Origin of the sequence: Rhodococcus jostii RHA1, from assembly GCF_000014565.1 — a bacterium.
In the GTDB taxonomy this organism is placed as follows: Bacteria; Actinomycetota; Actinomycetes; order Mycobacteriales; family Mycobacteriaceae; genus Rhodococcus_F; species Rhodococcus_F jostii_A.
The window spans coordinates 115,344-172,023 of record NC_008269.1; the positions used below are offsets into that span (position 1 = coordinate 115,344).

Sequence of the window (56,680 nt, forward strand, 5' to 3'; positions counted from 1 at the left end):
ACGCCGTCGCCACCCTCGGCCAGGAGATGGGTCTCGTCGCGTTCGTGCCACCCGCCGGACACACGAATGTGCCCCAACCGAGTACCACCGACAACCGTGTCCTCGACATCTGGATTCAGTTGCTCGGCTTCGACGGAAAAGGGTGGCCACAACTGAACCGCCGCACACCCGTCGACGGGATCGCCACCATCGGCCAGGCCCGGGGTATCCCCGGTTTCACCTCGTAGGAAAGGGGGTTTCGGGCCGTACCGAGACCATTCGGCCGCGAACATCTGACCATCTGTGCCGCTCGCCCTGCTGCGACGTCTGAAGTCGGTGGCGGAGCAGGTTGTGCGGGCCGTTGAGACGCGTGACAGCCGTGCAGCACACCGGGCGGCGGGTCTCGGGATGGCTGACATGAGCGTGGCCGAGGGCAGGAGGCGGAATGTCGTTCGTCAAGTCCTTGAATCCGCTGGCGCAGTTCGATATCGGCGGCACCGACCTGGGCATTCCGTTTCGGATGCCGAACGGTCAGATCGGGTTCGTCCTCGGTGACACGTTCGCCGGGACACAACCCCAGGTGGGTGGGCCGAATTGGCGTTCCCCGATGCTCCTCCGCAGTAACACCCACGATGTGACCACGCCGATCACCTTTGCGTCGGCGGCGCGCAACGCGAAGCAGTTGTGGGACTACGTGCACGACAACCCGGAGTACTCCACGATTCTGCCGTGCGATGCGATCTCGATCGGCGCCCGGATCTACCTGTGGGTGATGGTCACCCAGGGTCTCGGGAACGAGAAGTGGTGCGAGATCCGGTATTCCGATGACCTCGGTGAGAGCTGGACCGACACCGGCGTGAAGTGGTCCACCTCTGTCTACGGCGGCAAACGCACTATGGTCACTTGGGAGAAGGGGGGTGACGGGTTCGTCTATGTCATCTCCACCGGCGGTCTGGCCCGGAACAAGAACGCGATCCTGCACCGGGTGCCCGAGGCTCAGATCGCCTCCCCGTCCGCGTGGGTGCCGTGGGGCTGGAACGGCACCTGGGGTTGGGGTAACCCGCCCGGTGACGACCCCACCCGGGGCATCCTCCCGGACCGCACCAAGTTGGGTGAGATCTGCCTGCGCCGGATCCAGGGCAACCTGGTGTTCTCCGGGTTCGATGCCGGCGCCTACAACGCCTTTGTGAAGGTCGCGGCGAAGCCGACCGACAATTGGCACACCGCGAAAACCTATCGACCGGTGAAGGGCTCGTTCTTCGGTCCGGGTGGTCCCGATGTCGTCGATCGGCTCTACGGCTGCTACATCCACCCCGACAGCCGGTTCGACCGTCCTGGCGGCTTCGCCATGATCGTCAGCCAGTGGGCGGCGGACGGCAACCCCTACCGGGCGATGCAATACCGCATCTCCGGCATCACACCGGTGACGCCGGTGACCACCACCCTGTCCGGGGAGATGACTCCGGCGGTCACGACCCTGACCGACCACCCCACCGCTGAAGGGACAACTGCAATGGCTTTCCCGTTTGTGCCCGTCGCTGGCGGCAACAACATCATCTCCTCCGGTTTCCGCACCCCGGGGCGGCCCGATCACAACGGCATCGACTTCGCCGCACCCCAGGGCGAGCCGATCTACGCCGTCGAGGACGGGGTGGTCGTCCGCTCCGGCCCGGCCTCCGGCTTCGGGAACTGGATCGTCCTCGACCACCAGGCCACCCTCCACGTGGACACCGTCTACGGGCACATGCGCGCTGCGGACCTGCTCGTCTCGCAGGGCATGTTCGTCCGCGCCGGCCAGCAGATCGCCCGGGTCGGCAACGAGGGCGACTCCACCGGTCCGCACCTGCACTTCGAGGTCTGGACCTCGCCCGGCCGCTTCGGGGGTGCCGCGATCGACCCGAAACCGCTCCTCGTCGGCTCCGCCAACCCACCCACCGGCACCATCGACCCGGCCGCGGGGACCTTCTACGGGGTCGACATCTCCAACCACCAGGGGAACTTCGACATCGCCGCCACCAAACGCGAAGGATTTTCCTTCATCGCGGCCAAGTGCACCGAGGGCGACTTCTTCAAGGACTCCTTCTGGCCCCGCAACCGCGACCTGATGCAACAGCACTTCCCCGGCATGTTCTGCGGCTACCACTTCGCCCGCAACGGTGACCCGATCACCGCACAGGTCACCAACCTCAAGGCGCACCTCGGGGACCCGAACATCCCGGTCATGCTCGACTACGAAGACCCGAACACCCCCGGTAGCGGCGCCAACCTGCGCCAGCTTGTCGACGCCATCAACGCCGCGGGCATGCGGGTGTGCGCGATCTACCTGCCCCGCTGGTACTGGCAAGGCCACATGGGCTCCCCTCCCCTGAACGATCTCCCCCCGCTGTGGAATTCGCACTACGTCACCGCCTCCGGGTTCGCCTCCGTCATCTACCCCGGGAAAGGATTCGCCGGCTGGAAGGACTACACCCCCGGCGCACCGGTCGAGATTCTGCAGTTCTCCGACAAGGGGCGGGTCGCCGGGAAACTGGTCGATGTCAACGCCTACGAGGGCACCCTGGACGAGCTGCGGACCCCGTTCGGTGGCGCCCCCGGCAAACTGAGCGTCGACGACTGCGTCCTGGACTTCTGGCTGCAGCTGCTCGGCCCCGGCGGGGCGGGTTGGCCCCAACTGAACAACCGCTCCGTCGTCGACGCACTCGCCGAGATCGGCATGCACCACGGCGTTCCCGGGATGACACCCCCACCAGCCGGCGCCGCGGCCGCCTCGCTGCCTGCCACTACCGCGGACCGGGCCCGCGACGTGTTCGATCAAATCCGAGGACCCGACGGCACAGGCTGGAATCAGCTCGGGAATCGCTCGCTCGTCGACGCCATCGCCGCCATCGGCCACCAACTCGGGGTACCCGGGTATTGAACAGAGATCGAAGGTAATGACGGCGGCAGATGACGAAGTGCCTGACCTCGAACGCATTCGGACGGGCACTGTTGGTCGGCCACAGCCGAGGAGAGGTGAAATATGACCGGCCCAGGTTCTCGGGGCGCCGACGGCGGATCCTCTCGGGACGACTTCTCGGGCGAGCGCCTCGACCGGCAGACTGCACCCCCCGAGCTCGAGGATGACGACAACCGCCGACGGTGGGGCCTGGGCGCCGCCCCCGAAGACCGCGGTCCGTACCTCATCGAGCTGAACGTCCTGCATATCGACGGGCTTTCCGGTGCCACCAACGCCTTCCGTCAACTCTTCACCGACGTCCTCGGTGCGAGGACCGGCAGCGGGGAGGCGGCTGGGCCGTGGCAGCTGACGAAGATATCCAAAGGCTACTTCCGCTGCGAGATGACACTGGCGGAGTGGAAGCAGCTGGTGGCGGCCGACCAGGAACGCGCACTCCGGGCGGCCGCTGCCGCCGCCGCGGCGGCCCGCCGGCGACGACACGCGGACGACAATCCCGGTGCCGGCGCCGCGCCGCCCTCCGACTTCCCGTACCGCACCATTTACCGACTGTGGCCCGACTTCCCCGTCCGCGCCCACATCTGCAAGTCCGTCTCCACCATCAAGGCCGACGCCGCCCTGCGTTCCTTCGAAGCCAGTGGTGAGGGCATCTGCTGGGCGGTCCTGGATTCGGGGATCGACGCCACGCATCCGCATTTCGGCGACCCCGACGGTGAACACCTGCTGCTCGACGCCGCGGTCCGCAATCTGCACCGATGTTTCGTCGAAGTGGACGGCCACCGGCTTCCCGACCCGGACGAGGACCCGGCCGACGGCGGCCCGCTGTCCCGGGAGGACCGCGGCCAGCGGATCGACCTGCACCGCACCTCGGCTCTGACCGACCCGCTGGGACACGGGACTCATGTGGCCGGGATCATCGCCGGGCGTGCCTCGAAGACGGTGACCAACGTGGTCCTCGAACGCCAGGACCGGATCGTCGCGGGCGACGAGGACGACAACGAACCCTCCCGGGTGACGGTGACCAACGCGCGAGTCATCGGCACCGACCGCGAACGTGAACGGTTCCACGGGGTGGCACCGGGCTGTCATCTGGTGAGCCTGCGTGTCCTCGATGATCAGGGTGCGGGCAGGTCCAGCGACATCGTCCGGGCTTTGGAATACATCCGCGAGAAGCTCAACGACAATCCCAAGCTGCTGCGGGTGCACGGGGTGAACCTCAGTGTGGGATACGACTTCGATGCCGAGATGTTCGCCTGCGGCCAAAGCCCGCTGTGCACGGAGGTGAATCGGTTGGTGCAGTCCGGTGTCATCGTGGTCGCGGCAGCCGGCAACACCGGCTACTCCACGCTCCCCACCAGCACCCGCGTGACGAAGGTGGGGTTGTCCAACACCATCAACGATCCCGGCAATGCCGCCGGCGCGATCACCGTCGGATCAACGCACCGCGACTCGCCGCACACCTTCGGGATCTCGTACTTCTCGTCGAAGGGGCCCACCGCCGACGGGCGCCTCAAGCCGGACCTCGTGGCGCCCGGAGAACGCATCGTCTCCTGCGCGGCCGGGACCAAGCAGGCCACGGCACTGGCGAAGCTCGCCCACCAGTCGCCGCCGGGGTTCGGGGCCGCCGCCCCGCCCGGCAGCCCGCCCGCGCACACCGCGTACTACCTCGAAGACAGCGGAACCAGCATGGCGGCACCCCACGTGTCCGGAGCGATCGCCGCGTTCCTCTCGATCCGGCAGGAATTCATCGGGCGCTCCGACGAGATCAAACGGATCTTCCTCGCCAGCGCGGTGCCCCTGGGCCGCGAACGCTACTTCGAAGGCCACGGTCTCGTCGACCTGATGAAGGCCATCCAATCCGTGTGAGAGGACATCGGCGATGATCACCGGGCACTGGGACATCGAGTTCACCAAGGACGGGCTGGTTCACGACGAACACCAGGTAACCCGGCTCCTCGACGGCCTCACCGACACCACCGACCTGCTCGTCCTCGCGCACGGCTGGAACAACGACAAGGCCGAAGCCACCACGCTCTACGACACACTGATCACCTCACTCGAGGCGGTCGGACTGCCCGAATCCGGGCCCGGATCCCGGGTGGCCGTGATGAGAGTGCTGTGGCCGAGCAAAAAGTTCGCACTCGAATCGCTCATCCCCGGCGGAGGAGCCGCCTCCGCGACCACGGCCAACGATGCGGCGCTCCTGACCGCCCTGCAGCAACTCGAGCAGGACCCTGTGCTGCTGGGCGCCGACGGCACCGATCCGACGCGAGCCGACATGGTCGAACGCGCGAAAGCCCAGATCGAGGACCTGGACACCTCCGCAGACGCGCGGCGCGAATACGTGCTGCAGATCCGCAACCTCCTGGACCCGAGCCAGGCACACCCCGACGACGCCTCCCAGGAATTCCTCGACCTCGACCCCGACACCCTCTTCCAGAGGTTCACCGGAGAGGTGCCCGTCCTGCTGCCGACCGGGCCCGGGGGCGCGGCCGGGAACACCAGCGGCGGCGGCGCCTTTCTCGGCGATCTGTTGTCCGGCGCCAAGGCCGCCGCCCGCCGTATCGCGAACTTCGCCACCTACTACACGATGAAGACGCGCGCCGGCGCCGTCGGCCGCACCGGTGTGGCCGCGGTCCTCGGCCGAGCCCGCGAACGACACCCCCAGCTGCCCATCCACCTGACCGGGCACAGCTTCGGCGGACGGCTGGTGACCGCAACCGCCGCCGCCCTCCCACCCTCAGACGCCCCGCTCAGCCTCGCCCTGTTGCAGGCCGCCTTCTCCCACAACGGACTCGCCCAACGATTCGACGGACAACACGACGGCGCGTTCCGTGCCGTCCTCGCCGAACACCGCGTCAACGGGCCCGTCCTCGTCACACACACCAAGAACGACCTCGCCGTCGGCGTCGCCTACCCCCTCGCCTCCCGCATCGCCCACGACAACGCCGCCGCGCTCGGCGACCACAACGACCCCTACGGCGGCATGGGCCGCAACGGCGCCCAACACACACCCGAAACCGACCCCACCGAACAACTCCTGCGGAAGGTGCCCCCCACCCACCAGTACACGTTCGTGCCCGGCAAGGTCTTCAACCTGAAGGCCGACGCGACGATCACCGACCACGGCGACGTCGCCAACCACGCCGTCGCACAAGCCCTACGCGACGTACTCCGATCGCGCTGACCCACTCCCGTGTCACGACATCTCCCAGAAGCTGGCGCACCGACATGGTGTGTCCTTGGCCGCGAATCCGAAGCACCCGCAGCCTCGGAATCCGACACCGGCGTACCGCGGCCGATTCCTCACTACGAGCGGCGGGCACCGCGTGCGGTTCCAGGGCTAAGGCCGAGCGGGCATCGGGCCGCGGTGCGAGGTCCGACCGAGCCCCGACGTGCTCGGCAAGGGCGAGCCAACAAACAGCGCGACAACCGAAGACAGGTAGTGGGCTACGCGTGATCGAGGGACTCGTCGGCGGCAGCGTCGGAATACAAGAGCGATACATGAGCGGAGAGTTCCGGGGTTGGGAGTTCCGATGCGAGCGACAAGGCACGTTCCGACAGGCGCCGCAAGGCCGATTCCGTTCGCTGCGATCGCCGCGGCGCTCGCCGTGGCGGTGGCAACACTCGGCGCCTGCAGATCCGACCCCGCACACCCGCCGAGCCAACCGGCCCCACCTGCGGCGACCGCTCCAACACCCGCTGCGTCGGCCCCGACGAGCATGTTCTTCCCTACCGTCGAACAGCACCGCACCCGGCCGGTAGGGACCCAACCGACGACACCGGAGAACAAGCTCGGTGTTCCGAGCGCACCAACACAACCGACGCTGCCCGGCCCACCACCCGGTACCAACCCGGATACCGATACTCCCGTACCGTCGCCTCCGGTCCCGACGACCGCGCCGCCCACCGACGGCGGCACACCGCCCGATGAGTGAGAACTCGGCGCCAACGACACCGATCCACACCTGGATCGGTGTCGTCACCACGATTCTCGCCCCGACCACCCTGATCACGGCGCTGTGCTACTACTTCGGATACATCTACACCCGCAAGAAGCTCGCCTTCTTCGGCGTCGACTGCGATGCTCTCGGATTCACCTCCAGCGATTACGTGCGAGGCAGCGTCACTGTGCTGTACGCGCCGCTCCTTTTTCTCCTCGTCGGGTGGTTCGCGGCGGTCTGGGTCGGGGACTACGCGCGCCGCTCGATCAGAACCGGACAGCGGCCGCACCTTGTTCGCACCATCGGACGAACCGCACTCGCCGTCGGGACAGCTTTCATGCTCACCGGGATCGTCGGCGTCGTGGCGGCCGGGTACACGGCCTCTCTCGCACTCATCTCCTGGGTGTTCTCGCCGATCGCGCTCGGGGTGGGTGGTCTTCTCGCGGTGGGAGGTTACTGGGCACTGACCATCTCCACCACCACACCGAGCACGCACCACACCACTCCGACCGCACGAGTCAGCCAAGTCCTCGTGATTTCGGTGATAGTGCTGGCACTCTTCTCCGTCATGCACTCCTTCGCGTCCTGGCTCGGCGACAACGACGCGCAGACCATCGCCCACAACCTCTGGGCGAAGGAATCCGTGGTCTCCGTCGTCAGAGCAGAACGCTTGGATGTGCCAGCGAATCTGATCGCGGAGACTCTGGTCGAGACCCCGCCAGGGCAACCACCTCTCTTCCGGTATGAGTGTTTCCGAACTCTCGTTGCACGAAGCGATCTGTGGGTCCTTGTTCCAGCAAAGTGGTCAACTGACAACGGATACGCGGTGATTCTTCCCGCCGACTCCTCGCTCGTCAGCCTGTCCCGGTCGACCGATTTCAAGGACATCGCCGAAGCCCACACCGACATCGTGACCACGCCCTGGCAGTGCCCTGAACGCGCGCCGATCCCCTAACCGAATCAGCAGAACCGTACAGCGGTTGCACACCGCCTTCGCATCCAAAGGGCACCCCGATCCGGTCACGGGTCGAGGTGCCTTCCGTGTCATGCCGTTCGCCCGCGGTAGGCGCCGGTCGGTCGAATAGTCCTCCCCGAGAATGCGGCACGGTGCTGCGTCCCGCCTCCTTCGCCGGCATCGGGGGCGAAGTCGTCATCCCCACCGACGACGAGGCGGTGTCCCGGCTCGACCAGAGGGCCATCGACGCCCTGCGCGCCTACGAGAAGGCCGAGAAGGCCACCGGATTCGACCCGGCTCCTGGCCCGTCCCGCAGCCGCGGCAGCAGGAGGCCGAGGACAACCATCCCCAGCCCGAGGGCGAAGTGCAGCCAGTTGTCCGCAGTGTTGACCGGCACAAAATTCGCGCAGCTGTCCTGGTCGGTGGTCACCGCGGGGATGAACCCGAGCACCCCGACCATCAGGAACACCGCACCCATGAGCAGGACCGCTGCCTGGACCGGGGTGGCGAACAGGGAACCACGTTGGGCAGGCTGTGCGGCATCGCCGAAACCCTCTGTCTCACTCAAAAGCTGTACACATCAGAGAGCCACTGAACGGAATACCCGAGAGCCCGACCCCGAACCCGAGTCCATGACGGATCGGGGACCCTATTCCGGTCGCGGATCGGGGAACTCCGGGGTGGGAGCGTCGACCAACGAGTTGGGCCAGGTCAGCGCCTCGATGAGGGCGGTGACCCGCACCTCGGAGTCAGGTTCACGTTCGGCGGGCACTCAGGTGCACCCCGGGCGGCGCCGGGATCACCGGCCAGCAGGGAAGCACCGACCGCGCCACCCGGCTTTGCCGCGCAGGCAACTGTCGGGCATCGACGACCTGCCCGGCGCCCGTGCGGACCTCGAGGACGAACGACTCCCCCTCCCCGCGACACCCCGTCCGAGTCGGCGCCCCGCCCCGTCAAGGACCGAGTGTTCGTCATCGGGCGCCGATGACCACCTGCAGTCGGCTGGTGGCCAGGCCTGCGGTTTCGACCTCCAGACCGTCTACAACGACGTCGGCGGGCGACTCGAGGGTTTCGTGCACACCGCGGACTTGGGCCCGTACGCCGACCGGATCGGAGTCGCCGCCTCGGCGAATCTCTCCCTGCGGGCCTGTGTGCTGGCTCGGACCTCCGGAAGAACGTTCCTCGAATTCGTCGACGTCAGCCAACCCGCCCACCCCGACGCCGGCAGTCCGGAACTGTTCCCGTTCTGGAACCGTGCGCGTGAGGAACTGTGCCCCCTGTATCGGCACGGCTGGTGACGAACCGGCGTACGGCGGTGTCGCGACGCTTCCAGGCCAGGGACCGGCCACGACCACGATGGACCATCCTTACCCTGATCTCACGCCCATTCGCCAGTTCCGGCACGCTGCAAGGGGTTCAGCAGACCGGGCCGCTGACGATCGGTACCGGTCAGCCGTGATCAACGCAGATCCGTTCCGGTGACACCCCGAGCTCGAGCCCGAGCTGAGCGTGCTGTGCGGTCAGGCCTTGGTGATCGGTGGACACTCGTGCATACCTGATGTACATCGCTGATTACCGGTCGCGCAGCGGCTCGGCCGGTCCGGAGCGCGGGCCCATCGCAGTCGGCATCGAGGGTGCGGACGTGTTGCCGCCCGTCCTGACCGGTTCTCAGCCCTACCCGGAGACCGATGCGTATCTGAGCCGTACCTGGTACGGCTTTCGAGGTAGACTGAACGGGCCGAGATCACCCTCAGGAGGACATCATGAGTAAGGACGACGTTTCCAAGGTCACCGCGAACCTGCCCAACGACGACATCAAGACGCTCGACGAGATCGCCAAGCGGCACGCCTCGACCAAGACCAGCGCCCTGGTCCGGGCCATCCGCACCACCGCCTACATCGACGAGGCCGCCGCCAACGGTGCCAAGGTCTTCATCGAAGAGCCCGACGGCACCAAACGGGAGGTCGTCTTCAAGTGACCGAACCCGACGGGCCCACCGTGCCCGCTGAGGACGATGTCACCGCCCGGGACGCCACGACCGTCGACGAGGTCAACGTCGGCAGCACCGACCCCCAGGTGACCGAACAGCCCGAGGTCACCATCCGGCGCCTCGACGAACGCCAGGAGGACACCCGTAAGGCCCTGGCGATCGGCCTGTCCGTGGCCACCTTCCTCGTCGGCCTGATCTACCTGCTGGTGCCGCTGTGGGCCGGCGCCGACAAGTGGGATCGCGCCAGCAGCCCATTCCAGGTGGTCTTCACCGCGATGGTGGGCCTGACCGGCAGCGCGATCGGCTACTACTTCTCCTCGCGCAATCCCCCGTCGTAACCGATGGGGGAACACGGAGCAGCCCCGCGCCGGGGTCCCGTCCCCATCGATCTCGATCCCCCCTGCTCACTGCTACGCCGACCCTCAGAGGCGTTCCACAGCACCGCGGTCATCCGGCTCGGCCCGCCGGGGCAACGCGCCGACCGACTCCGACCGGGCCCCGGGGAACGCGTACGGCACGCCTCGCCAAATTTTCCCGGCTCGGGCGTCACACTGAAACTCGGCAGAACCGGGCGAGGCGTTGGTGTCGGTATGTGGTCCTATCGTCCGGGATGCACGAAGCGACACACAGCCGCGGCGGAAGCGGAAGCAGTGCAGCCAGGACCGTGGTAACGACGGAGGGTGAGCGCGATGGGATTTCGCAGCTACAAGGGGAACACAATCTCCGAGAACGGCTGGCGCATCTGCGATACCGGCGAAATCGTCAAGCCGCTGGTGCCCGGCACCGACAACGTGCGGCCGGAGGTGCGCCGGGGCGCGGCGGCGACGATCCTGATTGCCTGGGCGGCGCTCTGGCACCGGCGGGTCTGGCGAATCGACAGCTACCGGCCCCGCGACTACTGGGGATTCAGCTGGGACAACGATATAGCCAACAGCAACCACCTGAGCGGGACGGCCGTGGATCTCAACGCCACCCGGTTGCCCTGGAAGGTGCGGGCGTCGGTGAACATGCCGGCCGACAAGATCGCCGCGGTCCGGCAGATGCTCACCGAGTTCGAGGGCACGGTATTTTGGGGTGAGGACTGGGCCACCAAGGACCCGATGCACACCCAGATCAACCTCCCCGAGGGTGACACCCGCCTGGATGCCTTCGCGACCCGGCTCGAAAACGGCTACCTCTGGGTGTATGGGCCACCCGACCTGGACGCGTTCCCCCTCCCGGCGGGGTACTACTACGGCCCGCTCGACGGACCCGCCGAATCGATCAGCGGCCTGTTCCCCACCGACCCGCAATCCTGGAAGGACGGCCTCAGGCGCTGGCAGAAAACCTGCGGCATACCGGAAACCGGAATCTGGGACACCGGCACCGCCCGCGCGGCAACGGCGCTGCAGATCGCGAACGGATGGCCGGTGACCGGCTATGTGTTCGAGGGCGAATGGAATGTCGTGATCCGCCACGGGCAACGCCCGGATCTCGGCGGACCGGTCACCCCGCCGACACCGCCGGTGGTGCGCGGCAAGACCTGGGCGGATGTGTCGCAGTATCAGATCACCCCGGTCACCGACGCGTACCCGTACGACATCTTCTGTTTCCGGTCCAACAGCGGGAACATGCGGGATACGAAGTTCGCGGCGAACCACGACTGGGCGGTGCGTGCGTGTCAGGACGGCCGGCTGCGGTTCTTCATCGTGTACTGGTTCTTCCGGCCCGGTCAGGCGAACATCGACTTGCTGATGCAGATGGTCACCGAGCAGGGCGGGCCGCATCCGCGGATGGTCGTCATGGCCGACGTCGAGGACGCGGCCGGGGCGATCACCGGGGACCAGTCGGCGGAGGTCAACGACGAGATCCGGCGGGCACGCGAATGGCTCGGCGAGCGGCGGGTGATCGGCTACTGGAACCCGGTGTCGAACGCGGACCTGTGGCGCACCCGCCCACCAGGTCTCCGGTTGGTCACCCCCAGCTACGGCCGGGAGCCCGGATCGCCGAAGATCAAGCCGGACGGCTATTTCGCGCACCAGTACACCGACAACGGCCCGTGCCCACCGTTCGGCCGCTGCGACCTCAACTACACCCACCTGAGTACCGACGAACTCGACGCGATGCTCGGCCTGGGGCAAAGCCCCCCGCCCCCGCCCCCGCCTTCGGTTCCGGAACCGTTCCCGATCGACGACGCGGCGCTGTGGGACTACATCGCCGGGGAGGTTCTCGGCCGATGACACTGGTGCGGTCATGAAAATCAGGGATCTCACTCCGGTGCCGCAGTTCGGTGTCGGCGGGACCGACCTGGGCATCCCGGTCCGGGTGCCCACGGGAGAGATCGGATTCTTTTTCGGTGACACCTTCGCCGAGAACCGGGTCGGCGGCCCCGGCTGGCGCAGCCCGGTACTGCTCTACAGCCACACCCACGACCTCGATGACGGGGTGCGGTTTCACCGCGCCGCCGGGGGCAACCCCGCGAAACAGCTCTGGGACTACCCGCACAACAACCCGGAGTTCAGCACCGTGCTCCCCACCGACGCGATCGTGATCGGCACCCGGATCTACCTGCACGTCCTCGTGGTCCGGGGCCTGCCCGACACGCGGTGGACCGAGATCCAATACTCCGACGACAACGGCGAGACCTGGACCCACGGCGGACCCAAGGCCCGGTGGGAAGGATGGGAATTCGGCGGTCACCGCCGGATGCTGACCTGGGAACGCGGCGGGGACGGGTTCGTCTACGTAATGACCACCGGCGGCCTCGAACGTGACAAGAACGTGCTGCTATTCCGCTGCCCCGAGGACCAGCTGCTGAACCGAGACTTCTACGAGCCCTGGGGATTTCGCAACGGTGCCTGGGCATGGGGCAATCCACCCACCCCGATCCTGCCGGTCGGCTCCAAGGTCGGGGAGCTGTGCCTGCGCCGAATGCAGAACAACTGGGTGCTCAGCTACTTCAATGAAGCCGAATACAACATCACCATCCGCGTCGTCGGGCAGATCACCGACAACTGGCACACCGCTCCCACGTTCCGGCCGGTGAGGGGACCGTCGGGGAATGGCGGCCCGGACGTCGTGGCCCGCCTGTACGGCGGATACGTGCACCCGGACAGCACATTCGACAACTTTCACATCATCGTGTCCGAATGGGCCGAATCCGGATGGCCGTACCGGGCCATGCAGTTTCGGGTACAGGTACAACCCGCAGTACCGATCGAGGAGGACGAACACATGAGTGCACGCGAAGTCGCCGCCGCGTTCCGGGACGACCACCCGGTCGCCCTCTACGACGGATCCGGCCGCAAGCTCGATCTGCGAGAGGCCATCGCCGAGATCTTATGGAAGGAGGTCACCAACCTCGGTCTCGAAGGCCGCCCGGTGCCGGCGGACCGCAAGGACGATCAGTTCGGCCACATCCTGTCCACTCACGCCCTGGCCGAGCAGAACAACAAACTACTCCGGGCACTGTGTGAGAAGGCGGGCATCGACGTCGACGAGGTCCTCACCTGAACGGTCCGGATCAGACCTGGAATCGCCTTGCTGCTAGCGACATTCGTTCACAGGGGGACTCGGCCGCGCCGGGATCGGGGTCAGCACCGTGTCGGGGCGGGCTCACCCCGGAATCGTGCCGCGATGAACTCGTACGCATCCGGGAAACCGACCACCGCGGTGGTCATGTGCTCGGAGATGTCGTACGGCACGAACGTCAGCCTCGCACCCGCCGCGCAGTACCGGTGCGCCACCTCCGCCACCGAATCGAACGGGGTGAGCCCATCGAGCGTGCCGTGCCACATGTACACCGGCGCCGTGGGCACCCCCTCGAAATAGCGGAGGCTGTTCTCCCGCAACACCTGACGCGCCGCCGAACTCGCCATCAGACTCCTCGACGCGGCCAACTGCCCGGCGTTGCGGAACGCGCCGTGGAACAGCAGGAACCGCCGGCACTCGTTGCTCATCCAGTCCCGCAACCACAGACCGGTCTCGTTGAGTTGCGAGGACACCGGCAACCGATCCGGGTACTCCCGCTCGAGGCCGATCGCCGCCGCGAAGGCCAGCCCGAACCCCGGGTGCGGGTTGAACCCCAGCCCCTCGGCCATCTGCTCGAGATCGGCCGGAACTCCGCCCTGCACCACCGCCGCCAGCGTCAGCTCCGGCGCGTAGGTCGGGGCGAGCGCCGCCGCCCAGGCACTGGCCATTCCCCCACCCGAGTAACCCGCCAGGGCGACGGGACTGTTCGTCAGGCCCAGTTCGGTCACCCGCTGCACCGCACGGACACTGTCCAGGGTGATCATGCCGCCGAGCTTGGCGGCACCGTACGCACCGGTCGGGCCGAGGTGATCGGGCACCGAGACCGCCCACCCCCGCTGCAGACCCAGCAACATTCCCGGCGATTCCTGCATCTCCAGGTTGAACAGCGCCCGCGAGGGCGCGCACTTGGTTCCCAACGAGTTCACGATCGCCTGATACGACACCAACGGCGGATTCGCCACACCCCGGGGCAGGAGCACCGTGGTGACCGCCAGAATCGGGTTGCCGGCCGAGTTCGTCGACCGGAACGCGACCTGCCACCCGTCGGAGTTGGCGTACATCCAGGTGTCGATCCGCCGCGTCCGCACCACATCACCCGGCGCCGTGGCCCCGAGATCGGCGGGAGCGAGGTAGAACGGATCCGGGTCCGGCCACGGATACAGCGGTTCCGCGCTCGCCGGCACCGGAACCATCATTGCGAGGAAGAGGACACCGAGCACCGCCGCCATCAAGACCCTGAAACCTCGCCGCACCACGTCCTGCTCCCTCTGCGCCCCCTCGTCAGGACACGGTGACTGTATCCGCGCGGGCACCCGCACCGTTACCGGCTCGATCCGCGGCGACCTCAGCGACAGGGCCTAGCGAACACCCGCGTGCAGGTTTCCGCATCCCGCTTCATGCCAACGCTCACCAGCCGCGTCGCCGTGGTGCGGCGACCCGTCAGCCCTGACACCGTCCCCATCAGAACTTCTCGGTGAGGATCATCTCCAATACCCCCGTGCCCGCCGGGACCACGGTGCAGGGCGGCGGTGTCGCCGCCTGTGCGGGATCGAGCACACCCATCACCAGTTGCAGGGTGTACTCGTCGTAGGGCATCCGGAAATGCCCGGACTGATTGGACGGGCACAGGTCCCCGATCATCAGGTTCGTCGCCGACCCGTCGCGCAACGCGATATTGGTCGCCGGCTGAATGACCTCGTCGAGCCGCGAGCCGATCGTCGTGTACCGGGTCCCCGGCACGGTGTCACCCCCGCCGTTGAGGTCGGCCAGGAACGATGATCCCTGGGCCTGCTGCTCCAACGCGGGCGACACCAAGTCCGGGGGGATTGCCCTTCTCGCCCACTGCATGCCGCCGGGCGTCTGCTCGAGGACCGGAACGAGACCGAACAGGGTGCCCCCGTATGTCGGTGAGGCGAGACCGATCCACTGATCGACTATGGCTGCACCACCGAGCCGGTTGACGTAATAGCGGGCCACCGTCGCTCCTTGCGAGTAGCCGACGATATTGACCTCGGCGGCGGCGGTCGCGGCGCGGACGGCAGCCACGAACTGTGCCAGCTGGCCGGCGCTGACCGTCATGTCCTCGGTTCCGTAGTTGTCGCCCCCGGGCTCGCCGCCGTAATTGAGCGCGAACACGCAGTACCCCGCGGCGGCCAGTCGCGGACCGAGAGCTGCCCAGTCCGAGTACGCGTTCGAGTCCGTGCCGTGCACCAGCACCACCGGCCTCGGATGGTCGTCGGTGGGGATACAGGTGAAGTCGTTGACGCCGGGCGGCACCGATCCCGGGTGCTGCCGCGCGTACCGGGCGGCATCGGGATGCTCGCTCTGGGCGGGACCGGCTCGGTCCGGGACCTGCCATACCGAGCTCGCCCCGGGTAGGTCCGGAACCTCCTCCGCCGCCGCGACCGGCGCCCAAAGAAGGCCCGCGGCCAACCCGACACCCGCGGCCGCCCACCTCATCTGTCGATATGCCCGCATCCTGCCGCTCCCTGCCCTGCCTCCACGGCCCGAACATTCGTGCCGACACCACTACCCGAGCACCCCGGAACCGGGTCGGCTCCGGGGACAGTGTGGAATACATTGAGCGCAAACGCTATTAGGTCAACCGTCCAGTTACGCTGGGTCGCATGCCATCCGGGAACACTCCAACAGTGCAACCATTGGCGCATCCGACGAGGCCATCCTGCGGGTTCGATCACTACCGCCCAGTAATGTGACGTATGCCACAGCTAGCGTTGCGGAGATGCCTTACCCTGCTGAGAAACACACACCCCATAAGGCTTCCCCAAGAATCGACACACAGAGTGAGTCGGAACCCGCGCCCACTCGATGAGGTGCGGTCGCCATGACCACAGAACAGCTGGTCCGCAACCCCATCGTCACGGGCCGGGTCACCGCCGATATCGCCAGCCAGTCGCCCCGAGACGTTGTCGCGGCAATGTTCTCGTTCGACCTCGACGACGGGAAGGTCGACCTCGACGCAGTCGAACGGATCCGAGAGCGCGAATTCGACGACTGGATTTCCGCCACCGCCCAGTCCGGCCTCTTCTCCCCGCAGGAGATCGAGGCCCTGGCCCGGTCATGGCACGCCGACCCCCGGTCGCTGTTCGAGGCGCTCCTCACCGACGCCGACGACATGACCCGCAAGCGCTACGAGATCGCCTGGGACTCGCTCGACGAGGCCGACTCACTCGAATACGCCTGACGGTGGCGACAACCGACGATGGAACGCCTGATAGCCAACACACCCACCCACAATGAGCGACGAAAAACGTTGAGGTGAACGGCAAGGGAGGACGGAACCCGATGACGAACTCGACCGTTCCAGACCAGTTGCTGCACGCCGTACAGGACCGCACCACCGAGATGCGCCGATGGTTGGAAACCGACAACAACAGCGAAACGCTGATGGCGCACCTCCAACACGAGCCGGTCGACGCAGCGTGGCTGCGCACCTATCAGCGCCTGGGTCGCGACCTCATGTCGGCCGTCGGAAACGCGCAGGAGCAGTTGCCGCGCCGTCGATGAACGCCGACCAGGCCTGTGCGCTCGAACGGGTACGGGACACGCGCGCGGTCTGTCGAACTGTCACGCCCGCCGAGCACACAACGGTTTTCAGTTGGGCCGACTGACAACCACCCCTCAGCAACGGCCGAGACCTGAAGTCCCGTTCATCAATCCATCGGGAGTCGGGCGACCACTGCTCAAACTCTGTCAAGGCGAGGGTGTCGTGTTCGTCGTAGTCGGCGAGCAGTGTGATGAAGTCCCACTCCCGGCCCTCGCGTCTCCCGGAACTAGCGGGGCGGGTCATCGGTGAGCCCTCCGATGTCGGGGCGCCGACACCTTGCGCCTGAATCCCCCGTTCCTGGGGTGCGCTGGGGACGACGTCCTGGGGCCAGTCGGCCTCAGAGGGGGCCACGCCGAACATCATGCGACGAACCTCCACATCGGGTATGCATATGCAGGGCGTCGTTCAATCCCATTCAGGACGGTTCACGACAGCCGTCCCGTCGATGATCTCGGTACTCGAAGGGCAGGCGAATGGCCACCCAGAAGCGGGCGGAAGTCACTCGTCGCGCATTGCTGTACGCCGCGGCCGAGGTGTTCACCCGCCACGGCTACGCAGACACGAAGCTGAGCGAGATCCTCACCCAGGCCGTGGCCACCAAGGGGGCGCTGTACTTTCACTACGCCTCCAAGGAAGAACTCGCCCGCGCCGTCATCGAGGAAGGCACGAGGCGGTTCACTGCCGTGTGCACCCCGTATCTCGACTCCGCCACGCCGGCATTCGAGGCCATGCTCGGGATCTCCTTCGTCACGGTCGACGCCGCCCTCAACGACGCGGTGATGGGGGCAACCTTCCGCCTCATCACCGAAATGGGCGACTACCGCAGTTCCGAGACGGACACCTTCGCGACCTGGATATCCACCTACCAACTCCTGGCCCGCCGAGCAATCGACGAGGGTGACCTGCGCGAGGACACTGATCCGGACGCTGTCGGTCAGCTCCTGGTGGAACTCTTCGCCCGGGGCACGCCTCCTGGCGACGGCCACCGACAACCCCGCCGCCCTGCCGACGCGGACGGCGATGGCGTGGGATCTGCTGCTCCCGGTGCTGGTGACCACCCCGAAAGTCGACTACTTCCGACAATTCCTCACCCGGAGGCTGCCCACGGTAGGCCTGCCATGAAGGGTGCTGCGGCAGGAAGCTTCGTCTGAAATGCGGCCTGACCGCCACCGAACGCAGCCACGGCAACCGCAGACCGGACCTCGCGCACTGGTCCGCGCCACCCGACGCGGGGTCAGTGGCCGCGTTCGCATTGACCCGATTTTCTCCCCACCGCGATCACTCGGATATTCCTGTGGCACACCACCGTCTAACAAAGTCCTACTGGGAAGGCACGCCGGGTCCCGCATGTGGTCGGCTACATCCCGAACCGGCCTGCCGGCAAACTAGTGGAATTGGATCGCTTCCACGACATCGCCGAACTGTTCTTCGACATCGTCGAAGGTGAAGAACAGGCCTGGATTTCCGAGCCCTGGACAACCTCCCTCGCTTCCGATGCGCATTACCTACTCGCCGTGGACAAGGGCGGTCCCCCATCGTCGACTCGTGGTCACGTCCGTCCGCGACGGCCGGCAGCTCGACTATCGTGTGGTCGCCTTCGGGGACAATCCCCAGAATCTTCCGGAGCGGACCGGTTCGGCATCGGTCCGACACCCGGCAGAGGCCGCGGCGATCCTCGTCGACCCGCCGCTCCCAACGCACGGTCGGGACGACGCCGCGTGAGCCACGGAGATGCACCGTGACCCACGCGCCCACACTTCGGTCAGTTCGTCTCGAAGGCGGCGTAGCCGTTGGCCTTGATCTTGTCCCACCGCGCGAAGTACTGGGGAACACCGCCCGAGTAGTTGAGCATCTGCGCAGGCTTACCGGGCACATTCGCGCCCCAGTACCACGAGCGGGCTTTCGTGAACATCGAGTTGACGAACAGTTCGTCGACGTGTGCACGCCACTGCTTCTCCGATTCTTCGGTGTTCTCGAATCGTGTAATGCCGTTGTCGCGCAGGTGCTGGAGGAACTCGACGACGATCTCACCTTGGTACTCGGCGGAGGTCGGGCCGTTGCAGAAGCCGGATGGACTCTGGGGGCCGTAGAGGAACATCATGTTCGGGAACCCGCGGGTGGACAGGCCCATGCAGGTGTCGACGCCGGACTTCCACTTGTCCTGGATACTCAATCCGTCGACGCCGGTGATGTCGATGGCCATGATGCCGCCGCTGTTGTTGTCGAAGCCCGTGGCCAGTACGAGCAGGTCGCATTCGATGACGCCGTCGTCGGTCTCGATCCCGTGGGGCAGCACCCGGCGGATCGGGGTCAGGTTGGAGTCGATTACCTCGACGTTGCTCTGGTTGATGACGTCGAAGTAGTCCTGCTCGAGGGAGGGGCGCTTGACGCCGTAGGGGTGCGGCGGTGTCTCGGGCGCCACGATCGCGGCCTTCTTCGGATCGGTGACCCGCTCGAGGACCTTGTTGCGCCAGAAGTCGTAGAACGTGCGGTTGGCGTCCTCGTCGACGAGGATGTCCTGGAAGTTTCCGAGCCACATCTCGAAACCACCCTCCGCCCACATCTTCTCGTAGATCGCGTCGCGTTCCTCCATGCTCAGGTCGGCGGCGTTCTGCGGCAGAAAGTCGAAGTCGAATCCAGCAAAGGCCTTGTAACGTGCCTCGAACCGCTCGGGCAGTCCCTTCCGGAACTGTTCGTTGTCGTCGTGCGTGAGTGCACGTTGTTGCATAGGAATCGCCAGGTTCGGGGTGCGTTGGAACACCGTGACGTGTTCGGCGACGTGACCGGCTTCCTGGACGACCTGCACGCCGCTGGACCCGGTGCCCATGACGACGACCTTGCGGCCCGTCATGTCGACGCCCTCCTGCGGCCAGCGAGCGGTGTGGTAGCAGTCGCCGGCGAACAAGTCGAGCCCCTCGAGGTTCGGATACAGCGGCTTGGCACCGAATCCGGTCGCGACGATCACCTGACGCGCATTCTGCACCTTGCCGTCCGCGGACCGCGCGGTCCACTGCCGGGTCTCCTCGTCCCATGTGCAGGACTCGGCGAAGGTGTCGAACACGACGTCGCGGGTGAGATCCAGTTGTGAGTCGACATATTCGAAGTAATTTCGGACTCCGTCGTGCCCTGGATACAGTTCAGCGAAGTCGTACTTCTTCCACAGGTCTTTGTGCGAGAACTGGTAGATCTGCCCTGTGCTGTCGGTGCGCGCGCCGGGATAGCAGTTCCACCACCAGATTCCGCCGAGTCCGCCAGCGGCGTCCCAGACCTTGGCGGTGAAGCCGAGGTCGCGAATCCGGTCCAGCGCATACAGGCCGGAGAAGCCTCCACCGATGATCAGGACGTCGAGCACGTCGTTGTTCGAGTGTTTGCCGGTGCGGGTGGCCGTGTCGGCCTGGGATGCCGTCATGTCGTTCCTCCTCGAGATTTCCCGGGACGTGTATTCCCGCCCGGACACTTAAGACGTTAGAAGCGATCGTGTGATGTGAAGTGTCCGAAATCGAATCACGGACACACGCCAGGTTGCATCCACATATTCAGTGCCAGAACGTTATCCGGGTTCAGAATCCGAGATCGCGGCCGATCAGTTCCTTCATGATCTCGTTCGAACCCGCCCAGATCCTCGAGACGCGCGCATCCCGCCACGCCCGCGCCACCCGGTACTCATTCATGTAGCCATAGCCACCGTGCAGCTGCACGCAGTGGTCAATCACCCGGTTCTGCACGTCGGCGGTCCACCACTTCGCCTTCGCCGCATCGACGGAGGTGAGCTCACCGGCCGCGTGCGCCGCGACGCACTGATCGACATACGCCTGCGTGACCTCGATCTGCGTCACCAGGTCGGCGATCAGGAACTTGTTGTGCTGGAAGGTTCCAATCGATTGGCCGAACGCCGTTCTCTCCCGGCAGTAGTCGACGGTCTCGACGAGGATCTGCGCAGCATGTGCGAGGTTGGAGACGGCACATCCCAATCGTTCCTGGGGTAGGAACGACATCATGTGAATGAACCCGCGATCGAGCTCACCGATCACGTGGGCGTCGGTGACCCGCACGTTGTCGAGGAACAATTCTGCGGTGTCCGCTTCGTCCTGGCCGACCTTGTCGAGTTTACGGCCACGCTCGAATCCGGGCAGGGACGTCTCAACGCCGAAGAGAGTGATGCCCTTGGCCTTCTTCTCCGGCGAGGTCCGCGCCGCGATCACCACCAGATCCGCCGAATACCCATTGGTGATGAACGTCTTCGCACCCGACAGCAACCAGCCGTCGCCGTCGCGAACGGCAGTGGTCTTGAGCGCAGCCAGGTCCGAACCTCCGGCGGGCTCGGTCATGCCGATTGCAGTGAGCACCTCACCCGAGCACACTCCCGGCAGCCACCGAACCTTCTGCTCGTCGGTGGTCAGCTGCACCAGATATGGCGCCACGACGTCACAGTGGATACTGACACTCGACGCCAGAGCTGCGTTGACCTTGGCCAACTCCTCGATGAGCACCGCGTTGAAGCGGTAGTCGCCGGCGTCGCCACCTGTGTACTCGGCCGGGACTTCGAGACCGAGCAGATCGTGTTTGCCGGCTTCGAGCCAGAAGTCCCGGGGCAGCGCTTTATCGGCGCGGATGTGCTCGGCGCGCGGTTCGAAATACCGCACCAGGAACTGACGGACGGAGTCCCGGTAGGCCTCGTGGTCGTCGCCGTAGACTGTGCGTTTCATCGTTGATCATCCCTTCGGGTCGGTCCGACGTCACCGCCTGATGAGGTGGCGCGAGGAGCCGGGTAACCGAGGGTCGCCCGTCCTGCGCCCATCGTGTCCGCTCCGAGCCGGACTGGGATGTCCCGATATGCGACAGGGGCTCCCGAGGTCAGGATCCGAAGCGTTCGTTCTCCAGACCGAGCGCGCGAATCTCGCGGTACAGCGTCGACCGCGCGACCCCGAGCCGATCTGCGGCGAGGGACTTGTTGCCGTCGGCTTCGTCGAGGGCACGCACGATCGTTTCCCGCTCGTTGCGTTCGAGGGAGGTGAGCTGTCGACCCGACCCGAGTGCGCGATAGTCGTCAGGGAGGTGCTCGAGTCTGATGTCGAACCCCATCGACCTCGAGACAGCCGTCGACAGCACGGCATCGAGCTCGCGGACGTTGCCCGGCCAGTGGTGGGCGATCAGCGCTCGATGCGCGGCCGGCTGCAGTTGCGGCGTGGGACGCTCTGGGAGCTGGGCGGTGAGGAGCTCCCGCGCGAGGTCGTCGAGGTCCTCGATCCGCTGCCGCAATGGCAGCACGGACACGCTCCGGCGCACGTGGGTGTCGAGCTGGTGGCCACCGACCGGTGCGGTCGCGGTCGCAGTCGCGACCAGCGGCGCGGCCATCTCGGCGGCGGCGTCCAGCGACCGCGTCGCCCGATACCTCGTCCACGTGCTCGACGATCCACGGGGCATTGTTCGACAGGCGTGCGCGCAGGTCCGCGACAGCGGTCGGAGTCAACGTGGAACCGTCGATCACGAAGACATCGCCACCGTGCCCCCACCGCTGCTGGATGTGCCGGGCGACATGCGACTTGCCGACCCCGGACTCGCCGGTCACCAGGACCGGACCCACCGTGCCCGCGATCTCGCCGATGCGGCTTTGCAGCCGGTACGTGGCCAGACTACGGCCGACGATCCGCCCCACGGGCTCGACGGAAGGACCCCGATGCGACGCGGGAGCTACGGCCGTCCGAGGGCGGAAGTGCGCGGAGGAAGCCATCGGACGCAGTTCGAGGATCGCACTGAGCGAATCTCCCGATTCGCCTACCCGACGGGCATGAACCCGCACGTCGATGCCCTCAGCGAAGCGCAGTGGGCCCTCCCATCCCTGCCTGGTGCCCAGGTGGCTGCTGATCCAGTCCCAGATCATCATCTGGTCGGTCGAGTCCATCAGCCGCGACGCCGTCGGAGTCGCGATCACGGTGTCGCGGCTCATCGCCACCACCGCGGCGTTGCCGCGGCGCTTGCTGCGCATGTATTCGCGCAGCAGAGCCTGCTCGCTTCTCGCGGACTGAGCGAAGAGCCGCTCTTCGACGTCCCGGACAGCGGAGAGGATCAGCGGGGCCATCAGGTCGCTGACCTGGTCGATGTTGCACGTGATGTCGAGGATGCCCGTTACCATGCGTGAGACCGGGTCGACGATCGGCGAGCCGACGCACACTAGCGACTGCAGGGACTCGAGCATGTGCTCGTCGCCGCGCACCCGGAAGGCTTTGCGTTCCTCGAGCGCGGTGCCGATGCCGTTGGTACCCGCGTACTGTTCGGAGAACATGAAACCCGGCGCGACCTGGGCGCGGTCGAGACGCCCGAGCAGGGATCTCACCCCCGTGCGCCGGTCGACGATGGTGGCGTCCTGATCGGCCAACAGAATCGTCACCGGCACATCCGCGAGCTGCTCGGCCAACCGATCCACCACGGGGCGTGCAGCACGGACGAGCTTCGAGTCGGTGCGCGTGTCGTCGACGAACCGCAACCGAGAGCCGTCCGCCGCCGCCCCGATCGCACGGCACCGGCGCCACGACTGCTCGATCTCCGGCCGCAACCCCAATGGAGCACCCTCGTGCGCGTCGATGTCACGATCATCCACCAGCGCGCGGATCCAGTCGGTCACCACACATCACCATCTCGGAACACATCGCAGCCAGTACCCCCATTATGTAACCGAGGTCACATCAGCTGTGAGTGTCCCAGAACGCTACACCTCGACGCCCGCGCGCCACCGCTGCCGCATCCGCGCCTTGTCGAGCTTGCCCACCGACGTCTTGGGGACCTCGTCCACCCGCACGAACGTGTCCGGAAGCCAGAATTTCGGCAGGGTCGCCGCCAGATGCGCCCGCAGTCCGTCGTCGGAGACGTCGTCGGTCAGCCGGACCCAAGCGACGGGGCGTTCCTGCCACGTCTCGTGCGGCACCGCGATGACAGCGGCCTCGAGCACGGCCGGGTGCAGCAGCAGCGTGTTCTCCAACTCGACGGAGGAGATCCACTCCCCGCCGCTCTTGATGAGGTCCTTGACCCGATCGCGGATCTCGACCTGACCGTCGGGGTGGATCACCGCGACGTCGCCGGTCCGCAACCAACCGTCGTCGAACGCGTCGCCGGTACGGTCGTCGTCGAGGTACGTGCCGGTCACCCACGGTGAGCGAGCTTCGAGCTCACCGGTGGTGAACCCGTTCCACGGTAGACTTCGCCCGTCCTCGTCGACGATGCGCACCTGGAACAGCGGCAGGGGCCGCCCCTGGCTCGCCGGGACGTGACTGAAGGTCCCCATCGGCGAGGTCTCGGTCATACCCCACCCGTTGACGGTCGAGACTCCGTGCGCGGCCCACCAGTTCACCAGCCCCGACGGCGGTACCTGACCGCCCAGCCACAGGGTGTGCACGCTCCCGAGGTCGTAGCGGGCGGGCTCGGCGTCGAACCGCTCGCGCATGAGCGCGGCAACGGCCGGTGCACCGACGACCACGTCCGGGGTCTGCTCCGTCGTGATCCGCAGCAGCTCGGCCGGCGAGGGGTGCGGCCCGGGAAGGACGAGACGGGCGCCCTGCAGCACCCCCGCGTGTGGAACACCCCAGCTGTGGACGTGGGACATCTGCGTGGCCAGCAGATACGAGCGTGACCCCTCGATCGCGACACCACCGGACGCACTGATCGCCAGGGCATGCAGCACGGTGCTGCGGTGGCTGTACACCACTCCCTTGGGCAACCCGGTGGTACCGGAAGTGAAGCAGATCGACGCAGCGGTGGTCTCGTCGAACTCCGGAAACTCCTCGATCGGTTCGGCATCGTGCAGGAGCCGATCAAACGACCACCACGTCACCGTCGCAGACAGTGCGCGATCGATGCCGTCGAGAGTGCCGAAAACGACCACGTGCCGGATGCGCGGCAGGCGCGGGAGGACTTCGGTGAGCACCGGCAGCAGGTCGGCGTCGATCAGGACCACCTCGTCCTCGGCCTTGTCCATCGTATAGGCGATGTGGTCGGGCGACACCCGGTGGTTGACAGTGTGCAGGATCGCCCCGGACGCCGGAACGGCATAGTAGGCAACCAGGTGTCCGAAGGTGTTCCACGCCAGCGTCGCAACCCTCGTCCCGAACCCGATTCCCAGGTCGTCGAACGCACCGGCGAACCGGCGGGTGGCCGCGCCGAGATCGCGGTAGGTGAACTCCCGGTCGCCGCGGCCGGCGTCGCATGAAACCCCGACCCGGTCGGCGAAGACGTTCTCGGCGTGCCACAGCAGCGAGCTGATCAGCAGTGGACGATCCATCATCGTGGCGAGCATGGCGGTATTCCTCCGGATCCGGTGGGTGAGCGTGCGACCAGCGTCCATGCCGAACCGCCCTGCAGACCGTCCGAATTCGCGACAGCACCCGGATCCACACGCCGCTCTGCAACGCACTGTTGCGTTGTGGGACACCCACACCACAGCGCACGTCGCGAGACTGGGCTCACACCACCCGTACGTGTCAATCGACCTTCGACGGATGGCACGGCACGTGGCACGAGCAGAACCCAGGAAAGAGGTACCGACATGTCCGATCCTCAGCTCACCGAGATCGCGGCGGGCTTCACCTACACCGAGGGACCCCGCTGGCATGAGGGCCGGCTGTGGTTCGTGGACTTCTACACCCACTCGGTCAACGTCGTGAACGCCGACGGATCCATCGAACGGGTCTGTACCGTCGACCACCAGCCCTCCGGTCTCGGCTGGCTCCCCGACGGACGCATGCTCGTCGTCTCGATGAAGGACCGCAAAATCCTCCGCAGAGAACCCGACGGCTCGCTCGTCGAACACGCCGACATCTCCGTCCACTGCCGCGGCTACGCCAACGACATGGTGGTCGCCGCGAACGGACAGGCATACGTCGGCGAATTCGGGTTCGACCTCATGGGCGGCGCCGACCACGAGCACGGCGTCGTCGTCCTCGTCGACACCGACGGCACCTCCCGCGTGGCCGCCGACGGGCTGTCCTTCCCGAACGGCATGTGCATCTCCCCGGACGGAAAGACGCTCTACGTCAACGAACTGTTCGGCAACCGCATCTCCAGGTTCGACATCGCAAGTGGCGGAACACTCGGCCACCGAGAAGATTTCGCCTCCTTCGGAGACCTCGGCGACGAACCGAACGTCGAGAAGCGGCTCGCGGCATGCACGATCGCCCCCGACGGCCAGGCCCTCGACGCCGAGGGCGCTATCTGGATCGCCGACTGCGTCAACCAACGCGCGGTCCGATTGGGTGAGGGCGGAGTCGTCCTCGACGAGGTGAGCACCGCACCGCTCGGCGTGTTCGCGGTCGCCCTCGGCGGAGACGACGGACGAACCCTGTTCCTCTCCGTCGCACCGGATTTCGACGAGGCCAAGCGCAGTGCCGCACGGGAGGCCAAGGTCTTCTCGACGACCGTCGACGTTCCGCACGCAGGAAGGCCGTGACCATGCTGAATACACGTTTCACCGAGATTTTCGGTGTCGAACACCCCGTTGTGTGCGGGGGTATGACCGGCGTGGGCACCGCGGAGCTGATCTCCGCCGTCGCCGAGGCCGGCGGACTCGGGTTCCTCACCGCATTGACCCAACCCACACCCGAAGCACTCACCGCCGAGATCGCCCGGTGCCGCGAGATGACCGACAAGTCGTTCGGCGTCAACCTCACTCTTCTCCCGACGGTCAATCCCGTCCCCTACGACGAGTACCGCGCTGCAATTATCGACAGCGGCATAACTATCGTCGAGACCGCCGGCAGCAATCCCCAGGAGCACGTCGCCGCGTTCAAGGCCGCAGGAGTCAAGGTCATCCACAAGGCGGTGGCCGTTCGGCACGCCGTGAAGGCCCAATCAATGGGCGCCGACGCGGTGAGCATCGACGGGTTCGAGTGCGCCGGCCACCCCGGCAACGAGGACATCCCGGGGCTCATCCTCATCCCCGCCGCGGCCCGCGTCCTCGACATCCCGATCATCGCCAGCGGCGGGTTCGCCACCGGGGACGGGCTCGTAGCAGCACTCGCCCTCGGGGCTTCCGCGATCAATATGGGCACCCGGTTCGTCGCGAGCGACGAAGCGCCCGTGCATCCGAACGTCAAGGCCCAGATCGTCGCCAACGACGAACGCCAGACCATCCTCGTGTTCCGGGAGTTCCGCAACACCGCTCGTGTGGCCCGGAATTCGATTTCCGAGGAGATCGCAACCCTTTCGGCCCGGCCGGGCGCAGAATTCGCCGATGTCGCGCACCTCGCATCCGGGGTACGCGGACGCACCGAGGTGTTGCAGAACGGCGACATGGACGGCGGAATGTGGTGGGCTGGCCAGTCCCAGGGCCTCATCGAGACCGTCCTGCCCTGTAAGACGATCATCTCGGACATCGTGAGCGACGCCGAAGCCGCCATCCGCAGGATCGCCGCCGACCTCACCTGACATGTAGGCAAGGAACAATCATGGAATACACCACCATCCGCCACGAGATCGAGGACGGCATCCTCACTGTCGTGCTCGACCGTTCCGACCACCTCAACGCATTCACCGTCGAGATGGCCGACGAACTCGAGCACACCTTCGTGTCGGTGAACGATAACGACGAGGTCCGAGCGGTGATTGTCACCGGGGAGGGACGCGCGTTCTGCGCCGGCATGGACCTGTCGAGCGAAGGAAACGTGTTCGGTCTCGACGAGTCGAAGACGCCGTCCCTCGCCGACATGCACGATCTCGGCGACCCGGGGCTGCACCGAATCCGCGATACCGGTGGCCGTGTCACTCTTGCGATCCACGCCTGCCGGAAACCGGTGATCGCCGCGATCAACGGTGCGGCCGTCGGGATCGGAGCGACCATGACGTTGGCGATGGACGCGCGCCTGTTGTCGAACAGGGCGCGGTTCGGGCTGGTGTTCGGCAAACTCGGGATCGTGCCGGAAGCGTGCTCGACGTGGTTTCTGCCCCGGCTCGTCGGCATGCCCGCGGCACTCGATCTGGTGTACCGGGCCGACATCCTCGACGCCGACGCCGCACACGCAGTCGGGCTGGCGCAGGCCGTTTACGAACCCGATGCGCTGCTCGGTGCGGCACGAGCGCTGGCGGACGCGTGGACACGCGACCGGTCGCCGGTGTCGGTGGCACTCATGCGCCAGATGATGCTGCGCAATTCCGCAGCGCCGCACCCGGTAGAAGCTCATCGCGTCGATTCCCTGGCCATGTTCTACACCAGCATCGCCGACGGGGCCGACGGCGTGCGCGCCTTCCTCGACAAGCGCCCACCCAGCTTCCGTGGAAAGGCATCCGAGATGCCGCCGTTCTACCGGGAATGGGTCGATGCCCCAGTCCCGTGAACACCCCACACTGGCCAGCCGGACGGTGGGGATGATGCGATCGTGACGTTATGGGTGCACGCGGGCATCGCAGCATCGGAGGTCATCTGTTGCCACGGCGAAGCACCTCAGTGTGCTGACACTGCGCGGGCTCAAGACCCGATCCGGTTACGCCGATACGCGCCGACGAGCCGTACCGAATCGAAGCGCGCTGAGCGTGCCGCAGAAGCTCTGATCGAGGCGGCCCGTCGCGCGCACGCTCAGGCCGGAACACGCTCAGGCCGGAAACTGAACATGAGGCTCGATACTGGCGGCACTTGCAACGGCGCCCCCGTAAATCCAGGACGATATGTGCGTGCCCGGCTCCGGGTCGTGACATTTCCAGCCGCCTGCCGCCGCCACACCGAGGGCCCAGGTAGAAAAACCAGGTGTGGCGGAACGCTCGGATCAGGAGACCCCGATGCCACGACCATCATCATGGGTGAGGACGACGGCCTCCGCCCTCGGTGAGGAGCTGGCACGCATCGGTCTGACCGTCCCCACCGACCGACTCGAGGACCTGCTCACCGACCGAGTCGCCGCCGCCGTAGCCGAGCAGATGCACATCACCGAACGCACCGCCCGCCGGTACTTCGATCCTCACGCACTGCGCACCCTCGCCCGCGAACTGGCCCTGTGCATCAAGGAAGAGGCACCCGGCGCCGACCTGCTGACCCTGCCCCGCACCATCGCCATGCCCCTGCCCACCTCGGTGCGACGATCGCCGCCCTCGCCGGCACCAACAACGGTCCCGACAAGCCGGCACCAGCGATGGCACTGTTCTCCACCCTCGATGTCCTGACCCGAGACCACGACGGCGACCTCCCCACCGTCCGGCTGCCGAAACCGCTCCTCATGCGAACGGTCCGGCTCGTCGAGAACACCGCCGACCTCGTACACCGGGGCTGCACACTGCCACCAGACGTCGCCGAGGACGTCCGACCCGTTACCGTCTTCGTGGTCCCGTTCCGCGGGACTGCGGTCGCCATGTTCCGTATGACTTCTTGCCCCTGTCTCTCGAATGATCCGGGGGTGGTGTCGCCGAACCTGGTGGCGTCGATGGACCGCTGATAGGGATCCGATCAGCGTAGGAGTCAAGCGGCGGTGGGTTCGACTGGGTGGGCCGAGCCGGGGAACGCCTTCGATTCCTCGTAAGTTTGGCCGGTTCGAAGACAGTGGTAGAGCTGGCCCAGAAGTCGGTTGAAGAGATTGCGCAGTGCGGCGGCGTGCCGATCGCCCTGCGTTCGGCGTCGGTCGTAATGGTCGTTGATCGGGCCTGGTCGCGGGATCGCAGCGAAAGCCCATACGAAGCCCACGGCAGCGAGCCTGTTGTTCTTCACGTGCCGGTGAATCACGCAGATGCTGCGCCCAGACGCCCTGGTCACCGGTGCAGAGCCGGCGAAGGCCTTGAGCCCACGGGCATCGGCGAACCGGCCGCGGTCGTCACCGATCTCGGCCAGTACCCGGGCGCCGGTCGCCTCCCCCAGTCCCGGGAAGCTGGTGCTGACCCGGTGGTCCGGCTCTTGCCGAAACGCCTCGGACGCCGCCCCATTGAGGTCGTCGGCGTTCGCGCATTCAGTATTCAAGGTGCCGAGCAGGGCCCGAGCCTGCCGGCCGAGTGCCTGCTCGACCAGTGCCGGTTGCCGCAACTGCGGGCGGCGGAGCGCGCCGAAGGATGCGGGTGGCGGTGTCGTCGAGCCGACGGCGTCGGCCCGCCCGACGCAGCGCGGTGACGATGCGGGCCTTGGTCAACCGTGCGCCCTGCGCCGGGGTCGGTGTGATGGCGAGTATCGCGCGGGCGTCGGGCGTTGCGAGGTTGGTGTGCCCGCTGCCGGCGAATGCCGCCAGGAAGCCCGGGTAGTACTCGCGCAGGAGTGCCCGCAGCTCCTGCGTGGCCTTGGTTCGCCGCCAGATCGCATCCTGGGCGGCGCGCGCGAGGACCGCGATCGACCGCGCGAGGTCGCTGTCAGCAGGCAATTTTGCAAGTTGGTTCAAGCCCAAATAACTCGGCAAAGTCATGGGACTGTTCACCTCCGCCACCTCACTCGGCACCGTCATCGCCAACACCGTCGTCCCATGGATGATCAACCACTACAGCTGGCACGCCTCCTACCATCTTTTCGGTGCCATCTCGGTCGTGACCGCAGTCGCCTGCTATGTAATCATCCGACCGGGACCGGTCGTCAACCAACGCGCCACGAACCGTGACGGCAAACGCCCCTCCGCCTGGAAGACACTGACCACCAACCGTGACCTGATGCTGCTCTCACTCGCGGGGTTCGGCGGCTTCTGGGGCACATACGGATTCGTCACCTGGTCTGACGCCCTCCTCATCAAAGGACATGGAGTCTCCAGCACCACCGCCGGATTCATCGTGGCCATCTTCGCGGGCGTGGCGGTGTTCAGCAAGCCCCTCATCGGAATGCTCGGCGACAAAGTCGGCAGCGCCCGAAAGCCCGCAATCGTCATCCTCGCGCTGTTCGCCGTGATCCTGATCTTCTTCGGCACCCTGGACAACGTCCCGGCGCTCCTGATTGCGGCACCCGTCCTCGGCCTGGTCGGATACGGATACCTGCCGCTGATCGTCGCGATGATTCCGCGTCTGGTTTCGAGCGGGGTCACGGTACCGCCGCCGGCGCCTCCAACGCCTTCTGGCAGATCGCCAGCACTCTCGTCCCTCTCGCGATCGGCGCGGTCTTCTCCGCCACCGGCTCGTTCCTGGCGGCGTTCTCCGCCCTCGCCGTCGGACCGATGATCGGCGCAGTCGTCCTGTACTTCGTCGACGAGGACGGCGGAAGGATCACGGTCGCCGACCCGGCACCGGAACCTCCCGACACCACCACACACTGATACCCACTTCCCAACGACACGAAGGACTCCCGAGGGAGGCCGTCGTATTGTTGGTTGCAGCGCACTCGGGCGTGATCGTCGTTAGCCAGCGCGGCGGCAAGTTCGCGGGACTCGTCGCTGGTGACGGTGTGTCCGAGTTTCGCGAAATCCAAGGTGCGGACCCGGTAGTCATATCCCTCGTCGGCGTGTTGCGGAACATGACTCCGCCCAAGTCCCGGACGACCGCTGTCTTCGGTGTTCCGTCCGGACGCAGCACGCCCGCGCGCTTCATGATGTCCTGGGCCGTGACGTTCTCGAGCTTCTTGCTGGCTTCGGCCCCCAACTCGTTCGTCTCCCCGGACCGGTATCGGGACGCAGCGGAGCGGGACCGCCCGATCCTGGCAGCAACGACATCGACACCGCCCATGCGTTCGATCGCCGCACCTCGCTGCGCATGCCGGACGACGTCAGCGTGTGGAATGCGACCCTGCTGCGGCAAGCCTCGACGATGCGCCAACGCACCCGCGGTCCACGGCCGAACGCCGCGATCACCTACCTGGCGAGGATGCACCCACTCTGCTGCCGAGGCGTGCAGGTGACACCCTCGTCGTGAACGCCTTCCGCGACGCGGTGCGCGCACGTGACCTCGCCGATTGCGCTCGCGTACTATGTCTAGGCCGGTGTCCGGGTCCTATCGTCGCCGAACCTGCACACAGACGTGATCGCCACCAGTAAGCGGTCGGTCATCGGCTCCGCGAATGCTTCCCACGGCTCGACCATCGCCGATGAGGCCGTGGTCATCACCGATGATCCTGACACCGCCGCCGACAACGTGGGTCTACCCGCCGGCAGACGTGGACTCAGACGCCATCGCGATCCCCCATACCCACAGAACCTTCGGCCACCTCCGGCTAGCCCGAACAGACATACAGCCGATTTCGTTGCGGACGCCGAGCACCAGCTCGCCGACCTCGCGCACCCCAATCCCCGAGTCACCACCGATCACGAAATCGTCTCCGCCAGCTGCGCGCCGCACTGCTCCAACTTTGGAACCTTCGAAATACTGCAACCATTACCCGTGTTGAGCAGTGGGAACGACATGTCCCCCAGCAGCGGCTCACCGACATCGCGCCCGGACCTGACCACCCCGCCGCTGCATCCTCGCATTCCGGAAGGGGCTTCCTCGCCGTGGCCGGGCCGTCAGATGGCAGCGGTGAATCGGCAGAGCTCTCTCTTGGGGGCAGCTTGGTGCACCCAGAAAATGCACGGGCCGTGGGCCCTACGACAGATGGCCGTTCACCCGGCGTGGGATACCCCACGGGTTCGCGTCGACGAGTGCGGGAGGCAGATGCGCTTCGTGCACCGATTGGTATGCGACCGGCCGCAGGAACCTCCGAATTGCGGTAGCTCCGACTGACGTGTGAACAGAGTTGGTGGCGGGGTACGGACCACCGTGGTGCTGGGCCCAACTGACGGCGACACCGGTGGGCCATCCGTTCCAGATGACGCGCCCCGCGTAGCGCGCAAGCGCGTCGAGCAGTGCTGCGGCATCGTGGTCATCGTCGGTGCCGTGGACGGTCGCCGTCAGCGTGCCCGGCAGGACAGCCATCGTCGCGTGAAGTTCCGCGACCGATGTGTAAGTCACGATCAATCCGAATGGACCGAAGCACTCTTTGATCAGGGCCTGTGAGTTTCGATGCAACGCCCGAGCGTCGGTCACGCCGATCACCGGGCGGACCGACAGATCGTCCAGATCGCTCTGCTCGGGCGATGACACCGGCCGGACGTCCGGGTGCTCGAGGATCTCCCGGGACACATCGAGGAACGATTGGCGAATTCCTCTGTGCAGCAGACGGAAAGAATCGTCCGCGACCGCAGTTCGGACGAGCCACTCGATCGAACTCTGGTCGGGGACGAACAGAATCCCCGGTTTGGTACAGAACTGACCGGCGCCGAGGAGTAATGATTCGAGGAATTGGCCCGCAATCTTTCCCGACCGTTCCGCAGCCGCAGCAGGTGTCACGAACACCGGGTTGATACTGCCGAGCTCGCCGTAAAACGGGATAGGGTACGGCCGACCGGCTGCCAGGTCTGCAAGAGCCCGGCCACCCGATGTCGAACCGGTGAATCCGACGGCCGTGATGCGCGGATCCTGAACGAGCAGACGTCCGACGTCCGCGCCCTGCACTACCCCGAACGTGCCGTCCGGGGCGCCGCCCGCACGAAGTCCCTCGTCGATCGCCCGCGCGTAGGCGGCGGTCAATCGCGGCTGAGCGGGATGCGCTTTCGCGACGACGGGACAGCCGGCGGCCAATGCGGACGCGGTATCTCCGCCCCCGAGCCCGAACGCGAACGGAAAGTTACTCGCACCGAACACCGCGGCGGGTCCGGTGGGTACAAGCATCCGCCGCAGATCGGGGCGCGGAGCGGGATGCGCGTCCGGATCGGCTGTGTCGATGATGGCCTCCAGCCAGGAGCCCTCTTCGACGACATCGGCGAACATTCGAAGCTGCATCGTGGTTCGCGAGACTTCGCCGCGAAGGCGAGCCTCGGGGAGCGAACTGTCGGCGGCCGCCAGCGGCACCAATTCCGCGCCGTTTGCGTCGAGTGTGTCGGCCATCGACCGCAGAATCTGTGCCCGTCGGCTCGGGTCCGTTCGGGCGAGTGACGTCGCGGCGGTCTCCGCGGCCGAGAGAATCCGCTCGTAATCCTCTGTGGTGGTGTCTGGAAGGGTCTCTATCGCAGTGGTTTCCATTGCTATTCCTGTCGAGTTCGGAGCGTCCCGTGCTGAGGATGTGGGCTTCAGTGTGCGGGAGAACGGGTGTGACCCCATACCTCCACATGGAGATGGTGTGAGTGCAGTCACGACGCCAGGATTGACATCACACGAGGTACCGAATGACTTTGGAGGACGACGATGACCGCAACGACGGGCCCACTTGCGGGGGTTCGGGTACTGGACATGACACGTCTGGCACCCGGACCGTACGCGAGCATGCTGCTCGCGGATCTCGGTGCAGACGTGATCGCGATCGGTGGTGGTCGTTCCGGGCTTCCGGTGCCGGCACTGTCCCGAGGCAAGGAATTCATATCGCTGGATCTCAAGACCGAGGACGGCCGCCAGGCCCTGCGAACGCTCGTCTCGGAAGCTGACGTTTTCATGGAGGGATTCCGGCCCGGTGTTGCGGACAGGCTGGGCGCCGGCTACGCGGAACTGTCGGCCCTCAATCCGGGACTCGTCTACTGCAGCGTAACGGGCTACGGCCAGGGCGGACCGATGGCGCAACGCGCCGGTCACGACATCAACTACCTCGCGATCGGAGGCGCCCTCGGGGTCTTCGGCCCATCGGATCAGCCGCCGGTCCCGCCTTTGAACCTGGTCGCCGACTTCGCGGGGGGTGGGTTGCTGTCGGCTTTCGGCATTCTGGGCGCGTTGTACGACAGGACTCGAACAGGTAAGGGCCGGTATATCGATTCCGCCATGGTCGACGGCGTCCTGTCGATGATGGGAATGAACTTCGTCGATTGGCAGACGCCGACGCTGCCCGGCCGTGGACGTGGCGTACTGGTCGGGTCGATGCCGTTCTATCGGTGCTATCGCTGTTCCGACGGTCGATACGTCGCGGTCGGCGCCCTGGAGGTGGCATTTTTCGAGCGGTTGTGGACCACCCTCAACCTCGGAGCCGTACCGAATCATTTCGACGAGTCCACCTGGGACCTCATCGAGAAGTCGCTGACCGCCGAGTTCGAGAAGAAGACGATGGTGGAGTGGACCGCGGTGTTCGCCGACGTGGATGCGTGCGTAACACCGGTGCTCGAACCGCACGAGCTGTCCACGTTCGACCAGATCGTGGCCAGGGATCCGGGATTCGCACTGGATTCGGTCCCGGTGGTCCCAGTGTTCTCCGGCGGACCGAAACGGCGCATCACCGACACCCGCATCAAGACCGAAGAAGTCCTGCGCCGCGCCGGACTTCCCGAAGATGTCGCCGGCCGTGCCGCCGCGGACGGCGTCCCACCCTCCGTGACGGGTCTGAGCTGGCCACCACTGTGACCGCCGACCCCCGAATCATCACATTCCCCGCAGAAACCAGGAGCAATTCATGAGTATCGAACACCGCGAGTTCCGCGCGAGCGTCCGCAAACTCGCGCAGACCAAGATCGCACCGCATGCCGCCGACGTGGATGACAAGGAGCGATTCCCGTCGGAATCGTGGGCGGCCTTGTGCAGCAACGACCTTCCCGGACTTGCACATCCCGAGAGCCTCGGTGGGAGTGGAGCCGATCTCCTCTCCCAGGTCATCGCAGTGGAGGAAGTCGCAGCATCCTGCGCAAGCTCGGCGCTGGTGATGCTGGTCAACTGGGCGGGCACGTCCACAGTGCTGAGTCAGGGCTCCAACGAGTTGAAGCAACTGGTGGTACCGGGTGTCGCGTCGGGCTCCGCCGGCGCTGCGTGGTGCATGACCGAGCCGCGCGTGGGTTCGGACCTGTCGGCCATCGCGACGACCGCAGTACAGGATGGTTCCGACTGGATTCTGAATGGGCAGAAGCGATTTATCAGTAATGCGCCGTGGGCCGACTGGTACGCGGTCCTGGCGAAGACCGGCGACAAGTCGCTCGGTGTCTTCATCGTGCACAAGGACGATGACGGCGTCAGCTTCGGTGCGCCCGAGAAGAAGATGGGAATGCGCGGCAGTCCGACGGCCGATGTCGTCCTCGACGGATGTCGGCTCCCCGCCGTTCGTGTCGTCAATGATCCCTATAGGGGGTTCCGGTACATCTCCGCGGAACTGAACGTCAGCCGCGCACTCATCGCGGCGCAGGCCCTCGGAATTGCGCAAGGCGCTTTCGATGCCGCCGTCTCGTACACGACGAACCGCGACCAGTTCGGCCAGCCCATTTCGCGCTTCCAGCTTCTGCGGGGCATGGTCGCCGATATGGCCGTCAAGATCGAGTCGGCTCGTTCGCTGCTTTACGACGCGGTCCATCTCATTCAGGACGGGGATCCGGCGGCGCGTGCGAAGGTGGCCATGGCGAAGCTGCTGTGCAGCGACAATGCCATGTCGGTGGCCACCGATGCGCTACAACTGCACGGCGGCTACGGCTATGTTCGTGACTATCCGGTGGAGCGGATGATGCGCGACGCCAAGATCACTCAGATCTATGAGGGCACCAATCAGATTCAGCGACTTCTCATCGCCAAATCGGTTTACGGAAAGTAGGGCGTCGTGCAACACATTCAACAGCAAGCGCTGAGCGGCATCCGAGTACTCGATCTCGGCGAGATCATGCAGGCCCCCATTGCGGCACAGGTTCTCGGCGACCTTGGCGCCGAAGTGATCAAGGTCGAGCGAGGTGTCAATGGAGACATGCTGAGGGGCCTGGATCGCGATTCACTCGAGGCAGGTCGCCCAGGCGCCTACTTCGCCGCGGTCAACCGCAACAAGCGCAGCATCGCACTCAATCTGAAATCTGCTGAGGGGAAAGATATTCTGCATCAGCTGCTCGCGGAGACGGATGTTCTCATCCACAGCTACCGGACCGCGGCGGTCGAACGGCTCGGGTTGACATACGACGACCTGCAGGAGCGTTACCCCAGGCTTGTCTACGGTACCGCGACCGGATTCGGGGAAACCGGACCGTATGCCCACAAGGCCGGCCAGGACATGCTCGCGCAGGCGCTCAGCGGGATGGCGAGGTCGTGCGGCGACCCGTCGATCTCGGCGTACGTGCATCCGGTACCGACGGTCGATTATGCATCGGGTATGGCTCTGGCGCAAGGGATTTTGGCCGCACTGTTCGAACGCGAGCGTTCCGGCCGTGGCCAGAAGGTCAGCGTCAACCTCTTCGATACGGCACTGTCGCTGCAGACCCTCGAAAGTGCCTCGCTGCTCATGGACCGGCGTGAGACCAACTGGGTGACGGATTGGTACAGCGGCATCTTCGAGACGACGGATGGTCTGCTGCTGGTGCTCGGCCTGTTCCGCGACAACCCCCTGCAGCTGGCGTGCAAAGCACTCGGCATCGACGATCTGTCCGTCCAGCCGTCCTTCGCGTCGCCACAGCTCCAGGCTGAGAACAAGGAGGCCGCCAACGCGGTCCTGCGTCCACTGATCGCGCGGCTGAGCACCACCGGGGCGGCGGAACAGTTCGACGGGGTCGACCTGCTGTGCGCACCGCTGCTCACCCTGCAGGAGGCGCTCGATCATCCCCAGACGCGCCACAACGGCACGCTCGTCGACGTCGAGGTCGAGGGTGTGCGGACGACCCGCCTGATCGGCAGTCCCGTCACTTTGTCCCGTACGCCCGCACAGGTACGCCGAGGGGTGCCCTCGGTGGGTGAACATTCCGACGAAATCCTTCACGAGCTCGGGGTATCCGAGTCACGTGTCCAGACATTGCGCAGCAAGGAAGTGATCCGATGAGTAATGCGACGCAGACGGACCCGGCGAGCCGGACCACCGGCACGGCCACAGCGATGGTGCTCGAAGGGTTCGGGCGGGCCATGGCGCCGAGGACGTTCCCACGCGTGGATCCCGACGCCGGCGCGGTCGTCGTCGACGTGACGCACGCGGGAATCTGTGGAACGGACATCCACCTGCAACAGGGTCGCCTGGCCATTCCGGTGCCGGTCATCCTGGGGCACGAGGCGGTCGGTCGAGTGCACGCCCTCGGCGAGGGTGTCACGACGGACGCGCGTGGCGAGGAGCTTCGCGTCGGAGATGCGGTGTCGTGGGCATCCAACATCCCGTGCGGGCACTGCTACTACTGCGAGGATCAGCAGGAACCGTCACTGTGTGAGACCCGCAAGGTGTACGGCATCAATCAGTCTTCGGCTGACTGGCCCCACCTGTCGGGTGGGTGGTCCGAGCAGATCTACCTCCAGCCCGGCTCGACGATCGTCCGCATCCCGTCCTCGGTGACACCGCAGCAGGTGATCGCTCTCGGCTGTGCCGGACCGACTGCCGTCCACGCGGTGAACAGGATCGCCAAGCCTGACGCAGGCAATGTCGTCGTGGTACAGGGCAGCGGACCGGTCGGACTGGCGTGCGCCATGTACGCCACGCTCGCCGGGGCGGCGAAGGTGATCATCGTCGGCGGACCGGCCAACCGTCTGGAGGTCGCGCGGACGGCCGGCATCGGCGACATCCACATCGACATCTTCGCTGAGACGGATCGAGCGGCCCGCCTGGATCGAATTCTCGCGGAAACGACGGGCGGGCGCGGTGCCGACGTCGTCATCGAGGCCGCCGGTGTACCGACGGCGGTGTCCGAGGGAATCGACATCGCCCGGCGCGGCGGCAAGTACCTCGTCGTCGGCCAGTACACGGACCACGGCACCACGCCGATCAACCCCCACTACATCACGAAGAAGCAGCTGCAGGTGCTGGGAAGCTGGGCGTTCTCCCCGCACAACCACCTCGAATACGTCGAATCGCTACCCCGACTCGCAGCACGGTTCGACCTCGCCTCGATGGTCACCGAGTACCCGCTCGGGAAGGCGGAAGAGGCTATGGGTGACATGCGGGACGGGCGCTCGCTCAAGTCGGTTCTGGTGACCGGAGGTCAGTCGTGACCGGCTCCCGGTACACCGCCGCCATCGAATCGATGCTCGAGCGTATCGACTCGACCGCCAAGCAGAGCAGCGGCAAGTTCCCGCACTACGGTGACCCTGAATCCGGCGAATGGACCACCACTGCCGATGGAAACTGGACGGGCGGATTCTGGGGCGGACTGGCCGCACTCGGCTTCGTGGCGTCCGGTGAGGACCGCCTGTCGCGACTCGCCGACGAGATCACCGAGCAGGTCCTGCCCCGGGAGAGCTCCGATACCGCCTTCCGCGGCTTCCTCTTCTGGTATGGCGCGGCGGTCAACCACCTCGTCACCGGAAGCGCGAGCGCATCCGAGATCGCGCTGGCGGGTGCCCGCGGGCTGCTCGCCAGCTTCAACGATCGAGCGGGCGTGATCCCGCTCGGCGCGGAAGCGGAGGAAGCGGAAGCGGTCGGCGAGGGCGCCGCGAACATCGACGCCGTCCCGGGCACCGTCGCCCTGCTGTCGTGGGCGTCGGCGCAGACCAGCGACCCGCGGTTCCTCGACGCCGCGATCCGCCACGCGGAGCGGCACATCGAGCTCTGCATCCGGGCGGATGGTTCGGTCTGTCAGTCGGCACTGTTCGACACGACCAACGGTGCACTCTTGCGCCGCTACACCCACAAGGGCATGAACGACGACACCACCTGGGGTCGGGCGCAGGCGTGGGCGATGGTGGCGTACGCCCAGGCCGCGCAGTGGGCGTCGCCGTCCTTCCTGCCGACCGCCGTCCGGCTGGCCGACTGGTGGCTGGACCGCACGCCGACTGCCGGAATCGTGTCATGGGACTTCGACGCCGGCACCGGACCGCACGTCCCGATCGACACGTCCGCCACTGCCATCGCCGCTGCCGCGCTGCTCAAGCTCGCCCGACTGGTTCCCGACCGGACCGACTTCCGGGACAGGGCCGTCGCCCACGTGAATGCGCTCCTCGACCACCTCACCCCGACCGGACCGCACGACAGCAGACTGGCAGGGATCCTCATGGACGGTTGCTTCGACAAACGCCGGGACTTCGCTACCCGGAACGAGTTGATCTGGGGCGACTACTTCCTGCTCGAGTGCCTGATCAGCCTGGACGGCCGGTCCGATACTCTGACACTGTGACCCAGCCGACATGAACGGGTTGTCCAACGCCGGGGGGAAGAAAGATCGAGGAAAGCCGGTGTCGGAAAGTACGCATACCGCAGCTCACGAGTTCAAACACTCGGACGTCAGGACGTCCATCCTCGACGACCTCGCGCTCTCGCGTGCCGAACTGCTCGTCCTGACCGACGAAGCATCGGCCATGACCACGGCAGGTCAGCGCATCCGGGAGATCGGCGCCTTCGACATGTCGCTCGTCGGGCGCATCGAGGTCGACGGCGCGATGGTTCACCGCAGTTGGCAGGGGACGCAGAGCAACGCTCTGCACCGACTGGTGGTGCCGGAGGGGGTCGGACTCGGCGGAAAGAGCATCATGCTGCAGAAACCTGTTTGGGTCCGGGACTACCTGTCCGACGCCGGAATCACTCACGACTTCGACGCGCTCGTGGCGCAGGAGTCACTGCGAGGAATGCTCGCAGTGCCCATGGTGTACGAAGGTCGTGTCCTCGGTGCCGTGTACGTCGGCACCCGCGAATATTCGTCATTCGGTGATCGAGTCATCGCGGAGATCCAATCGACCGCCGCGACTGCCGCCGTCACTCTCGTCAGCGCGCAGAGGGCCGCAGCCCAGACGGAGCTCGCGATCGAGGCCGAACGGAATCGGCTTGCCGAATCCCTGCACGATTCCGTGAGCCCGGTCCTCTTCCGGATCGGTGCCGAACTGCAGAGTCTGCGTGCACTGGGCGACGCTCAGGCGATCCACGATCGGCTGCAGGAGATCACTGATCAGGTACACGCCGTCAATGCGTCGATTCGCAGGTCGCTGACCGACCTCAGCGCGCGACCCCCCGAGCGGGAACTCCCAGTCGGCATCGAGGAGGACTGCCAGTCGTTCGCGCTTCGGACCGGTATCCCGGCCCGTTTCGTACCGCTGACCGAATCTCCGGATCTCGACGCGAGCCGCGTCGAGGCCCTCCAGCGACTGGTCCGGGAGGCGCTCGTCAACGTCGAAAAGCACGCCGACGCATCCACCGTGGTGGTCAGCCTGTCGGTTCGGTCGGGCAGAGTGACGGTCGTCATCAGCGACGACGGCCGGGGCGTGGACGGGGCCGACGACCCGGCGAGAGGAAGCCAATTGGGGCTCGGGCTGGCCGCAGGACGGCTCGAGCGGCTCGGTGGCGGCATGTCCGTAGTCAGCGGCGACGAAAACGGCACCACCGTGCGCGGCTGGGTAGACGCAATCGACGGGTCGGGTGCATGACCGAGCCGTCGAAGACGATCCGCATCCTCGTCGTCGACGATCATCCGATCGTGCGCGGGGGGGTCGAACTTCTCGCGCGAGAGGACGAGAACCTCGAAGTCGTAGGAGGTGCACTGACCGGCGCCGCGGCGGTCGAGCTGGCCCGCACCCTCCCCGTCGACGTCATCCTCCTCGATCTGCGACTTCCCGATATCCCTGCACCCGAACTCATTCCGCGACTACGGCGGGTCGCGCCGCACGCGCGGATACTGCTGTTCACCGCATTCGCCGATCACGGCGCCATCGATCTGTTGATGGAGGCGGGTGCGGACGGATGCCTCGTCAAGGACATCAGCGGGCAGGACTTCGCCACGGCCATTCACCGCGTGTCCGGCGGAATCCGGGTTGTCGACCCAAGACTGGCCGGATCGCGAAGAGTCGTGACATCCGAAGCTCTGTACCGGGCCGGCCTGACTCGCCGCGAGTACGAGGTGCTGCGTTTCGCGGCAATGGGTAACAGCAACCCCGAAATCGCTCAGGAACTGTCCCTTGCGCGGAACACCGTAAAAACCTATTTGCAGAGCGCCATGCAGAAACTGAACGCGCGCAATCGCGTCGAAGCCATTGCGCGTGCCCACGAACTTCGCTTGCTCTGAACGTAATTCGTTCACCAGGCAACATATCCCCACCTCTCCACCTGGAGATGTTGTGTGTCCTGGATCACCCATACATTCGAGCCACAGGAATCATTCCGCAATCGTGGCAACGGAGGCCATACATGTTCACAATGTCCCAAACCTCGAAAGTCGGATTTGCCAGCGGTGTCGGTACGACAGTCGAATGGTACGACTTCTTCATCTACGGCACCGCGGCCGGACTCGTGTTCAACAAGATCTTCTTCCCCGAGTTCGACTCCCTGATCGGCACTTTGCTCGCCTTCGCCACGTTCTCCGCCGCCTTCGTTGCGCGTCCGATCGGCGGAGTGGTGTTCGGCCACTTCGGTGACCGGATCGGACGGAAGTCGATGCTCGTCATCACCCTGACCATCATGGGCTTCACCACCCTCGGAGTCGGGCTGCTCCCGAGCTACCAGTCCATCGGCGTCGCCGCGCCGATCATTCTCGTGACCCTGCGCTTCGTGCAGGGCCTCGCGCTCGGTGGCGAGATCGGCGGGGCGATTCTCATGGCCGTCGAACACGCGCCCGCCGGCAAACGCGGCTACTACGGCAGCTGGGTGCAGATGGGGGTGCCGGCGGGATTGATGTTGGGCAACACAGTCTTCCTGTTTATGGCCGGACTTTCCCCCGAAGCGTTCGAATCCTGGGGTTGGCGAATTCCCTTCCTGATCGGGGGTGCGTTCGTCGCGATCGGCCTCTTCGTCCGACTGCACGTCGGCGAAAGCCCGAACTTCGATCGCGTCAAGAAGAACGCAAAGTTGGAGAAGCTGCCCATCGGGGTGGTCCTTCGCCACTACCCCAAGCAGGTCCTCCTGACCTGTGGTGCTTACTTCGCCATCGGGGTCACCTTCTACGGCACCACGGTATTCGGTCTCAGCTACGGCGTCGCGCAGGTCGGCTACACGCGGAACCAGATGCTGACACTCGTCCTCGTCGCCATGGCGGTCACGTTCGTCGCGCTGCCGTTCTTCGGCAAACTGTCTGACTCCTACGGCAGGAAGCCGGTGTTCCTGGCAGGAGTCGTCGCAATGCTGCTGTTCACCTTTCCGTGGTTCTGGCTGGTGAACAGCGGATCCTTCCTGCTGGCGATGGTCGGGTTCGTGTCGTTCTGTCTCGCCTTCTCGACCTCCTACGGCCCGCTCGCAGCCTTCTTCGCCGAAGCCTTCGACACCCGCATCCGCTACACCGGAATCTCCTTCGGATACACGATCGGCACCCTTGCCTCGAGCGCTCCCGCGCCAATCGTCGCCACGTACCTGCTGGATCGCACCGGATCCTACGGCGCCGTCGCGCTGTTCATGGTCGCAATGTGCGCCATCTCCGTCGTCTGCGTGATCGCCATGCGGGAGACCTACCAGCAAGATCTGTCCGACAACGACGAAGCCGCGGGACAGGAGCGGTTGTCACCGACTTCCACGTAGGCGGCTTCGCCGCCCGTGCGCCCCTTTTACTGACTTCTCCGTGGGTCGGGTCGAGTAACTGTGGTCACCCCCGAGGCTGAGTGTCGCGAGCGCGATAACCGGTCTCGGGGGCGTGGGGCCCGCAGTGTCAGCAGACCCATCAACCCGTACTGGTCTTCGACCTCGGCGGCGGCACCTTCGATGTGGGCCTGCTCGACGTCGGCGAGGGAGTGGTCGAGGTCCGTTCCACGGCCGGCGACTCCCACCTCGGCGGCGACGACTTCGACCGACGCCTGGTGGACTACCTCGCCGACGAATTCCAGCGTGCGGAGAATATCGATCTGCGCAAGGATGCGCGGGCGTTGCAGCGCCTCTTCGAGGCCGCGGAGAAAGCCAAGGTCGAGTTGTCCTCGGTGACACAGGCCCAGGTCAACTTGCCCTTCGTCACCGCTGACGCGAACGGTCCAAGCACCTCACCACCACGATCATGCGACGAAGTTCGAGGATCTGACGGCGGATCTGGTGGAACGCTGCCTCGACCCCGTGAAGCAGGCGATGAGTGACGCCAAGGTCACCGCCAACGACATCGACGAGGTGATCCTGGTCGGTGGTTCGACGCCCCCGTGTTTAGACGCCGCACTCGTAGGGAATCAACACGCACGTGTCTCAAGTAGGTTGACAATTACCGTCGGTACCCACGATTGGCCTATACCGTCGCTGCGCGTGCGACCTCGTGTCGCCAGACTGCGCCGGTGTTGAAGTTGGCGCCCAGGTCGGGAAGATCCTCCCAATCGGCGTCGTCGATGTCGACGAGCGTGCCACCCGCGCTCACGACAGCCAAGGACATGCGCGCCAGCTCTTCCAGGCTGGCGGCCTGCAGAACCGACTGTTGCACCGACGACGCGACGGAGGTGATGCCATGTCCGCGGCAGATGACGACGGGTCGATCGCCCATCGCCGTCACCATTTCCTTGCCGAGTTGGGTGCTATGAATCAACACTGCGCGGCGGTACACCGGCACCCCACCCCGCGCGAGAACTGCACCGGGGATGTCGTAGGCCCCGTAGATGGGCCGCAGCGAGATACCCGCTAGGTCGGCTGCAACAATCGACGGGGGGTGCAGGTGCGCTACAGCTCGGATGTCCGGCGAGGCCCGCATCGATTCGACGTGAACGGGCAACTCCTTGGGTACCTGATAGCCGTTGTCGAGTTCACCTGGAGCGCCGGCTGTTCCGTCGAACCGTACGAGTCGAATGTCGGACGGGCGTGTATAGGCCACGCCGGTGTCGTCTGCACTGCGACACCTGATGAGCAGAAGGTCAGGGGAGACTCTGAAGCTGATGTGGCCCAGGATGCCCTCCATCAAACCCCGGGCAGCGGCAACCCTGCACGCCTCGGCTACGACGACCCGTGCACCCTCGATATCCGTCTCGTTCACGTGGTTTCCTTGACCGTGGTGCGGGCTGATACCGTCATTGCCTCGAGACGTGCCGCAAACTCGGCATATTCGACCCCGAGTGCGATCGCTTTGCGGGCGGTGACAAGCGCTTTCGGCCAGTTGACGACGACGACCCCGGTCAGTCTGCCGTTCTCGTCGGGGTAGCAGACCGCGAACCGAGCCTTGTTCGTCACCTCGCCGATGACAGTGTGCGTCGACGAGCCCACCAGTCCGACCGTCTGTATCTTCCAGTCGTACTGATCACTCCAGACGTATTCGACCGGTTCGTGGCGTATCTTCTCGTCCGGGCGAGCGATGTTCCGGGCGACCACGACGGCTTGCTCCACCGCGTTCGTCCAGTGCTCGAGCCGGGTCGAACCGCCGCGTCGGGTGTTGTCGAACCGGCACACGTCGCCGACTGCGTAGATGTTGTCGTGACCGATTGCACGGCAGTACACGTCACACACCACACCATTGCTCACCTCGAGACCGGAGGACTCGAGCCAGTCGTCGTTCGGTATCGCCCCGATACCGACGACCACCGTGTCGGCGGCGAGCGTCGACCCGTCGGACAAGCCGATCGCGAAGGACCCGTGCTCACCGTGCACGGACTCGACACCGACCCCGAATCTGGTGTCGACGCCGCGACGCCGATGGAGGTCGATGAACAGCTCGCCGATCTCCGCACCCATCACGCGTGCCATGGGCACGGGTTCTGGATCCACCAGCGTGACGCGCATCCCGAGTTCGACCGCGGTTGCCGCGGTCTCCGCGCCGATGAAGCCGCCGCCGATAATGACGAGGTGGTCGGTGGTGCCGAAATGGCGGCGTAGTGCGCGGGCGTCCGCGGCTGTTCGTATCACGTGCAGGCCGTTCGGCGTTCCCCACGGTGACGGTCGGGCGCGAGCGCCGGTGGCGAGCACCAGGTTGTCGAACGCGACCCTCGTACCGTCTGCGAGTTCGACATCCTGGTTTGCCGTGCTCAGCCGTATGGCTGGTTGGCCCAACCGAAGCTCGAGATCGAGTTCCCGAGCCTGTTCGGTGGTCAACAACGTAATCTCGGCCATCGTAGAGTCACCTGCCAGGATCGACTTCGACAATGGCGGCTTGTCATAGGGCAGTTCGCCTTCGGCACCGATGAGAATGATGGCGCCCGGATACCCTTCCGACCGCAGTGCCTGTGCAGTTCGGACACCACCGATCGATGCGCCGACGATGACCGTGGTCGATTCCGGCATCAGTCTTCGATCCAGAGCGCGGAGACCGGGCAGGAGCGGGCAGCACTGTCGACGCGTCCCCGTTCCGATTCGGGGACCTCCACACTCAATAGTTCGACGACACCGTCGTCGTCGATGTCGAAGTAGTCGTCGGCAGCGACGACGCAATTGGCATATCCCTGACATGCACCAAGATTCGCTTTGACGACAGCCATCGCGGTTTCCTCTCTTTCCGAACTGGTCGAACTCGTATCAGCGGGTCGAAGGTTTGGGGGCTCCGATTCCGAAGCCGCCGTCGGGATGCGTCGCGCCTGCGGTGATTCCTCGGGATCTGTCGGAAGCGAAGAAGACGAAGCTCCACGCGTGGTCCTCACCTGAGAGGGCCACGTTGAGCGGTGTCCGCGCCGCCAACTCGTTTGCACGATTCGGATTGTCGTCGAGTCGATCGGCGTCGCGTCCCAGGCTCGCCAACCCGCGCAGGTCGGTGTTCAACGTGCCGCCTGGGGCGACTCCGTTGACGCGAATATCTGGGGCGAGCTCGTAGGCCAGGGTGGTGACCAGCCCGCGTACGGCAAATTTGGATGACACGTAGAGCACTCCGCCTCGTCCGGGATAGAACGACGAGGCAGACTCCGCCAGCACGATCGACGATCCGCGGTGCTTGCGCAGTTCCGGTACGGCGGCCTTGACCGAGTGCATGTGGCTGAGCACGTTGGTTCGGAACATCTCGTCGAACGCCACGTCGAGTGTGTCCGCGGGGATGTCCTCTATGCCCTGGTAGAAGTCGAAGATCCCGACACAGTTGACCAGTGTGTCGAGCCCTCCGAACGCGGCGACCGCAGCCGCGACGGCAGCGTCGTTGTCCGCCGCGCGTGTGGCGTCACCTTCGATGACCGGTACCTGGGGTAGGTGTTCGCGCAGCACTCGACACTTGTTCGGGTCACGCTCGAGTACCGCGACGCACGCGCCTTCGGCGAGGAACGCATCGACGACTGCTCGCCCGATCCCCGAGCCCCCGCCAACGACAAGTGCCCGCTTGCCGTCGAGCCAGCCAGTCATTCGTTGTCTCCCTCTGCGATCAACGGAGCAAACATGTTTCCCACCATCGCGGCGAAGGTGGCCGGGTTCTGCCAGGTCAGCGCCTCGAGTTCCAGCGGGTCCACACAGACCCACTGTCCGGACTTCGGGGCGTGCACCAGCAGCCGTACGCCGTTGCGGGTCGCCACCTTGTGCACGTTGACCTCGGCGAATTCGTTGGCGATGGTCAGCGGATCACCGACGGCACCAGCCAAGAGCTGCGCGAACTCGTCTGTGGCACGGCGCGCGGCGCGTGCGTCCTGCTCCTCGCCGTCCCACTGCAAGCTCATAGGAACACCGCGAGATTCTGCATCCGCATCACGGACTCGTCGACAAAGATGGTGCGTCGTGCGAGCTTCCATTCGTCACCGACGCGCCTGAGCAGATCCTCGCGTCCACACGAGACGAGTGCCGACTCATTGACATCGCCTCTGCTGCGGAACAGCAATTCGGCGCTTTCGACGACGAGGTGGTCCTCGGCGTCGGTGAGGAAGGTCCGGATGTTGGTGATGTAGTGGCGCAGTCGTGACGGGGGATCCTCGGTCCACGCGTGCTCGGTGACGAACCGCGCGACCCGCCGGCTCAGCGAATACTTGTTCTCATCGAAATGTGCCATTCCTGGTGAGGTGTCGAATCCCGAGTTGAGCGCCGTGGTTACCCGAACCGGCATGAGGTAGTGGATATCGTCGGTGATGTTGTCGAGCCAGGTTTGGTATTCCTGTGCGTCGAGCAGATATGCCTCGTCGATCAAGAATTGGTGCGCGTCCAGGTGCCGTCGATCGTCGAATCGCAGCGGAGTTCCGGTGCGCGTGACGCGCGATGCATGGTCGCCCAGCACGGCTTGTTCCGAATAGGTCGAGCCTTCACCTACGCGGCTGTAACCGGTATTGGTAGCTCGCACAGAGGTGGTCATGCCAGCACCGCCCCGTTGACAGTCGCGTCCTTGCTGTGGTCGCAGCTGCCGTTCGTCGGAGTCAGCGGCCTGATTCCGTCTGGATTGTCGGTTCCCACCGATGTCGGCCCCACCTCCAGTGCCGGCTTTTCGAGGTAGTCCGCCCACATTTCGAGAAGTTTGCGCTGGTTGGCCTCGTTGTATCCGACCTGCGCCGTCCCGGGGCCGTGGAACTCGTCGGCGGTGAGCTCATCGGAGACGCGTGTCCCGTCCTCGAGCAGACCCATGCGACTGTTGAGTAACAGGCGCCGCGCCATCGATCCTGCGGAGGTGTTCGTCAGCGACACCCAGTTCTCGACATCGTCCTGTTCGAACATGCCGGTGGATCCGAAGCACATCAGGTATGCCTTGTACGACTTCTTCTTGAATTCTTCCGGCGCGCTCCGGTCGACCGCGAAGAAGGACAACACCTCGGTCTCGTTCTCACTGATCGGTTGCCAGAGTCGAATGGAGATGAACGGCAGAACGTCGTCGCCGTCCTCGACCTTCGGCCAGTTGTGCACGAAGCTCAGGTTCGGAAACACCGATGCTGCCGAGATCATGAAGCCGTCTGCGCCGATTACTCGCTGCTGCTCGTCCGACCACACCTCCTTGGCCCGGTCGGTCATCTCCGCGGTGTATCCCACGTACTGCATGCGCTCGTCGAAGGTGCCGTCTGGCAACTTGTACGTCGTTCCCCCACCTGGTCCTGCCCAGTAGGTTGCTCCGTCCTTGCGCTTCTCCGCTTTCGGTTCGCGGAACAGGCCGATCTCGACGACCGAGGTGTGTGTCTGCGGCGTGTGGTACATGTCGCCCGCGAAATTCTCGGCTCCGATCTTCCAGTTCGCTTTGACCCTCCAACGCTGCGGGCCCCGTACCTCGAGCCCCGACTCGCTCTGCTTGGTGTAGTAGTCGAGGTAGAACTTGAAGTCACCCAGATAGTCCGACAGCGATTCCGCGTTCGGATCCATATTGATGAAGATCATTCCGTTGTAGCTGTCGAGATTGGGTGCAGGGAGGAGTGTCTGGCCCTTCTTCTTGAAGCCCTCCTCGCCCCCGTACGCCTCCTCGTGGAACGGCAGTCCGATGATGCGGCCGTCGTTTCGGTACGACCAACCGTGATAGGGGCAGCGAAAGTTCGACGCGTTTCCCATTTCCGCGCGACACACCTGCATCCCGCGGTGCAGACACATGTTGAACATCGCCCGAATCCCCCCTTTGGAGTCGCGGGAGATGATGAACGAATCCTCGAGCACCCGGCGGACAACGTAGTCCCCCGCCTGCGGTACCTCGGATTCGTGCGCGACGAACAACCACGATCGACTGAAGACGGTCGCCTTCTCACGCTCGAAAATCTCTTTGTCGTTGTAGATGTGCGCCGGGATCATGCCGCGGCGAATGTCTTCCATCGCTTGTGTGTGGTGGGTCGTCCGGGGTTCCAAGGTTCATTCCTCTTCGATCGACGATGGCGGTCTCTCTGCTATGCAGAAGCGCCTTCTGTTAGCTAGATGTTGCTCTCTTCAGTCCGACGAGTCAACCCCCTGCGCGTACGCGGATTCCACCCGCTGGCAGGTCGACCGCACACCCGACCTGACACGTATGCTCTCTGCTATGCAGAACCACGGTCCACGGCAACAGGCGCCGGAGGCGACACCACCGCAGTACCCGATCGAATCCGTCGACAACGCACTTCGTCTGCTGTTGCTGCTCGGTGAACAGACCGAAATTCGGCTGACCGAGGCGAGCCAGTACCTCGGAGTTGCGTCGTCGACGGCTCACCGACTTCTGGCGATGCTCCAGTACCGGGGCTTCATTCGGCAGGATCCGGCCAGCAAGGCCTATCGTCCGGGCCCAGCGCTGACGGGGGTCGCGTTTGCGATTTTTGCCAGGCTCGACATTCCTCAGACGGCGGCACCGATCCTGCGCACCCTCAGCGAGGAACTGCGTGAAACTGTCCATATCGGGGCACTCGACGGTCGAACCGTGCGCTTCATCGCCGCCCTGGAGAGCCCATCGGCAGTCCGGGTTGCGTCCCGGTTGGGCAAGGTCATGCCAGCGCACTGCACGTCCACCGGGAAGGCCATGCTGGCGGAACTTTCCCTCGACGAACTGCATCAGCTGTACCCGACCGAGGAACTGGAACAGGTGACTCCCCAGTCCATCAGCACGCGGACCGAGCTCGAAGCCCAACTGGAAGAGGTCAGAAGGAACGGGTACGCGGTCAACCGGGAGGAATCCGAGGAAGGCGTTGCCTCCGTGGCCGTCTCGGTCCCGACGAACGCCCCCGGCATGCGCCTGGCAATGAATGTTTCAGCGCCCAAGCACCGCCTGCGCCCGGCACAGGTACGCAGCATCGGCCGCGCCCTGACGGACGCGGCTGATCAGCTAGCGGCAGCGCTCGGGTGAGTGTCCGGTCCACCCAGCGAGGTACGTTCTCGCGGGCACTGTGACCGTCAACTCGACGACGGAACGCTCTCGAGGTAGGCGCTGGCCTCGTCGAGTCCGACGACGTCCCCGTATTTGGCGTCGATATCGAAGAGGCTGGCAGTGTGCGGTAGTGCCGCCCGGTCCCCCACTGCGTCCTCGACCACTATGGTGTGGAACCCGTACGAGCAGGCGTCTACCGCGGTGGCACGAACACATCCGCTCGTGGTGCAGCCCACGATGATCACGGTGTCGATCCGGCGGCTGATCAACCGAGCGGCCAGGTCGGTGCCGAAGAAGCACGATGCGTACTTCTTCACCAATGTCGTCTCACCTGGCTGTTGTTCGAGCCGCTCGTCGATCTCGACCCATTGACTGCCCTCGACCAGATACTTGTTCGAGGGGATCTTGCCGATCCAGGCGCCGGCCTCTTGGAGTTCCGCGTCGTAGGCCACTGTGGAGAAGATGATCGGCACCTGGGCCTTTCGCGCGAGCGCGAGGAGAATCTTCGTTGCGTCGATTTGGGTATCGAGGTCACCTGCGAGCGGCGAACGGCGATCGGTGAAGCCCGTGATCAAGTCGACCACCACCACTGCCGGCCGCACGCCGAAGCCGATGCGGCCGCCCAGACCTTTCTCCCGGAATTCGGTGCGCAACCGCTGGTATTCCTCTGCTGCGGCAGTCAGGGCGCTCATCAGTGTCCTCCGGAAAATGGGTGTGGGCATGGGCCGGAAAGGCCCACTGCCGATTCGAATAGTTGCGTGCGGCGATCAGTTGACCGCGTCGGTGATCTTCCGTTCGATGGCCCACAGGGCGATGTTGCCCACCAGCGCCATCGAGACCAGCAGCATGATCACTCCGTACATCGTCGGCAGATCCAACTTGCCGTACGCAAGCATCGCCATCTGCCCCAATCCTGCTCTGGTCGCGAAGAACTCGGCGATCAGTACATTGATGAAGGCAATGCTGAAGCCGATTCGGATACCGACCATGAGAGAGGGCGCCATCGCGGGCACCACGATTTTGCTCATTGCCTGAAGCGGACTTGCACCGGTGGCCCGGCCGAGTTTCAGCAGGATGGGGTTGATGGCGCGTACTCCCGCCGCCGTCGAGACGATGATGGGGAACACCGCGGCCAATGCGGCCATTGCCGACTGTGCTCCGAGTCCCAGGCCGAAGATCTGCAGCAGGATCGGAAAGAAGATTACCCGTGGTATGGCGAAGGCACCCGCGATGATCGGATCGAACACATCACCGAGAAACTTGCTTCGCCCGATGATGTATCCAGTCGGGAAACCCACCGCTGTTGCGATGACGAATCCGAGTCCGACAGCACTCATCGTGGCATTGAGATTCCTGTAGATGGAACCGTCTGCGAACAGTCCCCATACCGCCGACATCGACGCGCCCGGGGACGGCACAAGTTCGCTGGTCGCTGCAATAAGCGCCCAGACACCGATCAACCCGATGACGATGAGTATTCGCAGGACGTTGTCGGCCCACCGCTGTGACAGGCGGAACCGCTGTTCCGTATTCTGTTTGCCTGCTTCACCTTCGGTTCCGGCGCTGAGCGTGGTGGCGTTCACAACATGTCCCTTCGAATGGCTCGTTCAGCCAGGCCGAGTGCACTGTTCACTGCGATGCTGAAGACCACGACAATGGCAATGTAGGCCCACATGTCCGCGACGTAGAGTTCGCGGTACATAAAGCCCGCACGAAACCCCAGGCCTTTCGAGGCCAGAATGAACTCCATCGCGATGGTGCCGATGACTGCATAGATGAATCCGAGCTTGATCCCGGGAAAAATGAGCGGCGTGGCGGCCGGGAACAGCACCTTGAAATATTGCTGCCGGCGCGAGGCATCGACCGATCGCGCCAGCTTGTGCAGCACCGGTTTGACGTCTCCGAGCGCCACCATCGTGGTCAGCGCTATTGGAATGAGGGCCATCGTGCTCGCGATGACGATGATTGGTCCCGCGTTGAGTCCGAGCACCGCGACCAGAATCGGGTAGAACAGCAATGTCGGCATCGCGTACCCGGTGACGATGAATGGCTCGAGGACTCGGCCGACGACCCGGACCCTCCAGAGCAATACCCCCAGGGGCACCCCGCCGAGCACGCCCAGTGCGAACGCCGCCAGTATGGTCACGCTCGTCCGCGTCAGATCGGTGACGAAGTGGGTGCTCGGGATGATTGCCGCGACGTGGGCGAGTATCTCGGACGGCGCGACCATCTGATTGCGGTCGATCCAGCCGGTTCGCGTTGCCGCCTCGAGCAACAACACCAGAGCAACCAGCATCGTCCAACGTACGACGCGTGCCCGATGTTTCGCTCGTCGGAATCCCAACCTTGGCGTTTCGTGGAGGGCCGCCTGCGGCGAGGTCACAGTCATGCGGCATCCGTCCCGTGCCCCAGTGTCTTAGCGGCCTCTTCCTTGATTATCGACCACAGGTGATCCTCGAGTTCCTTGAATCTGGCCATGGCGTGTGTGCCGCTCGGGCGTGGACGAGGGAGCCCGACGTCGATCACCTCTCGGACCACCGATGGACGTGCCGACATCACCCAGATCTGATCCGACAGATAGATCGCCTCTTGGATGTCGTGAGTAACGAAGAGCACCCGATTGTGGGTCTGCTCCCAGATCTTCAAGAGCTCGCGCCCGATGAACTGTCGCGTCTGCTGATCCAGAGCGCCGAACGGTTCGTCCATCAACAGAATTCGAGGATCCGTGGCGAGTGCACGGGCGATCGCCACGCGTTGACGCATACCTCCGGAAAGCTGCCCTGGCCGGTGCTTCTCGAAACCCTTCAACCCGACCAGTTGGATCATCGCACGCGCTTTTTCCAGGCGCTCGTCCTTGTCGACGTGCTTGATCTCCAACCCGAAAGCCACATTGTCGAGAACACTCCGCCAGTGCAGCGTCGAATCTTCCTGAAACACCATGGCGGTGTCCTTACGGGGCCCTGTGACAATCTCCCCATCGATGGTCACCCGTCCACGTGAGGGAACAAGTAAGCCACAGGCCATGTCCAGCAAGGTGCTCTTTCCGCATCCACTCGGACCGATCACCGATACGAACTGGCCCTCCGCGATCGATGCCGTGACGTTACGCACGGCCTCGGTCCGCCCGGTGTCGGAATCGAAAGTCATACCGATACCGTCGAAAGAGACGTTCTTCGATTCGACTTGTGTAGTGGTCATGTTCTCTTCCCGCCTTATAGTTCGACTACAACTGAGTCAATATCGACCTTGCCGCCGAGTCGTCCGGCCTCGACGCCCGAGGCCACGACCGCTTCGAGTTGCGGGCGCGCGAAGTCGAGACTGAAGAAGCCTCGCGAATTCTCCAACGCCGCCAGAGCGATCTCGGGCTTGTACTTGATTGTGCGGCCATAGATTTCGGCCGCTCGCTCGAGATCCGTATCGATCATCTCGATACCGCGACCCACAGCACGCATCCACCCCGCCAAGACGTCCCGATTCTTTTCGATGAACGGGGTGGTGGCACATAGGCAGGTGTCCGACCAGTCCTGGACGTAGTCCCGGGATCGCCAGATCACCTTCGCGCCGGTTTCGGCGATGATGCGCTCGGACAGCGGGGACGCAGTCCACGCGACATCGACAACGCCCTGGGAGGCGACGGTCCACGAATCGCTCGCGGATCCGACGCTGAGCAGCTCGACGTCGACGCCGGGTGTCAAACCCGCCAATCGAAGCGTCTTCTCGGCGAAGTCGGTCGAGTTCGATCCCGGGCTGCTCACACCGATGGTGCGGCCCCGAACATCTTCGATCGTGTTGATCGGGGAGTCAGCGGGGGCGATGAAGTCCACAGATGCCGCGGTGTAGACGTTCCCGAACGCCTTGACATCGAGTCCGCGCTCCACGGCGATGAACACCGGAATCGTCGCCGAAGTGCCGAATCCGATCCCGGAGCCGATTCCACGCACGGTGTCCAGCCCACCCGGGAACTGAACGTTCTCCAGCGCCAGCATCTCTTCTTCGTAGTAGCCCTCGGACGCTGCGATCAGAAACGGGGCCGAATGGATCAGGCTCGCCAACCCGGTGATGGCGACGTCACCTCGGTAGACGCCGTCCCTACCTCGGGACTGGGTAGCACACCCTGCGCCGGCTCCCACAGCGAGGAGACCCCCGAGAGCCGCCGTTACTCTCATGAAATCCCGCCGGCTCAGCGAACTACTGCCCATATCGACCCGATTCCTTCTGTAGTCCCGTCACACCTGGCCCCGAAAGTGAAGCACATCACGCGACTGTTGTACAGAAGCTAACTCTGGTCTGCAGAGAGACAGTGTTGCGGGTGTCTCTAAATGCCACACTGCACCGTGGGTGCGCAGAACCTCGCGCTTTCACGATGATTGGGCGGAAGTCCGCCCCTGCGACACAGCCCCGTTCCCAGCCAGACCCAACGGGTCACGGCTCCATCCCCGAGGTCTGGTGGCGGAAAGGCTGACCGTGGTGTTCGTGACGGCGTCGGCCGACTCGATGTACCCGATCGGCAAGTCCCGCGAACCTCCGAAGCACGTGGGGTCCTGGCGCTGCTCGGTCTCCCGGTTCCGATCGCCGTCGATCATCGCACTCGGCTCCGTCATGTCGCCTCCGTACCCGCATAGGTCCTGAAAGGCTCGGCCCTCCTGTGCGCGCTCATGGCCGCCTCGCTGTTGCCGGCGTCGGTTTCGCCGCCCTCATGACGTCATCGGCCACGACAGACAATGACTCCAGCACAACCGAAGTCACCTCCCGCAGGGGAGCCCCGCATGCGTCGACACAGACACGCTGGGAGCGTCGCATCCCTCTCCGTACCGCGGGGGTGTGAGTTGCCGTCTGGGTGGGATCTCACAGAAGCCGGCCGAGTCTTGCTGCGTACTTGTTCAGTACGGGCACGGCTGCCTCACGGATGTCGTGCAGGGTGGTTCTGGCTGTGGACGCACTGACACTCATTGCCGCCACGGTTTCGCCCCGGGCAGTCCGCACCGGTACGGCTATCGACAGCATGCCGAGTTCGATTTCTTCGTCGGTGCAGGCCACGCCGCTCTCCCTCGCGGTCAGGATTCGCTCGCTGATGGCATCGACATCGGTCAGTGTCTTGGGTGTGCGCGGCTGCGGGTGGCATTCTCGGAGGTAGTCGTCGAGTTGCGTCTCGGGAAGTCCGGCCAGCAGTACTCGACCGGTCGCGGAGCTGTGGGCGGGCAGTTTGGCGCCGACCCGGACTCCGGTCGCGACGATCCGTGCGGCCTCGGCGCGGGCGACGAACAGGGAACACCCGTCTTCGAGAACCGCGAGCGACACCGACTCGCCCAGCGCATCGCGGGCCTCGACCAACTGCGGCTGGGCAAGTTGCGGCAGTGGCGCGGTGTCCAGATAGGCCCCGCCCAGCCGAAGCATCCTGGGTGTCGGTCGGAAGTTTCCGTTGTCGTGGGTCAGGTAACCGAGCTCGACGAGAGTGAGCAGGCAGCGGCGCGCCGCGGCGCGGGAGGTGTTCGTCCGCTGAGCGGCGTCGGTGACGGTCAGTTGCGGGTGGCGGATGCCGAAGGCCTCGATGACCGCCAGGCCCTTCGCCAGTCCGGCCATTCCCTCGGGAGCGCGGGCAGCACCCTTGACACTTCCCTTATCGTCCGGCTTAATTGTTCGAGAATTGCTCATATGTTCGTTATACGAACAGCCACGGGGCTTGTCAAGTCCCGCCGAGCGAGTTCTCTGATGTCCCGACTGGTTGTCCAGACTGAGGAGAAATTATGGAAAGCAGCGTTGTCGACACGGTCCGCGAGACCCAGGCGGATTGGACCGACGACCTCACCCGGGTGCCGTATCGGGTGTTCCAGGGCGAAGACGTCTACGCGGCCGAGCAGACCAAGTTGTTCCACGGCCCGTACTGGAGCTACCTGTGCCTGGAAGCCGAGGTAGCCGGCCCGGGAGACTACTGCTCCACCTTCGTCGGCGAGACACCGGTGATCGTGGCGCGCGACCGAGACGGTGAGCTCTACGGCTTCGAAAACCGGTGCGCCCATCGCGGCGCCCTACTCGCCCTGGACGACCGCGGAAACACGAAGGACTTTACGTGCGTCTACCACGCGTGGAGCTACAACCTGCAGGGCGATCTGACCGGAGTAGCATTCCAGGACGGAGTCAAAGGCAAAGGCGGAATGCCTGATTCGTTCTGTATGGAGGACCACGGACCGCGCAAGTTGCGCATCGCCGTACTTCACGGCCTGGTTTTCGGTAGTTTCTCCGATGACGTGCCTGACATCGAGGACTATCTCGGCGAAGAGATCACGAGTCGGATCGCCCGTGTCCTCGCGGGGCGCACACCCGAGATCATCGGACGCTTCACACAAATCCTTCCCAACAACTGGAAGCTGTACGTAGAGAACGTCAAGGACTCCTACCACGCCAGCATCCTGCACCTGTTCTTCACGACCTTCGAGCTCAACCGACTGTCGCAGCGCGGTGGGATCATCGTCGACGAGAGCGGCGGTCACCACGTCAGTTACTCAGCGATCGACCGAGACGCCGAGAAGGACGT

At 65.2% G+C, this 56,680-nt stretch carries 51 protein-coding genes and 7 pseudogenes (2 of these 58 only partly in view); 32 read left to right on the top strand and 26 right to left on the bottom strand.

All coding sequences use genetic code 11. From position 1 onward, the window contains the following. The 5 genes from RHA1_RS36185 to RHA1_RS36205 all read left to right on the top strand — a co-directional run. Window positions 1-227, top strand: the 3' portion of a protein-coding gene (locus RHA1_RS36185; RefSeq protein WP_011599062.1) for a C39 family peptidase. 1,573 nt of this gene lie to the left of the window's left edge; 227 of the gene's 1,800 nt are visible here — the last part of the coding sequence; its start codon lies off the left edge, out of view; it ends in the stop codon at window positions 225-227. Between the two features lie 197 nt (window positions 228-424). Further along, a complete protein-coding gene (locus RHA1_RS36190; RefSeq protein ID WP_011599063.1) occupies window positions 425-2,896 on the top strand; it encodes a DUF4185 domain-containing protein in 2,472 nt (823 codons plus the stop codon). Window positions 2,897-2,998: 102 nt separating this feature from the next. Further along, entirely contained in the window at window positions 2,999-4,798 is a 1,800-nt protein-coding gene (locus RHA1_RS36195; protein WP_011599064.1) for a S8 family peptidase, read from the top strand. 13 nt (window positions 4,799-4,811) lie between these two features. Further along, a complete protein-coding gene (locus tag RHA1_RS36200; protein WP_011599065.1) occupies window positions 4,812-6,119 on the top strand; it encodes an alpha/beta fold hydrolase in 1,308 nt (435 codons plus the stop codon). 743 nt (window positions 6,120-6,862) lie between these two features. Continuing rightward, window positions 6,863-7,831 (top strand): hypothetical protein, encoded by a 969-nt coding sequence (locus RHA1_RS36205; protein WP_237727045.1) that lies wholly within the window; start codon window positions 6,863-6,865, stop codon window positions 7,829-7,831. A 259-nt stretch (window positions 7,832-8,090) separates the two neighbouring features. Here the strand turns inward: RHA1_RS36205 and RHA1_RS44865 are convergent, their stop codons facing one another. Next, the gene (locus RHA1_RS44865) at window positions 8,091-8,309 is read right to left on the bottom strand and encodes a DUF4383 domain-containing protein (protein WP_081437581.1); all 219 of its coding nucleotides are present in this window, start codon (window positions 8,307-8,309) and stop codon (window positions 8,091-8,093) included. Between the two features lie 171 nt (window positions 8,310-8,480). Then, a complete protein-coding gene (locus RHA1_RS52995) occupies window positions 8,481-8,603 on the bottom strand; it encodes a hypothetical protein (RefSeq protein WP_016879883.1) in 123 nt (40 codons plus the stop codon). Between the two features lie 67 nt (window positions 8,604-8,670). Between RHA1_RS52995 and RHA1_RS50790 the strand changes: the two genes are divergently transcribed. The 5 genes from RHA1_RS50790 (at window position 8,671) to RHA1_RS36240 (ending at window position 13,314) form a co-directional block, all read left to right on the top strand. Then, complete coding sequence (locus tag RHA1_RS50790; RefSeq protein WP_050787558.1) at window positions 8,671-9,129, top strand: hypothetical protein; 459 nt, start codon at window positions 8,671-8,673, stop codon at window positions 9,127-9,129. Window positions 9,130-9,594: 465 nt separating this feature from the next. After that, window positions 9,595-9,810 carry a hypothetical protein gene (locus RHA1_RS36225; RefSeq protein WP_007298551.1) on the top strand — a complete coding sequence of 72 codons (216 nt, stop codon included), beginning with the start codon at window positions 9,595-9,597 and terminating at the stop codon, window positions 9,808-9,810. Next, complete coding sequence (locus RHA1_RS36230) at window positions 9,807-10,160, top strand: hypothetical protein (RefSeq protein ID WP_011599068.1); 354 nt, start codon at window positions 9,807-9,809, stop codon at window positions 10,158-10,160. The genes RHA1_RS36225 and RHA1_RS36230 overlap by 4 nt, the downstream gene beginning before the upstream one ends. A 351-nt stretch (window positions 10,161-10,511) precedes the next feature. Beyond that, window positions 10,512-12,041: a M15 family metallopeptidase gene (locus tag RHA1_RS36235; RefSeq protein ID WP_011599070.1), complete on the top strand. Its 1,530-nt coding sequence runs from the start codon at window positions 10,512-10,514 to the stop codon at window positions 12,039-12,041. Between the two features lie 13 nt (window positions 12,042-12,054). Then, window positions 12,055-13,314 carry a glycoside hydrolase family 183 protein gene (locus tag RHA1_RS36240; RefSeq protein WP_011599071.1) on the top strand — a complete coding sequence of 420 codons (1,260 nt, stop codon included), beginning with the start codon at window positions 12,055-12,057 and terminating at the stop codon, window positions 13,312-13,314. An 80-nt stretch (window positions 13,315-13,394) separates the two neighbouring features. On the opposite strand, the gene RHA1_RS36245 is transcribed toward RHA1_RS36240, so the two are convergent. Beyond that, window positions 13,395-14,561 (bottom strand): alpha/beta fold hydrolase, encoded by a 1,167-nt coding sequence (locus RHA1_RS36245; protein ID WP_011599072.1) that lies wholly within the window; start codon window positions 14,559-14,561, stop codon window positions 13,395-13,397. 232 nt (window positions 14,562-14,793) lie between these two features. Next, window positions 14,794-15,810 (bottom strand): esterase/lipase family protein, encoded by a 1,017-nt coding sequence (locus RHA1_RS36250; protein WP_011599073.1) that lies wholly within the window; start codon window positions 15,808-15,810, stop codon window positions 14,794-14,796. A gap of 367 nt (window positions 15,811-16,177) precedes the next feature. On the opposite strand from RHA1_RS36250, the gene RHA1_RS36255 reads away from it, so the two are divergent. The 4 genes and pseudogenes from RHA1_RS36255 (at window position 16,178) to RHA1_RS50795 (ending at window position 18,622) form a co-directional block, all read left to right on the top strand. Then, window positions 16,178-16,537: a hypothetical protein gene (locus tag RHA1_RS36255; protein ID WP_011599074.1), complete on the top strand. Its 360-nt coding sequence runs from the start codon at window positions 16,178-16,180 to the stop codon at window positions 16,535-16,537. A gap of 101 nt (window positions 16,538-16,638) precedes the next feature. After that, window positions 16,639-16,860, top strand: coding sequence for a hypothetical protein (locus tag RHA1_RS36260; RefSeq protein WP_029537070.1), 222 nt, complete (start codon window positions 16,639-16,641; stop codon window positions 16,858-16,860). A 513-nt stretch (window positions 16,861-17,373) separates the two neighbouring features. Beyond that, window positions 17,374-18,022, top strand: a pseudogene (locus RHA1_RS36265) (ScbR family autoregulator-binding transcription factor). 423 nt (window positions 18,023-18,445) lie between these two features. Beyond that, entirely contained in the window at window positions 18,446-18,622 is a 177-nt protein-coding gene (locus RHA1_RS50795; protein WP_157234286.1) for a hypothetical protein, read from the top strand. A 40-nt stretch (window positions 18,623-18,662) separates the two neighbouring features. Here the strand turns inward: RHA1_RS50795 and RHA1_RS36270 are convergent, their stop codons facing one another. The 6 genes and pseudogenes from RHA1_RS36270 to RHA1_RS36285 form a co-directional block, all read right to left on the bottom strand. Further along, the gene (locus tag RHA1_RS36270; protein WP_011599078.1) at window positions 18,663-20,309 is read right to left on the bottom strand and encodes a flavin-containing monooxygenase; all 1,647 of its coding nucleotides are present in this window, start codon (window positions 20,307-20,309) and stop codon (window positions 18,663-18,665) included. 151 nt (window positions 20,310-20,460) lie between these two features. Further along, a complete protein-coding gene (locus tag RHA1_RS36275) occupies window positions 20,461-21,606 on the bottom strand; it encodes an acyl-CoA dehydrogenase family protein (protein WP_011599079.1) in 1,146 nt (381 codons plus the stop codon). Window positions 21,607-21,754: 148 nt separating this feature from the next. Then, on the bottom strand, window positions 21,755-21,982 hold the full coding sequence (locus RHA1_RS50800) for a helix-turn-helix domain-containing protein (RefSeq protein ID WP_167540982.1): 228 nt from the start codon (window positions 21,980-21,982) through the stop codon (window positions 21,755-21,757). A 9-nt stretch (window positions 21,983-21,991) separates the two neighbouring features. Next, window positions 21,992-22,324 (bottom strand): annotated as a pseudogene (locus tag RHA1_RS54025) (AAA-type ATPase lid domain-containing protein); the annotation flags it as partial. A 40-nt stretch (window positions 22,325-22,364) separates the two neighbouring features. Continuing rightward, window positions 22,365-23,525, bottom strand: a pseudogene (locus tag RHA1_RS49745) (sigma 54-interacting transcriptional regulator); the annotation flags it as partial. An 81-nt stretch (window positions 23,526-23,606) separates the two neighbouring features. Beyond that, on the bottom strand, window positions 23,607-25,235 hold the full coding sequence (locus RHA1_RS36285; RefSeq protein ID WP_011599080.1) for a long-chain fatty acid--CoA ligase: 1,629 nt from the start codon (window positions 25,233-25,235) through the stop codon (window positions 23,607-23,609). A 201-nt stretch (window positions 25,236-25,436) separates the two neighbouring features. On the opposite strand from RHA1_RS36285, the gene RHA1_RS36290 reads away from it, so the two are divergent. The 5 genes from RHA1_RS36290 (at window position 25,437) to RHA1_RS52395 (ending at window position 29,307) form a co-directional block, all read left to right on the top strand. Continuing rightward, on the top strand, window positions 25,437-26,336 hold the full coding sequence (locus RHA1_RS36290) for an SMP-30/gluconolactonase/LRE family protein (RefSeq protein ID WP_011599081.1): 900 nt from the start codon (window positions 25,437-25,439) through the stop codon (window positions 26,334-26,336). A gap of 2 nt (window positions 26,337-26,338) precedes the next feature. Then, on the top strand, window positions 26,339-27,313 hold the full coding sequence (locus RHA1_RS36295) for an NAD(P)H-dependent flavin oxidoreductase (protein ID WP_011599082.1): 975 nt from the start codon (window positions 26,339-26,341) through the stop codon (window positions 27,311-27,313). Between the two features lie 20 nt (window positions 27,314-27,333). Beyond that, window positions 27,334-28,218 carry a crotonase/enoyl-CoA hydratase family protein gene (locus RHA1_RS36300; RefSeq protein WP_007298971.1) on the top strand — a complete coding sequence of 295 codons (885 nt, stop codon included), beginning with the start codon at window positions 27,334-27,336 and terminating at the stop codon, window positions 28,216-28,218. A gap of 460 nt (window positions 28,219-28,678) precedes the next feature. Further along, on the top strand, window positions 28,679-29,038 hold the full coding sequence (locus RHA1_RS36305; protein ID WP_237727046.1) for a hypothetical protein: 360 nt from the start codon (window positions 28,679-28,681) through the stop codon (window positions 29,036-29,038). Continuing rightward, window positions 29,008-29,307, top strand: coding sequence for a hypothetical protein (locus RHA1_RS52395; protein ID WP_016885011.1), 300 nt, complete (start codon window positions 29,008-29,010; stop codon window positions 29,305-29,307). The genes RHA1_RS36305 and RHA1_RS52395 overlap by 31 nt, the downstream gene beginning before the upstream one ends. Window positions 29,308-29,330: 23 nt before the next feature. Here RHA1_RS52395 and RHA1_RS53735 read toward each other — a convergent pair. Beyond that, window positions 29,331-30,216, bottom strand: a pseudogene (locus tag RHA1_RS53735) (transposase); the annotation flags it as partial. Between the two features lie 37 nt (window positions 30,217-30,253). On the opposite strand from RHA1_RS53735, the gene RHA1_RS36325 reads away from it, so the two are divergent. After that, window positions 30,254-30,991 (top strand): MFS transporter, encoded by a 738-nt coding sequence (locus tag RHA1_RS36325; RefSeq protein WP_011599087.1) that lies wholly within the window; start codon window positions 30,254-30,256, stop codon window positions 30,989-30,991. A 157-nt stretch (window positions 30,992-31,148) separates the two neighbouring features. Here the strand turns inward: RHA1_RS36325 and RHA1_RS52410 are convergent. After that, a pseudogene (locus RHA1_RS52410) lies at window positions 31,149-31,564 on the bottom strand (hypothetical protein); the annotation flags it as partial. Between the two features lie 9 nt (window positions 31,565-31,573). On the opposite strand from RHA1_RS52410, the pseudogene RHA1_RS52415 reads away from it, so the two are divergent. Beyond that, window positions 31,574-32,121, top strand: a pseudogene (locus RHA1_RS52415) (hypothetical protein); the annotation flags it as partial. Between the two features lie 223 nt (window positions 32,122-32,344). On the opposite strand, the gene RHA1_RS36335 reads toward RHA1_RS52415, so the two are convergent. Then, on the bottom strand, window positions 32,345-33,820 hold the full coding sequence (locus RHA1_RS36335) for an aldehyde dehydrogenase (NADP(+)) (RefSeq protein ID WP_011599089.1): 1,476 nt from the start codon (window positions 33,818-33,820) through the stop codon (window positions 32,345-32,347). 162 nt (window positions 33,821-33,982) lie between these two features. Here RHA1_RS36335 and RHA1_RS36340 point away from each other — a divergent pair, with 162 nt between their 5' ends. From RHA1_RS36340 to RHA1_RS36380, 9 genes and pseudogenes are all read left to right on the top strand, one after another. Further along, a complete protein-coding gene (locus tag RHA1_RS36340) occupies window positions 33,983-35,119 on the top strand; it encodes a CaiB/BaiF CoA transferase family protein (protein WP_011599090.1) in 1,137 nt (378 codons plus the stop codon). A 49-nt stretch (window positions 35,120-35,168) separates the two neighbouring features. Further along, on the top strand, window positions 35,169-36,287 hold the full coding sequence (locus RHA1_RS36345; protein WP_011599091.1) for an acyl-CoA dehydrogenase family protein: 1,119 nt from the start codon (window positions 35,169-35,171) through the stop codon (window positions 36,285-36,287). Between the two features lie 6 nt (window positions 36,288-36,293). Then, window positions 36,294-37,490, top strand: a complete 1,197-nt coding sequence (locus tag RHA1_RS36350; protein ID WP_011599092.1) for a CaiB/BaiF CoA transferase family protein — start codon at window positions 36,294-36,296, stop codon at window positions 37,488-37,490. After that, window positions 37,487-38,641, top strand: coding sequence for a zinc-binding dehydrogenase (locus RHA1_RS36355; protein WP_011599093.1), 1,155 nt, complete (start codon window positions 37,487-37,489; stop codon window positions 38,639-38,641). Before RHA1_RS36350 ends, RHA1_RS36355 begins: the two co-directional genes overlap by 4 nt. Then, window positions 38,638-39,762: a glycoside hydrolase family 88 protein gene (locus RHA1_RS36360; RefSeq protein WP_011599094.1), complete on the top strand. Its 1,125-nt coding sequence runs from the start codon at window positions 38,638-38,640 to the stop codon at window positions 39,760-39,762. Before RHA1_RS36355 ends, RHA1_RS36360 begins: the two co-directional genes overlap by 4 nt. Window positions 39,763-39,820: 58 nt before the next feature. Further along, window positions 39,821-41,002: a GAF domain-containing sensor histidine kinase gene (locus tag RHA1_RS36365; protein ID WP_050787560.1), complete on the top strand. Its 1,182-nt coding sequence runs from the start codon at window positions 39,821-39,823 to the stop codon at window positions 41,000-41,002. Next, complete coding sequence (locus tag RHA1_RS36370) at window positions 40,999-41,637, top strand: response regulator (protein WP_007296717.1); 639 nt, start codon at window positions 40,999-41,001, stop codon at window positions 41,635-41,637. Before RHA1_RS36365 ends, RHA1_RS36370 begins: the two co-directional genes overlap by 4 nt. A gap of 122 nt (window positions 41,638-41,759) precedes the next feature. Further along, window positions 41,760-43,079 carry an MFS transporter gene (locus tag RHA1_RS36375; RefSeq protein WP_016885007.1) on the top strand — a complete coding sequence of 440 codons (1,320 nt, stop codon included), beginning with the start codon at window positions 41,760-41,762 and terminating at the stop codon, window positions 43,077-43,079. A 128-nt stretch (window positions 43,080-43,207) separates the two neighbouring features. Beyond that, window positions 43,208-43,676 (top strand): annotated as a pseudogene (locus RHA1_RS36380) (Hsp70 family protein); the annotation flags it as partial. Window positions 43,677-43,764: 88 nt separating this feature from the next. On the opposite strand, the gene phtC reads toward RHA1_RS36380, so the two are convergent. The 7 genes from phtC to RHA1_RS36415 form a co-directional block, all read right to left on the bottom strand. After that, window positions 43,765-44,496 carry a 3,4-dihydroxyphthalate decarboxylase gene (phtC, locus tag RHA1_RS36385; RefSeq protein WP_011599098.1) on the bottom strand — a complete coding sequence of 244 codons (732 nt, stop codon included), beginning with the start codon at window positions 44,494-44,496 and terminating at the stop codon, window positions 43,765-43,767. Then, window positions 44,493-45,734, bottom strand: coding sequence for an NAD(P)/FAD-dependent oxidoreductase (locus RHA1_RS36390; protein WP_011599099.1), 1,242 nt, complete (start codon window positions 45,732-45,734; stop codon window positions 44,493-44,495). The genes phtC and RHA1_RS36390 overlap by 4 nt, the downstream gene beginning before the upstream one ends. After that, entirely contained in the window at window positions 45,734-45,928 is a 195-nt protein-coding gene (locus RHA1_RS36395; protein WP_005256000.1) for a ferredoxin, read from the bottom strand. Before RHA1_RS36395 ends, RHA1_RS36390 begins: the two co-directional genes overlap by 1 nt. A gap of 37 nt (window positions 45,929-45,965) precedes the next feature. Next, entirely contained in the window at window positions 45,966-46,772 is an 807-nt protein-coding gene (gene hcaB, locus RHA1_RS36400) for a 3-(cis-5,6-dihydroxycyclohexa-1,3-dien-1-yl)propanoate dehydrogenase (protein WP_011599100.1), read from the bottom strand. Continuing rightward, entirely contained in the window at window positions 46,769-47,080 is a 312-nt protein-coding gene (locus RHA1_RS36405) for a hypothetical protein (RefSeq protein WP_007297300.1), read from the bottom strand. The genes hcaB and RHA1_RS36405 overlap by 4 nt, the downstream gene beginning before the upstream one ends. Continuing rightward, window positions 47,077-47,628 (bottom strand): 3-phenylpropionate/cinnamic acid dioxygenase subunit beta, encoded by a 552-nt coding sequence (locus RHA1_RS36410; RefSeq protein WP_007297301.1) that lies wholly within the window; start codon window positions 47,626-47,628, stop codon window positions 47,077-47,079. The genes RHA1_RS36405 and RHA1_RS36410 overlap by 4 nt, the downstream gene beginning before the upstream one ends. A 71-nt stretch (window positions 47,629-47,699) precedes the next feature. After that, on the bottom strand, window positions 47,700-49,130 hold the full coding sequence (locus RHA1_RS36415; RefSeq protein ID WP_007297302.1) for an aromatic ring-hydroxylating dioxygenase subunit alpha: 1,431 nt from the start codon (window positions 49,128-49,130) through the stop codon (window positions 47,700-47,702). 190 nt (window positions 49,131-49,320) lie between these two features. Here RHA1_RS36415 and ophR point away from each other — a divergent pair, with 190 nt between their 5' ends. Continuing rightward, on the top strand, window positions 49,321-50,127 hold the full coding sequence (gene ophR, locus RHA1_RS36420; protein ID WP_011599103.1) for a transcriptional regulator OphR: 807 nt from the start codon (window positions 49,321-49,323) through the stop codon (window positions 50,125-50,127). A 47-nt stretch (window positions 50,128-50,174) separates the two neighbouring features. Here ophR and RHA1_RS36425 read toward each other — a convergent pair whose 3' ends face one another. From RHA1_RS36425 to RHA1_RS36455, 6 genes are all read right to left on the bottom strand, one after another. Further along, entirely contained in the window at window positions 50,175-50,840 is a 666-nt protein-coding gene (locus tag RHA1_RS36425) for an N-carbamoylsarcosine amidohydrolase (protein ID WP_011599104.1), read from the bottom strand. A gap of 75 nt (window positions 50,841-50,915) precedes the next feature. After that, on the bottom strand, window positions 50,916-51,731 hold the full coding sequence (locus RHA1_RS36430) for an ABC transporter permease (protein WP_011599105.1): 816 nt from the start codon (window positions 51,729-51,731) through the stop codon (window positions 50,916-50,918). Continuing rightward, window positions 51,728-52,429 (bottom strand): ABC transporter permease, encoded by a 702-nt coding sequence (locus RHA1_RS36435; protein WP_007297306.1) that lies wholly within the window; start codon window positions 52,427-52,429, stop codon window positions 51,728-51,730. The genes RHA1_RS36430 and RHA1_RS36435 overlap by 4 nt, the downstream gene beginning before the upstream one ends. A 104-nt stretch (window positions 52,430-52,533) precedes the next feature. Then, the gene (locus RHA1_RS36440) at window positions 52,534-53,346 is read right to left on the bottom strand and encodes an ABC transporter ATP-binding protein (RefSeq protein WP_007297307.1); all 813 of its coding nucleotides are present in this window, start codon (window positions 53,344-53,346) and stop codon (window positions 52,534-52,536) included. A gap of 14 nt (window positions 53,347-53,360) precedes the next feature. Then, window positions 53,361-54,347 carry an ABC transporter substrate-binding protein gene (locus RHA1_RS36445; RefSeq protein ID WP_011599107.1) on the bottom strand — a complete coding sequence of 329 codons (987 nt, stop codon included), beginning with the start codon at window positions 54,345-54,347 and terminating at the stop codon, window positions 53,361-53,363. Window positions 54,348-54,993: 646 nt separating this feature from the next. Further along, window positions 54,994-55,728, bottom strand: coding sequence for an IclR family transcriptional regulator domain-containing protein (locus RHA1_RS36455; protein ID WP_041813146.1), 735 nt, complete (start codon window positions 55,726-55,728; stop codon window positions 54,994-54,996). Window positions 55,729-55,892: 164 nt separating this feature from the next. On the opposite strand from RHA1_RS36455, the gene RHA1_RS36460 reads away from it, so the two are divergent. Beyond that, a protein-coding gene (locus RHA1_RS36460) for an aromatic ring-hydroxylating dioxygenase subunit alpha (protein WP_011599110.1) crosses the window boundary here: on the top strand, window positions 55,893-56,680 show its 5' portion. 478 nt of this gene lie beyond the right edge of the window; only the first 788 of its 1,266 coding nucleotides appear in the window; its start codon is at window positions 55,893-55,895; the stop codon falls past the right edge of the window.

What these genes read in the sequence shown, in the direction of transcription:
- RHA1_RS36245 (WP_011599072.1), bottom strand. Translation starts at nt 14,561, where the DNA reads ATGGCGGCGGTGCTCGGTGTCCTCTTCCTCGCAATGATGGTTCCGGTG.
- RHA1_RS50800 (WP_167540982.1), bottom strand. Translation starts at nt 21,982, where the DNA reads ATGGGGTTCGACATCAGACTCGAGCACCTCCCTGACGACTATCGCGCA.
- RHA1_RS36345 (WP_011599091.1), top strand. Translation starts at nt 35,169, where the DNA reads ATGAGTATCGAACACCGCGAGTTCCGCGCGAGCGTCCGCAAACTCGCG.
- RHA1_RS36355 (WP_011599093.1), top strand. Translation starts at nt 37,487, where the DNA reads ATGAGTAATGCGACGCAGACGGACCCGGCGAGCCGGACCACCGGCACG.
- RHA1_RS36370 (WP_007296717.1), top strand. Translation starts at nt 40,999, where the DNA reads ATGACCGAGCCGTCGAAGACGATCCGCATCCTCGTCGTCGACGATCAT.
- RHA1_RS36340 (WP_011599090.1), top strand. Translation starts at nt 33,983, where the DNA reads ATGACCGCAACGACGGGCCCACTTGCGGGGGTTCGGGTACTGGACATG.
- RHA1_RS36415 (WP_007297302.1), bottom strand. Translation starts at nt 49,130, where the DNA reads ATGGAAGACATTCGCCGCGGCATGATCCCGGCGCACATCTACAACGAC.
- RHA1_RS36250 (WP_011599073.1), bottom strand. Translation starts at nt 15,810, where the DNA reads ATGCGGGCATATCGACAGATGAGGTGGGCGGCCGCGGGTGTCGGGTTG.
- RHA1_RS36190 (WP_011599063.1), top strand. Translation starts at nt 425, where the DNA reads ATGTCGTTCGTCAAGTCCTTGAATCCGCTGGCGCAGTTCGATATCGGC.
- RHA1_RS36300 (WP_007298971.1), top strand. Translation starts at nt 27,334, where the DNA reads ATGGAATACACCACCATCCGCCACGAGATCGAGGACGGCATCCTCACT.
- RHA1_RS36375 (WP_016885007.1), top strand. Translation starts at nt 41,760, where the DNA reads ATGTTCACAATGTCCCAAACCTCGAAAGTCGGATTTGCCAGCGGTGTC.
- RHA1_RS36275 (WP_011599079.1), bottom strand. Translation starts at nt 21,606, where the DNA reads ATGAAACGCACAGTCTACGGCGACGACCACGAGGCCTACCGGGACTCC.
- RHA1_RS36260 (WP_029537070.1), top strand. Translation starts at nt 16,639, where the DNA reads ATGACGAACTCGACCGTTCCAGACCAGTTGCTGCACGCCGTACAGGAC.
- RHA1_RS36390 (WP_011599099.1), bottom strand. Translation starts at nt 45,734, where the DNA reads ATGCCGGAATCGACCACGGTCATCGTCGGCGCATCGATCGGTGGTGTC.
- RHA1_RS36405 (WP_007297300.1), bottom strand. Translation starts at nt 47,080, where the DNA reads ATGAGCTTGCAGTGGGACGGCGAGGAGCAGGACGCACGCGCCGCGCGC.
- hcaB (WP_011599100.1), bottom strand. Translation starts at nt 46,772, where the DNA reads ATGACTGGCTGGCTCGACGGCAAGCGGGCACTTGTCGTTGGCGGGGGC.
- RHA1_RS36285 (WP_011599080.1), bottom strand. Translation starts at nt 25,235, where the DNA reads ATGGACGCTGGTCGCACGCTCACCCACCGGATCCGGAGGAATACCGCC.
- RHA1_RS36295 (WP_011599082.1), top strand. Translation starts at nt 26,339, where the DNA reads ATGCTGAATACACGTTTCACCGAGATTTTCGGTGTCGAACACCCCGTT.
- RHA1_RS36455 (WP_041813146.1), bottom strand. Translation starts at nt 55,728, where the DNA reads ATGGCCGGACTGGCGAAGGGCCTGGCGGTCATCGAGGCCTTCGGCATC.
- ophR (WP_011599103.1), top strand. Translation starts at nt 49,321, where the DNA reads ATGCTCTCTGCTATGCAGAACCACGGTCCACGGCAACAGGCGCCGGAG.
- RHA1_RS36445 (WP_011599107.1), bottom strand. Translation starts at nt 54,347, where the DNA reads ATGGGCAGTAGTTCGCTGAGCCGGCGGGATTTCATGAGAGTAACGGCG.
- RHA1_RS52395 (WP_016885011.1), top strand. Translation starts at nt 29,008, where the DNA reads ATGGCACTGTTCTCCACCCTCGATGTCCTGACCCGAGACCACGACGGC.
- RHA1_RS36325 (WP_011599087.1), top strand. Translation starts at nt 30,254, where the DNA reads ATGGGACTGTTCACCTCCGCCACCTCACTCGGCACCGTCATCGCCAAC.
- RHA1_RS36255 (WP_011599074.1), top strand. Translation starts at nt 16,178, where the DNA reads ATGACCACAGAACAGCTGGTCCGCAACCCCATCGTCACGGGCCGGGTC.
- RHA1_RS36225 (WP_007298551.1), top strand. Translation starts at nt 9,595, where the DNA reads ATGAGTAAGGACGACGTTTCCAAGGTCACCGCGAACCTGCCCAACGAC.
- RHA1_RS44865 (WP_081437581.1), bottom strand. Translation starts at nt 8,309, where the DNA reads ATGGGTGCGGTGTTCCTGATGGTCGGGGTGCTCGGGTTCATCCCCGCG.
- RHA1_RS36195 (WP_011599064.1), top strand. Translation starts at nt 2,999, where the DNA reads ATGACCGGCCCAGGTTCTCGGGGCGCCGACGGCGGATCCTCTCGGGAC.
- RHA1_RS36240 (WP_011599071.1), top strand. Translation starts at nt 12,055, where the DNA reads ATGAAAATCAGGGATCTCACTCCGGTGCCGCAGTTCGGTGTCGGCGGG.
- RHA1_RS36335 (WP_011599089.1), bottom strand. Translation starts at nt 33,820, where the DNA reads ATGGAAACCACTGCGATAGAGACCCTTCCAGACACCACCACAGAGGAT.
- RHA1_RS36205 (WP_237727045.1), top strand. Translation starts at nt 6,863, where the DNA reads ATGAGTGAGAACTCGGCGCCAACGACACCGATCCACACCTGGATCGGT.
- RHA1_RS36270 (WP_011599078.1), bottom strand. Translation starts at nt 20,309, where the DNA reads ATGACGGCATCCCAGGCCGACACGGCCACCCGCACCGGCAAACACTCG.
- RHA1_RS36290 (WP_011599081.1), top strand. Translation starts at nt 25,437, where the DNA reads ATGTCCGATCCTCAGCTCACCGAGATCGCGGCGGGCTTCACCTACACC.
- RHA1_RS36395 (WP_005256000.1), bottom strand. Translation starts at nt 45,928, where the DNA reads ATGGCTGTCGTCAAAGCGAATCTTGGTGCATGTCAGGGATATGCCAAT.
- RHA1_RS36425 (WP_011599104.1), bottom strand. Translation starts at nt 50,840, where the DNA reads ATGAGCGCCCTGACTGCCGCAGCAGAGGAATACCAGCGGTTGCGCACC.
- RHA1_RS36440 (WP_007297307.1), bottom strand. Translation starts at nt 53,346, where the DNA reads ATGACCACTACACAAGTCGAATCGAAGAACGTCTCTTTCGACGGTATC.
- RHA1_RS36200 (WP_011599065.1), top strand. Translation starts at nt 4,812, where the DNA reads ATGATCACCGGGCACTGGGACATCGAGTTCACCAAGGACGGGCTGGTT.
- RHA1_RS36235 (WP_011599070.1), top strand. Translation starts at nt 10,512, where the DNA reads ATGGGATTTCGCAGCTACAAGGGGAACACAATCTCCGAGAACGGCTGG.